Annotated in this window: 58 protein-coding genes and 1 other RNA gene (2 of these 59 running past the window's edge); 25 read left to right on the forward strand and 34 right to left on the reverse strand. The window is 48.6% G+C overall.

The features are described 5' to 3' along the window. The 3 genes from DBY95_RS07530 to DBY95_RS07540 all read left to right on the forward strand — a co-directional run. On the forward strand, positions 1 to 271 hold the 3' end of the coding sequence (locus tag DBY95_RS07530) for a ribonuclease catalytic domain-containing protein (RefSeq protein ID WP_107723909.1). Its footprint begins 1586 nt before the window's first position; only the last 271 of its 1857 coding nucleotides appear in the window; its start codon lies beyond the left edge, outside the window; its stop codon occupies positions 269 to 271. Positions 272 to 406: 135 nt separating this feature from the next. Next, entirely contained in the window at positions 407 to 634 is a 228-nt protein-coding gene (locus tag DBY95_RS07535; RefSeq protein ID WP_003681131.1) for an exodeoxyribonuclease VII small subunit, read from the forward strand. After that, a complete protein-coding gene (locus DBY95_RS07540) occupies positions 618 to 1514 on the forward strand; it encodes a polyprenyl synthetase family protein (protein WP_107723910.1) in 897 nt (298 codons plus the stop codon). The genes DBY95_RS07535 and DBY95_RS07540 overlap by 17 nt, the downstream gene beginning before the upstream one ends. Before the next feature lie 158 nt (positions 1515 to 1672). Here DBY95_RS07540 and ftsY read toward each other — a convergent pair whose 3' ends face one another. Next, positions 1673 to 3205, reverse strand: coding sequence for a signal recognition particle-docking protein FtsY (gene ftsY / locus DBY95_RS07545; protein ID WP_107723911.1), 1533 nt, complete (start codon positions 3203 to 3205; stop codon positions 1673 to 1675). 145 nt (positions 3206 to 3350) lie between these two features. On the opposite strand from ftsY, the gene msrAB reads away from it, so the two are divergent. Continuing rightward, positions 3351 to 4919 carry a bifunctional peptide-methionine (S)-S-oxide reductase MsrA/peptide-methionine (R)-S-oxide reductase MsrB gene (gene msrAB, locus DBY95_RS07550; RefSeq protein WP_107723912.1) on the forward strand — a complete coding sequence of 523 codons (1569 nt, stop codon included), beginning with the start codon at positions 3351 to 3353 and terminating at the stop codon, positions 4917 to 4919. Between the two features lie 129 nt (positions 4920 to 5048). On the opposite strand, the gene purB is transcribed toward msrAB, so the two are convergent. Then, a complete protein-coding gene (gene purB, locus DBY95_RS07555; protein ID WP_107723913.1) occupies positions 5049 to 6419 on the reverse strand; it encodes an adenylosuccinate lyase in 1371 nt (456 codons plus the stop codon). 210 nt (positions 6420 to 6629) lie between these two features. Here purB and DBY95_RS07560 point away from each other — a divergent pair, with 210 nt between their 5' ends. Next, a complete protein-coding gene (locus DBY95_RS07560; RefSeq protein WP_107723914.1) occupies positions 6630 to 7070 on the forward strand; it encodes a surface-adhesin E family protein in 441 nt (146 codons plus the stop codon). A gap of 385 nt (positions 7071 to 7455) precedes the next feature. Here the strand turns inward: DBY95_RS07560 and DBY95_RS07570 are convergent, their stop codons facing one another. Together DBY95_RS07570 and purD are read right to left on the reverse strand one after the other, a co-directional pair. Further along, positions 7456 to 8025 carry an L-threonylcarbamoyladenylate synthase gene (locus DBY95_RS07570; protein ID WP_107723962.1) on the reverse strand — a complete coding sequence of 190 codons (570 nt, stop codon included), beginning with the start codon at positions 8023 to 8025 and terminating at the stop codon, positions 7456 to 7458. Positions 8026 to 8097: 72 nt separating this feature from the next. Beyond that, entirely contained in the window at positions 8098 to 9369 is a 1272-nt protein-coding gene (purD, locus tag DBY95_RS07575) for a phosphoribosylamine--glycine ligase (protein ID WP_101755667.1), read from the reverse strand. 140 nt (positions 9370 to 9509) lie between these two features. Between purD and DBY95_RS07580 the strand changes: the two genes are divergently transcribed. Then, positions 9510 to 9815 (forward strand): DUF4298 domain-containing protein, encoded by a 306-nt coding sequence (locus DBY95_RS07580; RefSeq protein ID WP_070813687.1) that lies wholly within the window; start codon positions 9510 to 9512, stop codon positions 9813 to 9815. A 60-nt stretch (positions 9816 to 9875) separates the two neighbouring features. On the opposite strand, the gene DBY95_RS07585 is transcribed toward DBY95_RS07580, so the two are convergent. The 5 genes from DBY95_RS07585 to DBY95_RS07605 form a co-directional block, all read right to left on the reverse strand. Then, positions 9876 to 10487 (reverse strand): IMPACT family protein, encoded by a 612-nt coding sequence (locus tag DBY95_RS07585; protein WP_101755666.1) that lies wholly within the window; start codon positions 10485 to 10487, stop codon positions 9876 to 9878. Between the two features lie 61 nt (positions 10488 to 10548). Further along, positions 10549 to 11481 carry an electron transfer flavoprotein subunit alpha/FixB family protein gene (locus DBY95_RS07590; protein WP_107723915.1) on the reverse strand — a complete coding sequence of 311 codons (933 nt, stop codon included), beginning with the start codon at positions 11479 to 11481 and terminating at the stop codon, positions 10549 to 10551. Positions 11482 to 11491: 10 nt separating this feature from the next. Continuing rightward, a complete protein-coding gene (locus tag DBY95_RS07595) occupies positions 11492 to 12241 on the reverse strand; it encodes an electron transfer flavoprotein subunit beta/FixA family protein (protein ID WP_107723916.1) in 750 nt (249 codons plus the stop codon). Positions 12242 to 12425: 184 nt separating this feature from the next. Then, positions 12426 to 13394, reverse strand: a complete 969-nt coding sequence (waaC, locus tag DBY95_RS07600; RefSeq protein WP_107723917.1) for a lipopolysaccharide heptosyltransferase I — start codon at positions 13392 to 13394, stop codon at positions 12426 to 12428. A gap of 47 nt (positions 13395 to 13441) precedes the next feature. Beyond that, complete coding sequence (locus DBY95_RS07605; protein ID WP_107723918.1) at positions 13442 to 14077, reverse strand: nicotinamidase; 636 nt, start codon at positions 14075 to 14077, stop codon at positions 13442 to 13444. 170 nt (positions 14078 to 14247) lie between these two features. Here DBY95_RS07605 and tsaA point away from each other — a divergent pair, with 170 nt between their 5' ends. Further along, positions 14248 to 14922 carry a tRNA (N6-threonylcarbamoyladenosine(37)-N6)-methyltransferase TrmO gene (gene tsaA, locus DBY95_RS07610; RefSeq protein ID WP_107723919.1) on the forward strand — a complete coding sequence of 225 codons (675 nt, stop codon included), beginning with the start codon at positions 14248 to 14250 and terminating at the stop codon, positions 14920 to 14922. Positions 14923 to 15017: 95 nt separating this feature from the next. Here tsaA and gap read toward each other — a convergent pair whose 3' ends face one another. Further along, positions 15018 to 16022, reverse strand: a complete 1005-nt coding sequence (gene gap, locus DBY95_RS07615; RefSeq protein ID WP_107723920.1) for a type I glyceraldehyde-3-phosphate dehydrogenase — start codon at positions 16020 to 16022, stop codon at positions 15018 to 15020. A gap of 651 nt (positions 16023 to 16673) precedes the next feature. On the opposite strand from gap, the gene lpxC reads away from it, so the two are divergent. After that, entirely contained in the window at positions 16674 to 17588 is a 915-nt protein-coding gene (gene lpxC / locus DBY95_RS07620) for a UDP-3-O-acyl-N-acetylglucosamine deacetylase (protein ID WP_107723921.1), read from the forward strand. 236 nt (positions 17589 to 17824) lie between these two features. On the opposite strand, the gene ggt is transcribed toward lpxC, so the two are convergent. Then, positions 17825 to 19594, reverse strand: a complete 1770-nt coding sequence (gene ggt, locus DBY95_RS07625; RefSeq protein ID WP_107723922.1) for a gamma-glutamyltransferase — start codon at positions 19592 to 19594, stop codon at positions 17825 to 17827. Positions 19595 to 20076: 482 nt separating this feature from the next. Between ggt and gnd the strand changes: the two genes are divergently transcribed. After that, the gene (gene gnd / locus DBY95_RS07630) at positions 20077 to 21525 is read left to right on the forward strand and encodes a decarboxylating NADP(+)-dependent phosphogluconate dehydrogenase (protein WP_107723923.1); all 1449 of its coding nucleotides are present in this window, start codon (positions 20077 to 20079) and stop codon (positions 21523 to 21525) included. Between the two features lie 195 nt (positions 21526 to 21720). Here the strand turns inward: gnd and DBY95_RS07635 are convergent, their stop codons facing one another. Beyond that, complete coding sequence (locus DBY95_RS07635; RefSeq protein WP_107723924.1) at positions 21721 to 22671, reverse strand: D-2-hydroxyacid dehydrogenase; 951 nt, start codon at positions 22669 to 22671, stop codon at positions 21721 to 21723. A gap of 128 nt (positions 22672 to 22799) precedes the next feature. On the opposite strand from DBY95_RS07635, the gene DBY95_RS07640 reads away from it, so the two are divergent. Beyond that, positions 22800 to 23018 carry a DUF2061 domain-containing protein gene (locus DBY95_RS07640; RefSeq protein WP_003686746.1) on the forward strand — a complete coding sequence of 73 codons (219 nt, stop codon included), beginning with the start codon at positions 22800 to 22802 and terminating at the stop codon, positions 23016 to 23018. 230 nt (positions 23019 to 23248) lie between these two features. Further along, entirely contained in the window at positions 23249 to 23380 is a 132-nt protein-coding gene (locus DBY95_RS10760) for a hypothetical protein (RefSeq protein ID WP_283122213.1), read from the forward strand. Between the two features lie 264 nt (positions 23381 to 23644). Here DBY95_RS10760 and DBY95_RS07650 read toward each other — a convergent pair whose 3' ends face one another. Further along, complete coding sequence (locus DBY95_RS07650) at positions 23645 to 25993, reverse strand: AAA family ATPase (RefSeq protein ID WP_107723925.1); 2349 nt, start codon at positions 25991 to 25993, stop codon at positions 23645 to 23647. Between the two features lie 372 nt (positions 25994 to 26365). On the opposite strand from DBY95_RS07650, the gene dinG reads away from it, so the two are divergent. Further along, positions 26366 to 28516, forward strand: a complete 2151-nt coding sequence (dinG, locus tag DBY95_RS07655; RefSeq protein WP_107723926.1) for an ATP-dependent DNA helicase DinG — start codon at positions 26366 to 26368, stop codon at positions 28514 to 28516. A gap of 68 nt (positions 28517 to 28584) precedes the next feature. On the opposite strand, the gene DBY95_RS07660 is transcribed toward dinG, so the two are convergent. Next, the gene (locus DBY95_RS07660) at positions 28585 to 29040 is read right to left on the reverse strand and encodes a GNAT family N-acetyltransferase (protein WP_107723927.1); all 456 of its coding nucleotides are present in this window, start codon (positions 29038 to 29040) and stop codon (positions 28585 to 28587) included. A gap of 167 nt (positions 29041 to 29207) precedes the next feature. Here DBY95_RS07660 and DBY95_RS07665 point away from each other — a divergent pair, with 167 nt between their 5' ends. Next, positions 29208 to 29474, forward strand: a complete 267-nt coding sequence (locus DBY95_RS07665) for a DUF3079 domain-containing protein (RefSeq protein WP_003686685.1) — start codon at positions 29208 to 29210, stop codon at positions 29472 to 29474. 82 nt (positions 29475 to 29556) lie between these two features. On the opposite strand, the gene DBY95_RS07670 is transcribed toward DBY95_RS07665, so the two are convergent. After that, positions 29557 to 30039 (reverse strand): dihydrofolate reductase, encoded by a 483-nt coding sequence (locus DBY95_RS07670; protein ID WP_107723928.1) that lies wholly within the window; start codon positions 30037 to 30039, stop codon positions 29557 to 29559. A 197-nt stretch (positions 30040 to 30236) separates the two neighbouring features. On the opposite strand from DBY95_RS07670, the gene DBY95_RS07675 reads away from it, so the two are divergent. Then, positions 30237 to 31034 (forward strand): factor H-binding protein, encoded by a 798-nt coding sequence (locus DBY95_RS07675; protein WP_107723929.1) that lies wholly within the window; start codon positions 30237 to 30239, stop codon positions 31032 to 31034. Positions 31035 to 31168: 134 nt separating this feature from the next. Here the strand turns inward: DBY95_RS07675 and DBY95_RS07685 are convergent, their stop codons facing one another. From DBY95_RS07685 to DBY95_RS07695, 3 genes are read right to left on the reverse strand one after another with little or no spacing between them, the layout of a single operon-like run. Further along, on the reverse strand, positions 31169 to 32458 hold the full coding sequence (locus DBY95_RS07685; RefSeq protein WP_049331821.1) for an ISL3-like element ISPpu12 family transposase: 1290 nt from the start codon (positions 32456 to 32458) through the stop codon (positions 31169 to 31171). Positions 32459 to 32479: 21 nt separating this feature from the next. Further along, positions 32480 to 32992, reverse strand: a complete 513-nt coding sequence (gene lspA, locus DBY95_RS07690) for a signal peptidase II (RefSeq protein ID WP_003821921.1) — start codon at positions 32990 to 32992, stop codon at positions 32480 to 32482. Positions 32993 to 32995: 3 nt separating this feature from the next. Beyond that, entirely contained in the window at positions 32996 to 33892 is an 897-nt protein-coding gene (locus DBY95_RS07695; protein WP_070588402.1) for a cation transporter, read from the reverse strand. Positions 33893 to 33987: 95 nt separating this feature from the next. Here DBY95_RS07695 and cadR point away from each other — a divergent pair, with 95 nt between their 5' ends. After that, positions 33988 to 34395, forward strand: a complete 408-nt coding sequence (gene cadR, locus DBY95_RS07700; protein ID WP_004364961.1) for a Cd(II)/Pb(II)-responsive transcriptional regulator — start codon at positions 33988 to 33990, stop codon at positions 34393 to 34395. 108 nt (positions 34396 to 34503) lie between these two features. On the opposite strand, the gene asd is transcribed toward cadR, so the two are convergent. Beyond that, positions 34504 to 35619 (reverse strand): aspartate-semialdehyde dehydrogenase, encoded by a 1116-nt coding sequence (gene asd / locus DBY95_RS07705; RefSeq protein WP_107723930.1) that lies wholly within the window; start codon positions 35617 to 35619, stop codon positions 34504 to 34506. Positions 35620 to 35859: 240 nt separating this feature from the next. Here asd and DBY95_RS07710 point away from each other — a divergent pair, with 240 nt between their 5' ends. Further along, positions 35860 to 36447, forward strand: a complete 588-nt coding sequence (locus DBY95_RS07710; protein WP_107723931.1) for an RDD family protein — start codon at positions 35860 to 35862, stop codon at positions 36445 to 36447. A gap of 89 nt (positions 36448 to 36536) precedes the next feature. After that, positions 36537 to 37859 carry a murein transglycosylase A gene (mltA, locus tag DBY95_RS07715; RefSeq protein ID WP_107723932.1) on the forward strand — a complete coding sequence of 441 codons (1323 nt, stop codon included), beginning with the start codon at positions 36537 to 36539 and terminating at the stop codon, positions 37857 to 37859. A 107-nt stretch (positions 37860 to 37966) separates the two neighbouring features. Here the strand turns inward: mltA and rnpB are convergent. The 7 genes from rnpB to DBY95_RS07750 all read right to left on the reverse strand — a co-directional run bounded on the left by rnpB (position 37967) and on the right by DBY95_RS07750 (position 42087). Beyond that, positions 37967 to 38328: RNase P RNA component class A (gene rnpB / locus DBY95_RS07720), an RNA gene on the reverse strand. A 53-nt stretch (positions 38329 to 38381) separates the two neighbouring features. Next, positions 38382 to 39089 carry a hypothetical protein gene (locus DBY95_RS07725; RefSeq protein WP_107723933.1) on the reverse strand — a complete coding sequence of 236 codons (708 nt, stop codon included), beginning with the start codon at positions 39087 to 39089 and terminating at the stop codon, positions 38382 to 38384. Between the two features lie 54 nt (positions 39090 to 39143). Next, positions 39144 to 39377 carry a hypothetical protein gene (locus DBY95_RS07730; protein WP_049335660.1) on the reverse strand — a complete coding sequence of 78 codons (234 nt, stop codon included), beginning with the start codon at positions 39375 to 39377 and terminating at the stop codon, positions 39144 to 39146. Between the two features lie 13 nt (positions 39378 to 39390). Beyond that, positions 39391 to 39975, reverse strand: coding sequence for a Holliday junction branch migration protein RuvA (ruvA, locus tag DBY95_RS07735; protein ID WP_107723934.1), 585 nt, complete (start codon positions 39973 to 39975; stop codon positions 39391 to 39393). 98 nt (positions 39976 to 40073) lie between these two features. After that, a complete protein-coding gene (locus tag DBY95_RS07740) occupies positions 40074 to 40793 on the reverse strand; it encodes a septal ring lytic transglycosylase RlpA family protein (RefSeq protein WP_070624865.1) in 720 nt (239 codons plus the stop codon). 48 nt (positions 40794 to 40841) lie between these two features. Then, a complete protein-coding gene (gene trmL / locus DBY95_RS07745) occupies positions 40842 to 41306 on the reverse strand; it encodes a tRNA (uridine(34)/cytosine(34)/5-carboxymethylaminomethyluridine(34)-2'-O)-methyltransferase TrmL (RefSeq protein ID WP_049335654.1) in 465 nt (154 codons plus the stop codon). 64 nt (positions 41307 to 41370) lie between these two features. Beyond that, positions 41371 to 42087 (reverse strand): ComF family protein, encoded by a 717-nt coding sequence (locus DBY95_RS07750; protein WP_107723935.1) that lies wholly within the window; start codon positions 42085 to 42087, stop codon positions 41371 to 41373. On the opposite strand from DBY95_RS07750, the gene bioH reads away from it, so the two are divergent. Both bioH and DBY95_RS07760 read left to right on the forward strand, forming a co-directional pair. Then, on the forward strand, positions 42086 to 42832 hold the full coding sequence (gene bioH / locus DBY95_RS07755; protein WP_107723936.1) for a pimeloyl-ACP methyl ester esterase BioH: 747 nt from the start codon (positions 42086 to 42088) through the stop codon (positions 42830 to 42832). The genes DBY95_RS07750 and bioH overlap by 2 nt on opposite strands. 60 nt (positions 42833 to 42892) lie before the next feature. Further along, complete coding sequence (locus DBY95_RS07760) at positions 42893 to 43687, forward strand: methyltransferase (protein ID WP_107723937.1); 795 nt, start codon at positions 42893 to 42895, stop codon at positions 43685 to 43687. Between the two features lie 145 nt (positions 43688 to 43832). Here the strand turns inward: DBY95_RS07760 and DBY95_RS07765 are convergent, their stop codons facing one another. The 3 genes from DBY95_RS07765 to DBY95_RS07775 all read right to left on the reverse strand — a co-directional run bounded on the left by DBY95_RS07765 (position 43833) and on the right by DBY95_RS07775 (position 45851). Beyond that, positions 43833 to 44081, reverse strand: a complete 249-nt coding sequence (locus DBY95_RS07765; protein ID WP_003686612.1) for a BolA family protein — start codon at positions 44079 to 44081, stop codon at positions 43833 to 43835. Between the two features lie 126 nt (positions 44082 to 44207). Continuing rightward, complete coding sequence (locus tag DBY95_RS07770) at positions 44208 to 44537, reverse strand: FKBP-type peptidyl-prolyl cis-trans isomerase (protein WP_094192864.1); 330 nt, start codon at positions 44535 to 44537, stop codon at positions 44208 to 44210. 138 nt (positions 44538 to 44675) lie between these two features. Continuing rightward, the gene (locus DBY95_RS07775; protein ID WP_107723938.1) at positions 44676 to 45851 is read right to left on the reverse strand and encodes a cytochrome-c peroxidase; all 1176 of its coding nucleotides are present in this window, start codon (positions 45849 to 45851) and stop codon (positions 44676 to 44678) included. 395 nt (positions 45852 to 46246) lie between these two features. On the opposite strand from DBY95_RS07775, the gene efeU reads away from it, so the two are divergent. The 3 genes from efeU (at position 46247) to efeB (ending at position 49650) form a co-directional block, all read left to right on the forward strand. Further along, positions 46247 to 47071 carry an iron uptake transporter permease EfeU gene (efeU, locus tag DBY95_RS07780; RefSeq protein ID WP_036492490.1) on the forward strand — a complete coding sequence of 275 codons (825 nt, stop codon included), beginning with the start codon at positions 46247 to 46249 and terminating at the stop codon, positions 47069 to 47071. Between the two features lie 12 nt (positions 47072 to 47083). Beyond that, positions 47084 to 48250, forward strand: a complete 1167-nt coding sequence (efeO, locus tag DBY95_RS07785) for an iron uptake system protein EfeO (RefSeq protein WP_049333129.1) — start codon at positions 47084 to 47086, stop codon at positions 48248 to 48250. A gap of 134 nt (positions 48251 to 48384) precedes the next feature. Beyond that, positions 48385 to 49650, forward strand: coding sequence for an iron uptake transporter deferrochelatase/peroxidase subunit (gene efeB, locus DBY95_RS07790; RefSeq protein WP_049333131.1), 1266 nt, complete (start codon positions 48385 to 48387; stop codon positions 49648 to 49650). Between the two features lie 75 nt (positions 49651 to 49725). On the opposite strand, the gene DBY95_RS10615 is transcribed toward efeB, so the two are convergent. From DBY95_RS10615 to DBY95_RS07815, 5 genes are all read right to left on the reverse strand, one after another. Continuing rightward, on the reverse strand, positions 49726 to 50808 hold the full coding sequence (locus DBY95_RS10615; protein ID WP_199903868.1) for a hypothetical protein: 1083 nt from the start codon (positions 50806 to 50808) through the stop codon (positions 49726 to 49728). Between the two features lie 33 nt (positions 50809 to 50841). Further along, on the reverse strand, positions 50842 to 51519 hold the full coding sequence (locus tag DBY95_RS07800) for a hypothetical protein (protein ID WP_107723939.1): 678 nt from the start codon (positions 51517 to 51519) through the stop codon (positions 50842 to 50844). A 135-nt stretch (positions 51520 to 51654) separates the two neighbouring features. Further along, complete coding sequence (locus tag DBY95_RS07805; RefSeq protein WP_070695222.1) at positions 51655 to 52122, reverse strand: CinA family protein; 468 nt, start codon at positions 52120 to 52122, stop codon at positions 51655 to 51657. Positions 52123 to 52198: 76 nt separating this feature from the next. After that, entirely contained in the window at positions 52199 to 53044 is an 846-nt protein-coding gene (locus DBY95_RS07810) for a mechanosensitive ion channel family protein (protein WP_070587831.1), read from the reverse strand. A gap of 111 nt (positions 53045 to 53155) precedes the next feature. After that, the gene (locus DBY95_RS07815) at positions 53156 to 54157 is read right to left on the reverse strand and encodes a thiamine ABC transporter substrate-binding protein (protein WP_107723940.1); all 1002 of its coding nucleotides are present in this window, start codon (positions 54155 to 54157) and stop codon (positions 53156 to 53158) included. A 64-nt stretch (positions 54158 to 54221) separates the two neighbouring features. Between DBY95_RS07815 and DBY95_RS07820 the strand changes: the two genes are divergently transcribed. The 3 genes from DBY95_RS07820 to glmU form a co-directional block, all read left to right on the forward strand. Continuing rightward, positions 54222 to 54869: a pyrimidine 5'-nucleotidase gene (locus tag DBY95_RS07820; protein ID WP_107723941.1), complete on the forward strand. Its 648-nt coding sequence runs from the start codon at positions 54222 to 54224 to the stop codon at positions 54867 to 54869. A 61-nt stretch (positions 54870 to 54930) separates the two neighbouring features. Further along, a complete protein-coding gene (locus DBY95_RS07825) occupies positions 54931 to 55206 on the forward strand; it encodes a membrane lipoprotein lipid attachment site-containing protein (protein ID WP_049323028.1) in 276 nt (91 codons plus the stop codon). A gap of 64 nt (positions 55207 to 55270) precedes the next feature. After that, positions 55271 to 55728, forward strand: partial view of a bifunctional UDP-N-acetylglucosamine diphosphorylase/glucosamine-1-phosphate N-acetyltransferase GlmU gene (gene glmU, locus DBY95_RS07830; protein WP_107723942.1) — the 5' portion only. It continues 916 nt past the right edge of the window; the window shows 458 of its 1374 coding nt (coding positions 1–458); its start codon is at positions 55271 to 55273; its stop codon lies off the right edge, out of view.

A 55728-nucleotide genomic window follows, 5' to 3' on the forward strand; every position in this document is an offset into this window, starting at 1 on the left:
TGCCGCCTATACCGCCTACGCCGACTTCCAACGCCAAATGGAAGCCTACTGGAGCCTCGTTTATCTGCAGCAGCAAGGCACGAGTGAGCTGACGGCCACCATCCTCAAAGAAGACCTCGTCCGCATTGAAGGCCTGCCGCTGGTCACGCGCGCGACCGGCATTCCGTTTGATGCGCTGCCCAAATCGCAGGCATTGTTCAAAATCACTGAATTGGATGCCGAGAAGCAGTTTATCGCGCTTAACTATCAAAAAGCCGTTTTACCGGGCTGATAACGTTATTCCGTTTGAAAAAAGGCCGTCTGAACGAAGAAACAGAAATCTTTGATTTCGTTTTCATCCCTGTTCAGACGGCCTTCATCATCTAAAAATGCTACAATTCCCTTTTTCTGCCCATCATTTCAAACCATGAAAAAAAACGCCCCCCAATCCTTTGAAGAAGCCTTATCCCGCCTCGAAACCCTGACCCAGGCCATGCAAAGCAGCGAAATGCCGCTGGAAGACGCTTTGGCCGCCTATCAGGAAGGCAACGAATTGGTCAGATACTGCCAAACCAAATTGGCGGAAGTCGAGCAGAAACTGCAAGTCTTGGATGCCGGCGAACTGAAGGAGTTGAACCTTGAACCCGGCGAATGAACTCAAAACATGGCAGCAAAAAGCCCAAGCACAAACCGAATTGCTGCTGGCGCATTTCTTGCCGTCTGAAAGCCAAGTGCCGCATACGCTGCACGAAGCCATGCGTTACGTTACCCTCGGCGGCGGCAAACGGCTGCGCCCGCTCTTGGTGCTTGCCGCGTCCGAATTGGGCGAAGCAAACCAAAATGCCGTCAAGCAGGCGATGGCGGCCATCGAAATGGTACACGTCTATTCGCTGGTTCACGACGATATGCCGGCGATGGACAACGACAGTCTGCGCCGCGGCAAACCGACCTGCCATGTGCAATACGATGAAGCAACCGCCCTTTTGGTCGGCGATGCGTTGCAAACCCAAGCCTTTGATGTACTGAGCCGTCCGACAGGCCTGCCTGCCGAACGTCAGCTTGCCATGTTGTCCACACTGGCCCAAGCATCCGGCAGTCTCGGCATGGCGGGCGGACAAGCCATCGACCTTGCCAATGTCGGCAAAGCCATGAATCAGGCCGAACTGGAACAGATGCACAGCCTCAAAACCGGCGCGCTCATCCGTGCTGCCGTGGCCTTAGGCGCACTTTCCTGCCCGGACTTAACACCGGCGCAAATCCAAACCTTAGACCGCTACGCCGCCAAATTGGGTCTGGCTTTCCAAGTGATCGACGATGTATTGGACTGCGAAGCCGATACCGCCACCTTGGGCAAAACCGCCGGCAAAGACTTGGACAACGACAAACCGACCTACGTCAAACTGATGGGCCTTCAGGCCGCGCGTACTTACGCAGAAACGCTGATTGCAGAAGCCGTTGCCCTGATCGAGCCATTCGGCGACAAAGCCCTGCGCCTGCACCAACTGGCCGAGTTTGTTACCGCACGGAAAAACTAAACCTGCAAATAAAATAAAGGCCGTCTGAAACCTGATTTTAGGTTTCAGACGGCCTTTTTAACAGCCTGTTTGGCTTAGGTATCCCATACCGAATACAGAGCCTTCAAAGTGCATGAAACACCCTGCAAACAGCGTTCACAAAGCCTCAACCTGTCTGTTTAATCCAATAGGGCATCTACGAACGCTCTGGCATTAAACGGACGCAAATCGTCGATACCTTCGCCTACGCCGATGTAGCGGACAGGAACAGGGCGGTCGGAGGCAAGGGCGGCAAGGATGCCGCCTTTGGCCGTACCGTCGAGCTTGGTCACAATAAGGCCGGTCAGACCCAGAGCTTCGTCAAAGGCTTTTACTTGGTTGACGGCGTTTTGACCGATGTTCGCATCCAAAACAACGATGATTTCATGTGGCGCATCAGGCATGGCTTTTTGCAGCACGCGTTTCACTTTTTTGATTTCTTCCATCAAATGAAGCTGCGTTGGCAGGCGTCCGGCGGTGTCGGCAAGCACGATGTCAATCCCGCGCGCTTTCGCAGCTTGGACGGCATCGAAGCAAACTGCTGCGGAATCGCCTGTGGTTTGCGAAATCACGGTCACATTATTGCGCTCGCCCCAAGCTTGAAGCTGCTCACGCGCGGCGGCACGGAAAGTATCGCCTGCCGCCAGCAGCACAGATTTACCCTGAGATTGGAAGTATTTGGCCAATTTGCCGATAGACGTGGTTTTGCCTGCGCCGTTGATACCGGCAAGCATAATCACGAAAGGCTCCTTGGTTTCCGGCAAGACCAAAGGTTTTTCCAAAGGCTTAATCAAGTCATACAGCGCATCTTTCAGCGCACCGCGCAATTCGTTGCCGTCTTTGAGGCCTTTGAGGCTGACGCGGTCGCGCACGTCTTTCATCAAGTACTCGGTGGCTTCCATGCCCATATCGCTGGTAATCAGCACAGTTTCCAGCTCTTCGTACAAATCCTCGTCGATTTGTCCGCCGCCGAACACGCCGGCCAACGATTTTGCCATTTTGTCGCGTGATTTGGTCAAGCCTTGTTTCAAACGTGCAGCCCAACTGAGCTTGGGTTCTTCTGCCGGAGCAGGGGCTTCAGCCGGTGTTTCCGCAACGGCTTCTTGAACTTGCTCGACAGTCTCACTAACTGCCTCAACAGCTTCTTCTTTGACTGCTTCGGCCTGTTCTGCTACTTCCTCAGCAGCCTCGGCCACTTCAGACGGCATCTCGGCAACGGTTTCTTGAACCTGTTCAACAGCCTCGCTGACAGTTTCAACGGCTGCTTCTTTTACCGCCTCAGCCTGTTCTGCTACTTCTTCAACAACCTCGGCTACTTCAGCCGGCATCTCGGCAACGGTTTCTTGAACCTGTTCAACAGCCTCGCTGACGGTTTCAACAGCCGCTTCTTTTGCCGCTTCAACGTGTTCTTCTACTTTTTCGACTGTTTCAGACGGTGTTTCGGTCAAAGCTTCCCGAACCTGCCCGACGGTTTCGCTGACAGTTTCAACAGCCGATTCGACAACTGATTCAACATGCCCTTTGACTCTTTCTGCTAAAGATTCGGCATCTTCTTTAATATTTTCAACTACTTGAGCAACTTCAGATTCTACTTTTGCTGCGGTTTCCTGAACTTGAGCCTCCTCAGGAGCCGGAGTTTCCTGTTTTTTCTTGCGACGGAAGAAGCTGAACATTAAATTTTCCTTTTAATTTTAGAAACTTGAAATAGGGAGTATTGTAGCGTATTTTACATGGCAAGGTTGTCTGAAAATCAAGGTTGTCAGGTTTTGGCATTTCCAACGTCTAACAAGACAAACCATCCATACAGGAAACATAGAGATGAATCCCCGCACATTATTTTCACTTTGCACCAAGTTCGGCTGCCTGCTTGTACTTGGCGCCTGCTCATCCAAAATGATGGATACCGAAGCCGCAACCGTACCACAGGCATTGTCCTCGTTGAAAACCCCTGACAACCGCCCTGCCACTATTTACCTGCAAAAAGACAAACCCACCCTGATTAAATTTTGGGCAAGTTGGTGTCCTTTGTGTTTGTCCGAATTGGGACAAACCGAAAAATGGGCGCAAGATACAAAATTCGGTTCTGCCAACCTGATTACCGTTGCCTCGCCCGGTTTTCTACACGAGAAAAAAGACGGCGACTTCCAAAAATGGTATGCCGGTTTGAACTATCCTAAGCTGCCCGTCGTGACCGACAACGGCGGCACCATCGCCCAAAGCCTGAATATCAGTGTTTACCCTTCATGGGCATTAATCGGCAAAGACGGCGATGTGCAGCGCATCGTCAAAGGCAGCATCAACGAAGCGCAGGCATTGGCATTAATCCGCGACCCAAATGCCGACATAGGCCGTCTGAAAAATTCGTTCTACAAACCCGACACACAGAAAAAGGATTCAGCAATCATGAATACGCGCACCATCTACCTCGCCGGCGGCTGCTTCTGGGGCTTGGAAGCCTATTTCCAACGCATAGACGGCGTGGTTGACGCCGTATCCGGCTACGCCAACGGCAAAACGAAAAATCCGAGCTACGAAGACGTGTCCTACCACGACACGGGTCATGCCGAGACCGTCAAAGTGACCTACGATGCCGACAAACTCAGCCTCGACAACATCCTGCAATACTATTTCCGCGTCGTTGACCCAACCAGCCTCAACAAACAAGGTAACGACATCGGCACGCAATACCGCAGCGGCGTGTACTACACCGACCCCGCCGAAAAAGCCGTTATCGCCGCCGCCCTCAAACGCGAGCAGCAAAAATACCAACAGCCCCTCGTCGTCGAAAACGAGCCGCTGCAAAACTTCTACGACGCTGAGGAATACCATCAGGACTACCTGATTAAAAACCCCAACGGCTATTGCCACATCGACATCCGCAAAGCCGACGAACCGCTGCCGGGCAAAATCAAAGCCGCCCCGCAAGGCAAAGGCTTTGACGCGGCAACGTATAAAAAACCCAGCGCTGCCGAACTCAAACGCCTTCTGACCGAAGAGCAATACCAAGTTACCCAAAACAGCGCGACCGAATATGCCTTCAGCCACGAATACGACCACTTGTTCAAACCCGGTATTTATGTGGACATCGTTAGCGGCGAACCCCTGTTCAGCTCTGCCGACAAATTCGATTCCGGCTGCGGCTGGCCGAGCTTCACCCATCCAATTAATGCCTCCGCCGTTACCGAACACGACGATTTCAGCTACAACATGCGCCGCACCGAAGTGCGCAGCCATGCCGCCGACTCACACTTGGGACACGTCTTCGCCGATGGCCCGAAAGACAAAGGCGGCCTGCGCTATTGCATCAACGGCGCAAGTTTGAAATTCATTCCTTTGGAAGAAATGGACGCCGCCGGCTACGGTGCATTGAAAGACAAAGTGAAATAACGGATTAAATCGAAAAAGGCCGTCTGAAAAAGATTTCAGACGGCCTTTTTAATTTGTCGGATGTAGAGAGCGGTTTCTTATCTATCAGAAAATCTCAATAACTAAGAAGGTGCGCCCTACAAAAACCTTTTAAATTCGTTTTGCCAACTCTTCGGCTTTACCCACATACAACGCAGGGGTCAGCTCAAGCAATTTGGCTTTGGCTTCTGCCGGAATTTCCAACGATTCAATAAAGAGTTTCAACACTTCAGGCGTAATGCCGTCTTTACCGCGTGTCAGGTCTTTCAGCTTCTCGTAAGGATTGGCAACGCCATAACGACGCATTACGGTTTGAATCGGCTCGGCCAGCAGCTCCCAAGTAGCGTCCAAATCGGCAGCAAGGGCGGCAGGATTCGGCTCAAGCTTGTTCAGACCGCGCAGATGGGCGGCAAAGCCCAATACGGCATAGCCCACGCCTACGCCCATATTGCGCAATACGGTGCTGTCGGTCAGGTCGCGCTGCCAACGGGAAATCGGCAGTTTTTCGGACAAAAAGCCCAATACGGCATTGGCCATACCAAGGTTGCCTTCGGAGTTTTCAAAGTCGATCGGATTGACTTTGTGCGGCATGGTGGAAGAACCGACTTCACCCGCTTTGACTTTTTGTTTGAAGTAACCCAAAGAAATATAGCCCCAAACGTCGCGGTTGAAGTCGATCAGAATCGTGTTGACACGGCTGATGGCTTGGAAGAATTCCGCCATATAGTCGTGCGGCTCGATTTGAATGGTGTAGGGGTTGAAGGTCAAGCCGAGGCTGATTTCAACGAAGTTGCGACAATGGGTTTCCCAATCCACATCGGGATAGGCGACCATATGGGCGTTGTAGTTGCCGACTGCGCCATTGATTTTGCCGAGGAACTCTTGCGCTTGCAGGTTTTTAAACTGACGTTGCAGGCGGTACACGACATTGGCAATTTCTTTACCCAATGTGCTTGGTGTAGCAGGCTGGCCATGCGTGCGGCTCATCATAGGGACGGCAGCCAACTCATGCGCCATGCCGGTCAGTTTTTCAATGATTTCGGCCAGTTTCGGCAGCAAAACAGCTTCACGCGCTTCTTGCAGCATTAAAGCGTGGGACAGGTTGTTGATGTCTTCGCTGGTGCAGGCAAAGTGGATGAACTCGCTGGCGGCTGCCACTTCAGGCACGCCGGAGAAGCGTTCTTTAAGCCAATATTCGATGGCTTTGACGTCGTGATTGGTGGTCGCCTCAATGGCTTTGACGGCGGCGGCATCTTCAAGCGAGAAGTTTTCGATCACTTTGTCGATTTCGGCAAGCGTAAAATCGCTGAAAGCAGGAACTTCTACAATCTTAGGCTCGGCGGCAAGGGCTTTGAGCCAGTTTAATTCAACTTTGACACGCGCACGCATCAGGCCGTATTCGGAGAAAATCGGGCGCAATGCTTCAACGGATTTGGCGTAGCGGCCATCTAATGGGGAAAGTGCAGCGATAGGGTTAATCATGTCGGATCTTCCTATGGGATGAAAACCAAATTGTTTGCAATTATACATGATTTTACACTCCAAGGCCGTCTGAAAGACGGGTTTCAGACGGCCTTTTCAGCGTATTTTTCATAAATTTCTTTTCAGAGGTTCAACTTTGCAAAATCGATTTACGATATATGCCATCTTCACGGATAATATCGACTGACTTTTTGTAAATAATGAGGTTTTATGAATATCAAACGTTTTTCGCTGGCTGCAACCGTATTTGCAGCTTTGATGTTGAGTGCCTGTGAAACAACAACCACATCGAGCAGCGGCAGCAGCTGGACCAATATCGGCACCATCTCTGAAGGCAATATCAAAGTAGCCATTGATAGAAGCAGCATTAAAAGAAATGGCGCACTGGTTACTTTCCGCGATAAAAAAACCGTTTCCAAACTGAAAGAAGAGCGTTTCGTCAACACGCCGGCCTATAAAACGGCCATCGGCAGTTGGGAAATTCATTGCTCAAACAAAACTTATCGCCTGGCAGCGCTGCAACTGATGGACGAACACGGCCGAGTGATTTCCAACCAAAGCTATACGCCAACCAGCATCCGCCCAATGAGCGTCATGAGCGGCACGATTACTGAAAAACAATACGAAACAGTGTGCGGACATAAGCTTTAATCCACACTTATTCACAAAGTTATCCACACTTTAAATATTTAAAAGGCCGTCTGAATGCTTTAAATATCAAGTTTCAGACGGCCTTTTTATGTTTTGATGGAAATTTATCTTCAAATTTATCCACAAAATTTGTTTATTCAAAAATAATTTATTACAGCGATTCATTCACGCTCAAAATTTGCTTCATTCTTTGCAAGGGCATTTCACAAAATACTGCTTTCTACTCTATTTACTGACTTACTATCTACTTAATCGAGCTGTATTTACAGACTACCATGCATCAAACTGGATCTGCGCTAAATGCTTTTCACACAGGTATTCCAATCTTTTGGAAAAAACTTTCTTCTCCAAATAAACACCTTTCCTTTGATGATACAGCCCATCTTTAACGCAGCCTTGCCCCTGTTTCTCCGTCAATAATCTGGCTGGGCGTTTTCTGCTTACCTATCAATCCGCCTACAACCCAAACTTTCCTGCCAAACTGTCTTCTGACTTCCCTTTCCGTTTTACACGCCCGTTTTCCTGCGCGATTGCATGAAGTAGAGACTAAAGGCATTTCCAAAACCTGACACAAACGCCTTGCACCTGCGTGCGCAGGAACCCTGACAGCCAATTTACTGCGTCTTTTCCCCCGCAATGAGGACAATACTTTTTTGCCGGCCGGCAATAAGAAAGTTTTCGGAGCCGGCCATGCTTCATGCAGCATGGTTTGGATATTTTCAGACGGTCTTTGCAACAAAGGTTGCAACTGTTCCAAGCTATGACCAATGACAATCATGCCTTTGTGTTGCGGTCGTTTTTTCAGATGAATCAGTTGATTGAGTGCTTTTGGCAAAGTAGGGATACAGCCCAAGCCATAGCAAGACTCGGTAGGATAGGCGACCAAACCGCCTTTTTTAAGATGCGCCTGCAGCCTGCGTTGGGCTGCAGCCGATAAAATTCTGGGGAACATCATCATCATACCAAGGCCGTCTGAAACTGCGATTGTCGGACAATCTGTGTTCAGACGGCCTATTTCTATTCATTATTAACGGTTGATGGCTTTATCGGCAATGTCTTTACGGTATTGCATACCGTCAAAACGGATTGTTTCCAATGCCTCATAAGCCTTGCTTTTAGCTTGTGCAACATCATCGCCCAAACCGACTACACACAACACACGGCCGCCGTTGGTTACCACTTCGCCTTTTTCATTCGTTGCAGTACCGGCATGGAAAACTTTACCGATTTGATTGGCCTTATCCAAGCCAAAGATCACATCGCCTTTTTTCGGAGAATCAGGATAGTTTTGTGCGGCCAACACTACGCCTACCGCAGTCTGCGGATTCCATTCGGCAGCGACACTATCCAGTTTGCTGTCGATTGCCGTTTCAATCAAATCCACCAAATCGCTATCCAAACGGCTCATAATTGGCTGGGTTTCAGGGTCGCCGAAACGGCAGTTGAATTCGATGGTATAAGGCGCACCAGTTTTATCAATCATCAAGCCTGCGTATAAAAAGCCGGTAAATTCATGACCTTCTGCCTTCATACCGGCCACAGTCGGCAAAATAATTTCATTCATCGCGCGCTCGTACACATCAGGCGTTACCACCGGAGCAGGGCTGTATGCGCCCATACCGCCGGTATTAGGGCCTTTGTCATCATCTAACAGGCGTTTATGGTCTTGACTGGTTGCCATCGGCAAAACATGATTGCCGTCCACCATAACGATAAAGCTTGCTTCCTCGCCTTGCAGGAAATCTTCAATCACGACGCGCGCGCCTGCATTGCCCATTTTGTTGCCCAACAACATATCATCAATAGCAGCATGGGCTTCATCCAAAGTCATGGCGACAATCACGCCTTTGCCGGCAGCCAAACCATCCGCTTTAATAACAATCGGCGCACCTTTTTGATTGACGTAATCATGTGCAGCATCGGCATTTTCAAAGGTTTGGTACTGCGCAGTTGGAATGTTATATTTTGCCATAAACGCTTTAGCAAAATCCTTTGAGCTCTCCAGCTGGGCCGCGTATTGAGTCGGGCCAAAAATCTTCAATCCGGCAGCACGGAAGTCATTCACCACACCCGCAGCCAAAGGCGCTTCAGGGCCAACTACGGTAAAGGCAATATTTTCATTACGGCAAAAATCAATTAAATCTTGATGTGCCGTTAATGCGATATTCCGCAGTTTAGGCTCAATTGCCGTTCCGGCATTACCAGGTGCAACAAAGACAGTTTCTACTTTAGACGACTGCGCCAATTTCCAAGCCAGTGCGTGTTCACGTCCACCATTACCAATAACGAGCAATTTCATACCATCTCCTTGAAGAATAGATGTTGTAAATAAAATTCAATCGATGGAATATTGTTCCATCTTGCATAGCTGTTTCAAATTAAGAATAATATCGCACCAAGACAACCATACTCTAATTTCAAACAACGAAAGGACAAATCATGCAAAAACGTATTGACGAAATTCAAAGCAAATACCGCGAATGGTGCGAATTACTGCCACAACTGGAAGCAGATATCGCCCGCTGGAAACATGCTGCAAGCCTCATGCAAGACATGGATGACTTCTATACCAACGAATACCAAGCATGCTATCAAGCCATTGAAGAAGGGGCAGATGTTGATTTACGAACACAGGGCGAATACAGCATTATGAGCGAAGATGCCCTATGGAACGCACTGGGAGAATTTCATCAACTGGCTTGGGAACACCTGCGCTCAAGCGTAAATGCTTTAGACAGATACTAAGGCTAAAACATCAAAGGCCGCCTGAAACTTTTGATTTCTCAAATATGTTCAGACGACCTTTTATTCAAACGACTTCTCAGTATCTACTTCAATTTGGCGCGTATTTTTCCAAGCAGCAATACAAGCTTCATAATCGGCCAACGCTATTTTCACTGTCAACTTACAATCCAGCTGCAAATCCTGTCCCACAATATCGGCCTGATATTGTTTGGCAATCCGTATGGCCTCATTCAAAACAGGATATTCACATTTCAACCAAACTGTCTTTTCGACATTCTTTTCAACAACCTCAGCTATCACCAGCGCCTGAGCCGTTGATTCCTTATAGGCATGAATCAAACCGGGAACACCCAATAGCGTACCGCCAAAATAGCGCACAACCACAACCAACACATCCGTTACGCCGACAGAATCAATCTGCCCCAGAATAGGACGGCCTGCGCTTCCAGACGGTTCTCCATCATCGTTTGCACGAAACTGCATTCCATCCACACCCAATCGATAGGCGTAACACCAATGTCGCGCCTTGTGATGCTCTTCCTTTAATAGGTCGAGATATTTCTTCACATCGGCTAAAGTGCGAATCGGATAGGCATATGCAATGAAGCGACTGCCTTTATCTTTAAATTCAGCCTGTGTCGGAGTGGTAATGGTTTTATAGGTCGTAATCATGCCAAAATATTTTCAGACGGCCTTATATAGCAAAGGCCGTCTGAACGTTTCACGTGAAACATTAGTTTTTCAGTGCTTCAGTCAGTTGAGGCACAACTTCAAACAAATCACCAACCAAGCCATAATCTGCTACATTGAAAATCGGAGCGTCAGCATCTTTGTTGATAGCAACGATCACTTTACTGTCCTGCATACCGGCAACGTGTTGGATAGCTCCGGAAATACCGATAGCGAAGTACAGTTGCGGCGCAACCACTTTACCGGTTTGTCCGACTTGGGCATCGTTTGGCGCATACTCGGCATCCACTGCTGCACGGGATGCCCCAATCGCCGCACCCAAAACATCAGCCAAAGGAGTCAATACTTCATTGAATTTTTCAGCGCTGCCCAATGCACGACCACCGGAAACAATCACTTTTGCCTGAGTCAATTCTGGGCGGTCAGACTGGGAAAGTTGACGGTTTACGAAACGGCTCAGGTTTTGAGCAGGCGTTGCCTCAACATTAATCACTTCTGCATTACCGCCTTGTCCGGCAGCATCAAATGCTGTCGCACGGAAAGTCAGTACCAATTTTTCAGAATTGGATTGAATAGTTTCAAATGCATTACCGGCATAAATCGGACGAACAAATGTCGAGTTATCCACAACTTCGGTTAAATCGGAAACTTGTGGTACATCCAACAGGGCAGCAACCCGGGGCAACAGATTTTTACCAAACGCAGTTGCAGTCGCAGCCACATAGCGGTAATCCGCAGCCAGTTTAACAACCAAAGGCGCTAATTCTTCTGCCAAGCCTTCAGCGTAATAGGGCGCATCGGCTACCAAAACTTTCGCTACGCCTGCAACCTGTTTTGCCTCTTCAACCACCGCAGCAGCATTACTGCCAGCAACCAATAAATCTACATTACCTAATTTAGCGGCAGCTGTTACCGCATGCAAAGTGGCAGGATTCAAATGTTGGTTATTATGTTCCGCAATAATCAATACGCTCATTTCATACTCCTTAGATCACTTTGGCTTCGTTTTTCAGCTTTTCAACCAACTCGGCAACATCAGCCACTTTCACACCGGCTTGACGTGCTTTAGGTTCGGCAAATTTCACGGTATTCAAACACGGAGAAATATCCACAGCCAAATCGGCAGGACTTAATTTTTCCAAAGGCTTTTTCTTTGCCGCCATGATATTAGGAAGTTTGACAAAGCGTGGTTCGTTCAAACGCAAATCTGCACTGATGACCGCAGGCAGCTTCAATGCAACAGTCTCTTCGCCGCCGTCAATTTCACGGGTTACCAATGCTTCTTCGCCTTCAATTTGCACTTTTGATGCAAAAGTACCTTGAGCCGCATTCAACAACGCAGCCAGCATTTGGGCAACTTGGTTGGCGTCATCGTCAATTGCCTGTTTACCCAGCAATAAAATTTGCGGATTTTCTTTATCCGCAACAGCTTTCAGCAATTTCGCAACGGCCAAAGGCTCCAACTTCGCATCAGTTTCAACATGAACCGCACGGTCGGCACCCATCGCCAAAGCAGTACGCAACGTCTCTTCGCATTTTTTCTCGCCAAGAGAAACAGCAACAATCTCGCTTACTTTTCCGGCTTCTTTCAAACGGACAGCTTCTTCTACCGCGATTTCATCAAACGGGTTCATCGACATTTTGACATTACCGATATCCACATCGGAACCATCGGCTTTCACACGAACTTTGACGTTATAGTCCACTACGCGCTTTACTGCGACCAGTGCTTTCATTCAATTCTCCTAAAAAGAATGTCCATCAAATCTAGCATACTGCTTTTGATACATTCTTTATATAAAATCCAATTCGGTTTTCACCAACATGATAAAACCAAATTTGTATAAATCTTGGTAAATAGAGCGGAATTATATCATTTCTAAAGCATTTACTCAGAAAATAAATCCAACTCCCCAGCAATTATTTACCGTATGCTGCAACACAATCCATCAAGGTTTGATAAACCTCGTCAATATTGGGAATTTGAGCAATACCGCCTAAATTTTTTGCATAAGCCGAAACTTGAACGCCGGTCTTGGCCGGATCTGTATCTGTATAAATTCCTACAACAGGCTTTTCCAGCGCATTAGCAAGATGCAGCAGTCCGGTATCTACGCCAATAATACCCTCTGCGTTTTTCAATAAAAATGCAGCCTGTAATAAATTCATTTTGTCGCAAACCGAAGCAAACGATAAATCGCTTGCAATCTGTTCGGCACGCATTTTTTCGATTTCATTTCCCCACGGCAGATACACATTGCATTGTTGTTCTTCATTCAACTTTTTCAATAATGCACGCCAGTGTTCTACCGGCCATAATTTACTGTCGCGACTGGTTGCATGCAAAGCAACGTAATAAGGGGATTGCAAATTTTTCAGACGGCCTGATTCAGGAACCGACAAACCAAATACCTGCGTCTCAGGCATTGTATAACCAAATACTTGGGCAAATAATTCACGGTTTCGCCAAACCGCATTTTTGCCTTTCGGTACGACAAACGTTTTACTGTATGCAAGGGCAGCCAAACTTTCACGCGCGCTGTGTTTATCCAAACCGTAAATAGGGGATTTCGCCATTTTGGCAAAGCATGCGCTTTTAATCAGTCCTTGACTATCTAAAACAAAATCAAAAGATTCAGCCTGCAAATCCGTTTTCAGACGGCCTATTTCACGCCACGTTTCAGCCTGAAAAAGGTGTTTGCGCCACTGCCGCCATTTCATTACATGAACTTTTTTGACAAAAGGATGCAAGCAGGCAATATCTGCAAACCCTGCCTCACACAGCCAATGGAGCTCCACATCAGGACATTGTCGCGCTAAATCTTCAACTGCGGGCAACGTATGAATTAAATCGCCCATACTGGACAAGCGGACAAGTAAAATCTTCATATTTTGGAAAATGTTTCACGTGAAACAACAGAATTTAAAAATATAATTTATTGATTATTAATGTATTTTCTTATTTCTTCGGCGTTTTCTAAAATAATAGCCCCGGCAGAATGCATTTCCTGCCATGCAGATTCAACCGTTTCCGGAGCAATGCCACGGCAAGCAGCCTGATTGACAATGACTTTCCAAGCCCCGCCTTTAAGCAACTGTAAAACCGTTGTCTTCACACAATAATCCGTTGCCAAACCGCCGACAATAACTGTATCTGCATTTTGACAGCGCAACCATTCGATCAAACCTGTACTGAGCTTTTCCTCAATATCGTGAAAACATGCGCCGTAAGGATGTAACTCAGGATCGACGCCTTTCCAAACACAATAATCGTATTCCTTGGCTGAAGGCAGGCCATCCAACAACTCATAGCCATATGTTCCAACCATCGCATGTGACACCCAAGTCAAATCCGCATCGGGTAAACCCGTCGGTTTTAACATATCAACAGGATTATCCACAAGCCATTTTGCCGCGACATGATGCGCATCTTTCGTCATAACGCGTAAATCCGCCAATGCGGCTTGGACATTGAGTTCATCCGCAATCAGATGACCTTCGGCAACAGGTAATTCTTTCGGGCACAAAGGCGTAAACGTTTTTTGTGCATCTACATCGATAGAAACAATCATGTATTAATTTAACCTATTGATTTTATTTTAAATAATTTAAATTATTCATTTATTGCCAATGTACGGACATTTGGAATAAATGCTTTGTATTATAACAAATTACTACTGCAAAATGTGGGAAAACATCTGTGATATGATGACAGTTTGCACAGAATATTTATCCACAAATTATGTCCTATTCGATTACGCCTATTGCAACCGTTCATTCCCCCTACAAACAAAAATTCGGCATTGCCCGCCAACCAGGTTTGGTTCCTGCGGCAGAAATTTGCATTAAACTCACTCCTGAATTTACCGCTGACAGCGTTCGGGGCTTGGAAGATTTCGACTATGTGTGGATAAGTTTTATTTTCCACGGCGTATTGGATGAAGGTTGGGCGCAAATGGTGCGTCCGCCACGGCTTGGAGGCAAACAAAAAATGGGCGTATTTGCCACACGCAGCCCGCACCGCCCCAATCATCTCGGTTTATCCCTGCTAAAACTCGAACGCATCGAATCAGGCAAACCTGTCCGCATCTATTGCAGCGGTGCAGACCTGTTGGACGGTACTCCGGTAGTGGATATCAAACCCTACATCCCGTTTGTGGAATCCAAACCTGACGCATCATCAGGCTTTGTCAGCGGCAAACCTGAAGAATTGAGTGTAGTCTGGGCAGAAAGTACGCTTGCGGAACATTTATCCACAGAAGAAAAACATCTCATTGAACAAAGCATCGCCCAAGATCCCCGTCCTGCCTATCAAGATATTCCCGAACGGGTTTATGTAATGAATATTGCAGATTATGAAGTGCAGTTTAGGATAGAAAACAAATGTGCCACAGTGATTAAACTATCCACAATCTGATTGCAAATTGAATCTATCTACAAACAAAAGGCCGTCTGAAATGTTCAGACGGCCTTTTAATTATCCATAGACTGATTGATTCAGCCCGTTATCCTTTAGATTTTGCTGGCAAAAAATTCCAAGGTACGAACCAATTGGCAAGTGTAAGACATTTCATTGTCGTACCAAGCAACGGTTTTCACCAATTGTTTGTCGCCAACAGTCATCACACGGGTTTGAGTCGCATCGAAGAGTGAGCCGTATTCAATACCGATAACGTCGGAAGAAACGATTTGATCTTCAGTGTAGCCATAAGACTCGCTAGCGGCGGCTTTCATGGCTGCATTGATTTCTTCTTTGGTAACAGGGCGTTCGAGAATAGAAACCAGTTCGGTCAAAGAGCCGGTAGCAACAGGAACGCGTTGGGCAGAACCATCAAGTTTGCCGTTCAACTCAGGAATAACCAAGCCGATGGCTTTAGCGGCACCGGTGCTGTTCGGTACGATATTCAATGCAGCGGCACGGGCGCGGCGGAAGTCGCCTTTACGGTGTGGCGCGTCAAGGGTGTTTTGGTCGCCAGTATAAGCGTGGATGGTAGTCATCAGGCCTTCAACAATACCGAATTCTTTTTGCAATACCGCAGCCATAGGGGCCAGACAGTTAGTCGTACAAGAAGCGGCTGAAATAACAGTTTCGCTGCCGTCCAAAATATCTTGGTTTACGCCATATACAACGGTTTTCACATCATTGCCGCCAGGTGCAGAAATTACAACTTTGCGCGCACCGGCACGGATATGGGCTTCAGCTTTGGTTTTATTGGTAAAGAAACCGGTACATTCGAGAACAACGTCCACACCCAGCTCGCCCCAAGGCAATTCTTCAGGATTAGGATTGGCAAATACTTTGATTTCTTTGCCGTTCACAACAATCGCATCATCTTTCAATTCGGCAGAGCCTTCAAAGCGGCCTTGAGTACTGTCGTATTTAAAGAGGTGCAGCAGCATATCGGCAGGAGTCAAGTCGTTAACAGCAACGACTTCGATACCTTGGGCTTTTTCAATTTGACGCAATGCCAGACGACCGATACGGCCAAAACCATTAATCGCTACTTTAATACTCATTTTGCTACTCCTATTAGATGGAATGGGAAAAATTTTTCAGTAAAGCCATTGTATCCTGAAATAAAATTACTTTCTAGGATTATAGATAATTACTTTTAAGTTGTTTGATTTAAATAAAGAAAACATGAAATTCTTGTTTGTAGGAAAATATCAGGTAAATCGAATCAGTCCTTAATTTTGATATTTTATTTCATAAAAACCTTTTTACAATCTTAAAAGTTTCATAAGTTTATGGAAATCATAAACTTAGTTCTATTTCCTCCGTATTTTGCCATTTTTGTGTTGATAATTCAGTGTTTTCTTCAAATTATAATATTTTAATTTTTAAAATGATGATTTTGATGAAGAACCAAACCATCTGTGGATAACGGAATAACTTTCTTTAAAACCAATTTGATAGTCGCTTTTTATCTTTGAGGCCAACCCCAACTGAATGCCGGAATAAAAAAGGATAGAATCTTAGTTCTTCTATTTTTCTGTGGATAAAACCCAAATTACCCACTTCAATTTCACATGCTATTGTGGATAATTAAAATTTTGAAATTCACACCCGCAAAACATCCATATTGGCAAATACTATTAAAAATGATGGCTTGTTTTTTCCTTTTTAACGTATCATTTGCCCATCAGACTTTTTAAAAGGAAGCAATTATGCTGCAACGGACTTTAGCCAAATCAGTAAGCGTTACTGGCGTTGGCCTGCATTCGGGCGAAAGGGTCGCTCTGACTTTGCATCCTGCCGAAGAAAACAGCGGTATTTCGTTCCGCCGTACCGATTTAAGTGGGGAAATGGGCGAAATAATCAAATTGAATCCTTATTTGATCAACGATACCCGCCTCTCTTCAACCATCGTTACCGATAAAGGCGTGCGCATCGGCACGATTGAACACATTATGTCGGCTCTGTCTGCCTATGGCATCGACAATGCCTTGATTGAATTGAACGCACCCGAAATTCCGATTATGGACGGCTCCAGCCTGCCGTTTATTTACCTTTTACAAAATGCAGGCGTTGTCGATCAAAAAGCCCAAAAACGTTTTCTAAAAATCCTCAAACCTGTTGAAATCAAAGAAACCGGAAAATGGGTGCGCTTTACGCCTTACGATGGCTTTAAAGTTACTTTAACCATCGAATTTGACCACCCCGTATTCAATCGCAGCGCACCTACTTTCGAGATTGATTTTGCAGGAAAATCCTATATTGATGAGATTGCCCGTGCCCGTACCTTCGGCTTTATGCACGAAGTGGAAATGATGCGCGCCCACAATCTCGGACTGGGCGGCAATTTGAACAACGCCATCGTGATTGACGACATGGATGTTTTGAATCCGGAAGGTTTGCGCTATCCCGATGAATTTGTCCGCCACAAAATCCTTGATGCTATTGGCGATTTATACATTGTCGGCCATCCGATTATCGGCGCATTTGAAGGTTACAAATCAGGCCATGCCATCAATAATGCATTGTTGCGTGCCGTTTTGGCAGATGAAAGCGCTTACGAATGGGTTGAGTTTGCCGATGACGAAGACTTGCCCACTGCTTTTCACGAGTTGCCGGCAGCCTGATAGAAAATAGATAAAGCAGTCCAATGAAAAGGTCGTCTGAACCTTTCAGACGGCCTTTTTCATGTCATTTTCCACAAGTAATTATCCACATATTCATCCATTTTATCCTATTGAAAAATAAAAATATTAAAATTTAACGTTATTCTTATACACAACTTATCCATATATTTTCTAAAACTAAAAGGCCGTCTGAACAACTAGGTTTCAGACGGCCTTTTTCAGTCAAACTGACAATATCAATCGCCCATGACCTTGCCTTCACGGCGCGGGTCGGCGCCACCGAGCAAACCGTCTTTGCCGATCACAATGCCTTGCACGCCGGAATTCAAATCGCGGATTTGGACTTTGTAGCCCAGTTTTTCCAACGCAGCCGCTTTATCCGCAGCCGCTGTTTTATCCTCGATTTCATACTGGCTGCCGCGATTGAGCATATTCGGCAGTGAAATTGCCGTCTGAATGTCCATACCCCAATCGATATGCGCCACCAGTGTTTTAGCAATGAAACCGATAATGCGGCTGCCGCCCGGCGAACCAACCGCCATATAAGGTTTTCCGTCTTTCATCACAATGGTCGGCGCCATCGAAGAACGCGGACGTTTGCCGCCTGCCACGCTGTTTGCCACCGTTTTACCGTCCGCGCCGACAGGGTTGAAGGCAAAATCGGTTAATTCGTTGTTGAGCAGATAGCCGTTTGCCATCAGCCCCGAACCGAACGCGTTTTCAATCGAAGTCGTCATCGATACAACGTTACCGTCTTTATCCACAACCACCAAATGGCTGGTGGACGGCAGCTCGACCGCCATGCCTTGCGCGTATACCTTGCCGAACTTGCCTGCCTGAACAGTTTCCAATGCCTTGTCGGATTGGCGGATTTCTTTAGCACGCGGTTTCAAATAAGCCTGAGAAATCATGGCACGGGTCGGAACATTCACAAACGCAGGATCGCCGACATAATAATCACGGTCGGCAAAAGCAATCCGCGACGCATCGCCTATCCAGCGCCAACTGTGGATATTTTCCACACCCAACGCCTTCATATCCTGATTCTGCAATACACCCAAAATCTGCCCCAAAGCAATCGCGCCCGAACTTGGTGCGCCCATACCGCAAACTTCATATTCACGATACGGCGCGCAAACCGGTTCACGCTCGATAACGCGGTAGTTTTTCAAATCCGCCATGCTGATTTTGCCAGGATTATCCACAGCACCGGTAACGGCACGAACAATATTCTGCGCCTGCATTCCCTGATAAAACGGCGCACTGCCTTTTTCCGCCAACAGGCGCACAGAACGCGCAAATTCAGGATTTTTCAAAACCGTTCCCGTAGCCAAAGGTTTGCCGTCGGGTAAGAAATAGGCAGCAGTTTGCGGATAACGTTGCAAGGGTTCCAAATTTTGTTCGATGGATTTCGCCATACGCGGAGAAACAGCAAAACCCTGTTCCGCCAAAGTAATCGGTTTTTCAAACAAACTTGCCCACGGCAATTTTCCGTAACGCTTGTGGACATCTTCGAGCAGCTTCGGAATCCCCGGCACACCGACCGAACGGCCGCCGACCACAGCTTTCATAAAGCCCATCGGTTTGCCGTTTTCGTCCAAGAAAAGCCCCGGCGTTGCCGCTTTCGGCGCCGTTTCTCGGGCATCAAACGTTGTCAGCTTTTTCGCCTTATTGTCCCAATACACCAAAAACGCGCCGCCGCCCAATCCGGAAGACTGCGGCTCAACCAGTCCCAAAGTTGTCTGCATGGCAACCATCGCATCTATCGCACTGCCGCCGCGCTTCAAAATTTCATAACCGGCTTCAGTTGCCAGCGGATTGGCAGACGCCGCCATATAATGTTTGGCGCGGATTAATTTCTGCTCCGTCAGCCCCGTCCCTTGCTCCGGCGCATGGTTATCCATAGATACGGAGGGCAGGGAAACTTGAGGCTTTTGAACTGGCTGTTGCGCACAAGCGGCCAAAATCAAAACGGATAACAGGTTAATACTAAAAGAAAACTTCATATGCATACCCTTATTGACATATTTTCAGACGGCCTTTTCCCAGCTTAAACAAAAGGAAATATGAAAATAGCTTGAAATAAAAAACTATTTGACTATTTCTCCAGTCAATCAGTTCCAATTGGAGAAGTATAAAACAAGCTAAGATTGTGCACAGGCAAAAAGTTACCCACAGAATGGAGCAGCAGAAAAAATTTATCCACACCTACAAACAAGGCCGACCATACTTTATCCTCATCAAAAAATATCAGCTAAGTATTTGAAAAATTTTTATAATCAAAGTTATCAACAAGCTGTGGCAGCACTCAATATCATCTTCTATTTATTATTTAAAATCTAATTTATAGTTTGTTTTCCCAAAGGTAAAGGCCGTCTGAAACGTAAAGGCATCTTTTCAAAAAATTAGATAGTTAAGGATTGTTAAATCTCTGTAAATCAGATAGAGTTACGGTTGATAAATTAAATTAATAATGGAGCTTCCATCAATGAAAGGCGATATCGGCGTAATCGGCTTGGCCGTTATGGGTCAAAATTTGATTTTGAATATGAACGATCGCGGTTTCAAAGTCGTGGCGTACAACCGGACCACCGCTAAAGTAGACGATTTTCTCAACGGCGCAGCTAAAGGCACCAACATTATCGGTGCCTATTCATTGCAAGATTTAGTGGATAAACTGGAAAAACCGCGCAAAATCATGATGATGGTTCGCGCAGGTTCTGTCGTTGACGACTTTATCGAACAACTCGTTCCGCTTTTGGACCAAGGCGACATTATTATTGACGGCGGCAACGCCAACTATCCCGATTCCACCCGCCGCACCCACGAGCTGGCGGCAAAAGGCATCCGCTTTATCGGCGCGGGCGTGTCCGGCGGCGAAGAAGGCGCGCGTCACGGTCCGTCTATCATGCCTGGCGGCGATGAAGCCGCATGGCCTGCTGTTAAGCCGATTTTCCAAGCCATCTCCGCCAAAACGCCTCAAGGCGAGCCTTGCTGCGACTGGGTCGGTCGCGATGGTGCGGGCCACTTCGTCAAAATGGTGCACAACGGCATCGAATACGGCGATATGCAGTTGATTTGCGAAGCGTACCAATTCATGAAAGACGGCTTGGGTCTGAGCTACGACGAAATGCACCGCATTTTCAACGAATGGAACAAAACCGAACTGGATTCTTATCTGGTCGAAATTACCGCCGCGATTTTGGGTTACAGAGATGAAAACGGCGAACCTTTGGTTGAAAAAATCCTTGATACCGCAGGTCAAAAAGGTACAGGCAAATGGACCGGCATCAATGCCCTCGATTTGGGTATCCCGTTGACCCTGATTTCCGAAGCCGTGTTTGCACGTTGCGTGTCCGCGTTTAAAGACCAACGCATCCAAGCAAACAGCCTGTTTGGCAAAACCATTACCCCGATTGAAGGCGATAAAGCCGCATGGGTAGATGCTTTGCGCCAAGCCCTGTTGGCATCCAAAATCATTTCTTATGCACAAGGCTTTATGCTGATCCGCGAAGCCAGCGAAAACAACGATTGGGCATTGAATTACGGCAACACCGCCCTCTTGTGGCGTGAAGGCTGCATCATCCGCAGCGCGTTCTTGGGCAACATCCGCGACGCATACGAAGCCAATCCTGATTTGGTCTTCTTGGGTTCCGATCCTTATTTCAAAGGCGTATTGGAAACCTGTCTGCCTGCATGGCGCAAAGTGGTGGCTAAAGCGATCGAATGCGGTATTCCGATGCCTTGCATGGCTTCTGCCATTACCTTCCTTGACGGCTACACTTCCGAGCGCCTGCCTGCCAACCTGCTGCAAGCGCAACGTGACTACTTCGGCGCGCACACTTACGAGCGTACAGACAAACCGCGCGGCGAGTTCTTCCACACCAACTGGACAGGTAAGGGCGGCGATACCGCTTCAACCACATACGATATTTAATTTGCCCGGGCAAACAAAAGGCCGTCTGAGTATTTCAGACGGCCTTTTTATAGGGTTATCCACAATGAAGAATGAAATGATTTAATCTACTTGATAGATAACTTTATGAAATAAATAAAGATAAATAAAGGCCGTCTGAATATTTCAGACGGCCTTTAAAATTGTTCACAACCTTATCAACAGGTTTTCCATAGATTAAACCAGATTTTGCGGATTGCCGGCCACGAAGCGGTTGATGTTATCCAAAAGGATGTCAAACAGGCGGTTTGCGGCTTCTTGGCTTGCCCATGCAATGTGTGGCGTGACGATGAGGTTGGGCAGTCGGGCTTTCAGCAGAGGGTTGCCGTCGCGCGGCGGCTCTTGTGTCAACACGTCAAAACCTGCACCGCCGATTTGGCCGTATTTCAACGCCGCAACCAAAGCGGCTTCATCGACCAAGCCGCCGCGACCGCAGTTGATGAGGATGGCGCGGGGTTTCATTTGTTGCAATTCGGCTTCGCCTATCATGTTTGCCGTTTGCGGCGTAAGCGGGCAATTAAGCGACACGACATCGGCAGAGCGGATGGCTTCGTCAAAGGAAACATAGCCGTCGCGGACGCTTTGGGCATTTTTATGTTCGGCGAACACGACATTCATTTTGAAAGCCTGAGCATAAGTTGCCAGCGTTTTACCGATATTGCCGCGACCGAAAATCGCCAGCGTTTTACCGTTTAAATCGCGCATCGGGGCGCCGAGATGGCAGAAAAACGGCGAGTTTTCCCATAAGCCTGCAGCAACGTCGCGCTGGTAGGCAGGCAGGTTGCGCATCAGGGTAATCATCATCATAAACGCGTGTTCCGCCACGGATTCATTGCCGTAAGCGCGAATATTGCACACTGCCGTGCCGTTTTGTTTGGCAGCCTCAACGTCCACATTGTTGACGCCTGTCGCGGTAACGGCAACCAGCTTGAGTTGTGGATTTTCGGCAAATGCTTGGGCGGAAATCACGACTTTGTTGGTAATCACAATGTCCGCACCGCGGATACGCTCCAGCGTTTCGTGCGCTTCGGTTGTGCCGTAGCTGCTCAATGTATGTGGAAAATCAAAATCAAACGGGCGGTTGACGAGAGTATCGCGGTCGAGGACGACAATATGGAGCGGGTTCATAAAATTCCTATCAAAAATAAAATATCGATTTATAAAATCTAAATTAGGATAAAGGATTTAAAATTTACGCGTTAGTTGATAATAATTATTATGTAGCGATTAAAACATCAATGTATCAGGAAAACAGCATGATTAAAACCATTACATTTGCTATTTTGCATTTCAGCGTCGCATTTAGTGTCGCCTATATTTTGACCGGCAGTATCGGCGTTTCCAGCGCGGTGGCTTTGGTCGAACCCATCGTCAATACCGTCGTCTTTTATTTTCACGAAAAAGCGTGGAACCGCTACGAGAAAAACAAATCCGACAAGCAAAAATTGTGGGTACCTCTGCATCAGTGCGGCTAAAGTTTCAGACGGCCTTGAGTGTGTAAGCGGTTTATTGTTTCTTATTGGTTAATACAACATCAATAAATGTGTATTTATCAACCAATATAAAATCAATACAATGCATTTCATCGGTTAAACATAAACCTAAACATAGATAATATTCTGATTAAAAAAGGAAAGTATCATGAAAAACACTCCTGACCCTGATTATTGCAACTGCCGCCACCGCATCATTTGCTGACAGTCGTATGTCTGAATGGAACCATGCCAATGACTCCGGCCAGATTCCAGGTTTGACTAAGGTTGAATACTACGATGCATGTGATCCGCGTAAAGACGATGACTGCGTGAAATTTACCGTTCCGGCTACCGGCGTGTGAGAAATTACAGATATCGGTTATAACGATACACATGCCCGTTTGCTGTAAGACAGCAATTAATTAACGATATCCCCTATTTATTCTCTCCCAAAGCAAAAGGCCGTCTGAAATTTATAATAAAGTTTCAGATGGCTTTAAGATTTACTGATCCGGAAAAATAATTCTTTCATTACAACTACTAAAATCTGTTTATAAAAAGATTTTAGGGAAGATGAAAATAATTTTGTGTAGAAAGAAAGTAAATCACGGTTTCAATACAATTGATTATTTTTGATCAATATATTTTTGCATTAATTTTCCCAATTCAGAAGCTGGGTTATTAATATGAATATATAGTGTATCAATTGGTCGAGTAAGTACCATTAATACCCAAGTTGCTGCATATTTTTGTTTGCGCTCTTCTTCTGTAAAATATAAATCATCACTTAGATAACTTGCTGCTGTTTCTTCTTGTTTTTTACGGTCAAAGAATAAATCAAGATCAAGACAGACAACAGACCATGCTTCTAAACCTCTACAAGATTCATAAAAAATACCTCGATAAGTATCTGCAGATGGAAATTCCTCAACATGAAAACTATCTTCCTGGATATTATTTTCGTGAATTTGTTGATTTTTTTTCTCCTGATTATGTAAAAATAAATTCTCTTCAGGAATACCGACTAGTTGGGACAAATTTGAGATCTTATCTTTTGTTGATTCAGATTCTAGTACATTATTATTACTATCAATTTGAATATCTTCAACTTTTTTTCCTTCTTCGAATAAACATTTAGAATCTGACTCCATTAAGAATAGAATACTTTCGTAATTTGAAAGTTCGTTATCTATACCTATTTTTTTTAGTGTATCTACTGTACTTTTAAGTTTAGTATGTATAGGGTCATTCATCTCAATGAGGACTGTACCTTTATCCTCGTTAGACCGAATAGCACTTAAATCAAGGTTGATTTGGAATTCATTAGCAATAAAATTACAGAAATCAACAATATTCTGTTTCATTCTAAAGGTACGATTACGTTTTTGAATCTCAATTACGTTATGAACAACTCTTTTTTCAGTATCTAGGTATTTCCAGTTACATTCTTCACTATGGCGGATAAGCTGTTCTTTACCTCCTGTACATACTACAATATTTTTCTTTCCCCAAAGTAAAAGAAAAAGATCACGCTCAAGAGGATGACAATCTTGTCCTTCATCAATAAATAAAATTTTTCCCTGCCCACGAACACTTCCTAAAGAACGATTTACAAGTTTAGTAAAATCTTCCGGTGTCTGTTTATATTTGTTTTTCGCTTCTTTTAGGGCAAGAAGTTCCTCCCATCTTTTTTCAGTGAGAGAATTTATTTTTAGTTTATAAAATAATTCTCTTGGATTTTGAATTGCAAGAATGAGATAACGTAAAACTTGATAATAATCTACTAAAAATACCTCACGATTTATTTTATTTTCAATTTTTATTTTATTTGCATAAACATGTTTTTCTAAATCTTCTAATGAAGGGTTTTTAGATTTTCCTATCCATCTTAAGAAAAACTCCCTTGTACCTTTATCCCATGAACTATCAGGAGTATTGACTATAGGTTTTTTAGAAATGTACTCTACTACTTTGTTTTTTCTTTCATCTTGAATTTCTAAAAGTTCTTTAATTCTTTCTGTATTCATTATTCTTAATATTAATAAACTCATTGTTCTTTGATAAATAAATTTATGTATTGTTTTTACTGCAGTTTTTGTCCCACTTTGATAGTGATTAGTTATTGTTCTAACATCGTTTGCTAATAATTTATTATAAGTTAAATAGTAACCACTTCTTGCCCCATAAGCTGTTTTTTCTTTTGCATTTTCATAGGATTTTTTGATTAATGACAGCATTTCAAATGTTTTACCAGAACCAGCCTTGCCACTAATGATGATAAGATTCTTATTAAGTTCTTTTTCTGCCCGAATTCTTTCTGGTAATATAGTTATTTTTTGTTTTTTATTGTCTAACCCAAAAACAAAATCAAAGATGTTATTATTTTCTTGAGGAATATTTCCTTGTTCAGAAAGATATTTTTCATATATTTTTAAATCTTCTGCATATTGTTTATTTAGACGATCAATTTTTTTCTTAGTTAATAATCCAATCTTATTATCATTTTCTAATTGTTTTTTTAATAAGTTAATATGATCATCAATAATCATATAGGCCTTATGATTATCTTTTTCAATAGACCAGTGTGCATTAGAGGTAAATCGGTTTGTTTTTTCAGGAGGATTATTTCTTAGATAATAGATGAGTTCATTAAATCCAAATCTTGGAGCATAAATAAAATTAGGTCGAGTGAAATCATAGTATTTATTATTATGGCTTAGTGTCCAAATAATTGGATGTGGTGTAATTTTAAATTTAATAGGATTGTCTTTAAAAGACAGATCAAGTTGGCAATCTTTCCAAATAGATTCTAAATAATGCTTTGTTTTATTTGATAATTCATTAATATATATACCAATATTTTCTTCATATTTATCAGTATAAATATAATTAATTTTTCCTTTAGGTTCAGGTGCTATAATATCTTCAAGATAATCAATAAATTTAATTGGTATAATAAGATTATTGAAATACAATATTTTATTATCTTCCTTGGATTTTATAGTGTAATAACTATTAGTTTTATTTTCAATAGCAATAAGTAGGAGTAAATCAATATCAGTTTCTACTAATCCTTTGATTTTAGGATTATTTATAAAAAATACTTTAACGTTTTGGTTGAATTTTATTTCTTTTTTTTAGTTCTTCTTCAAAGCGGGTAATATCAACTAAATAATGTAAAGCATTATGAGAATAAATTTCTATGGTCATAGTAGGCACTCCTAAGTAGATTACTTATAAACATTATATCTTATAATCTATGCTAATTACATTTAATTTAACAAGGGCTTCATGAAGGTAAAAATGCTAAAATACGCTATTCTTGCAAACCTATTCAGACGGCCTCAATGCTCACCGATTTAGAAAAAAACGCCATCCGCGACCATTACCAAAACATCGGCAAAAACCTGCCCGGTTTCCGTCCGCGCGCTTCGCAGCGGGAAATGATTGCGGCTATTGCCAACGCTTTTTCGCGGACGTTGACGCGTGAAGAAGGCGAAGAAGCGCCCAAACGCGAGGGCGAAAGCATTGCCGTGATAGAAGGGCCGACCGGAGTGGGTAAATCGTTGGCCTACCTTTTGGCCGGTGGAATCATGGCGCAAACGCGCGGCAAACGGCTGATTGTCAGCAGTGCGACGGTGGCCTTGCAGGAGCAGTTGGTCGACCGCGATTTGCCGTTTCTGGTCGAAAAAAGCGGTTTGGAGCTGACCTTTGCGCTTGCCAAAGGGCGCGGCCGTTATCTTTGCCCTTACAAACTCTATCAACTGACACAAAACAACGCCCAGCAAAACCTGCTTGGTTTTGAAGCACCGGAAGTGTTGTGGGACAGCAAACCCAAGCCGGAAGAATTGAACCTGCTGCGCGACATTGCCGATGAATTTTCCGCCCGCCGCTTTAATGGCGACCGCGACACTTGGCCGGAAAAAATCGATGACGCGATTTGGCTCAAAGTGACCAACGACCGCCACGGCTGCCTGAAATCCGCCTGTCCTAACCGTTCGGAATGCCCGTTTTACCTGGCACGCGATGTTTTGGAAACCGTCGATGTCGTCGTTGCCAACCACGATCTTCTGCTTGCCGACATCAGCATGGGCAGCGGCGTGATTCTGCCTGCGCCCGAAAACAGTTTCTATTGCATAGACGAAGCGCACCACCTGCCCAAAAAGGCCCTCAGCCGTTTTGCCGCCGAACATTCATGGAATATTGCCGTTTGGACGCTGGAAAAACTGCCGCAGCTGACCGGCAAAATTGCCGCGCTGACCGATAAAGCCGAACTTGCCAACCTTGCCGACGAAGCTGCCACATCCTTGCTCGACAGCCTGCACGAATGGCAGTTTCACTTGGCGGAAGAGCCGTCTTTAAGTCTGGGGTCGTCTGAAAACGACAGGCGGAAACACAACGAACCGACTTGGCTGTGGGAAGACGGCAAAATCCCCGAAGGCCTGGAAACCACAGTTTCCAATACGGCCATTGCTGCACGCAGCCTGCTCAAACACGTTGTCGGGCTGAATGATGCGCTTTCCGCCGCGCGCCGCGAAAAAGAGCAGGACAGCACGCTCCTCGACCGCCTGACCAGCGAGTTCGGCCTTTTTATCGCCCGTATCGAACAAATCAGCGCGGTTTGGGATTTACTCTCCACCGTTCCCATTGAAGGCGAAGAGCCGTTGGCGAAATGGATAACCCGCCGTGCCGACGACAAAAACGACTACATTTTCAACGCCAGCCCCATCAGCAGCGCATCCCACCTTGCCAACAGCCTGTGGCGGCGTGCGGCAGGCGCGGTACTGACTTCGGCCACCCTGCAATCGCTCGGCAGCTTCAACCTGATTTTGCGTCAAACCGGCCTATTATGGCTGCCCGAAACCACCACGCTTGCATTGGAAAGTCCGTTTAATTTCGATACGCAAGGCGAGCTGTATATTCCGCCGGTTCAAGCCAGCCCCAAAGACCCTGATGCGCACACGGCCGCCATTGTCGAATGGTTGCCGAAGCTGGTTTCGCCGGTTGAAGCCATCGGTACGCTGGTGTTATTTTCCTCGCGCAAGCAAATGCAGGATGTCGCCTTACGACTGCCTGACGAATACTTGCCGCTTCTGCTTGTACAAGGCGAGTTGCCCAAGGCTGTTCTTTTACAAAGGCACCATCAAGCTATTGCCGAAGGCAAAGCCAGCATTATTTTCGGCCTCGACAGTTTTGCCGAAGGCCTTGACCTGCCCGGCACGGCCTGCGTGCAAGTCATTATTGCCAAGCTGCCGTTTGCCATGCCGGACAATCCCATCGAGAAAACCCAAAACCGTTGGATTGAACAACGCGGTGGCAATCCCTTTATCGAAATCACCGTTCCCGAAGCCAGCATCAAACTGATCCAAGCCGTCGGCCGCCTTATCCGTACCGAACAGGATTACGGCCGCGTGACCATCCTCGATAACCGCGTCAAAACGCAACGCTACGGCCAACAATTATTGGCCTGCCTGCCGCCGTTTAAGCGGATAGGGTAGTTGTGGATAATTCAAAGGCAAAGGCCGTCTGAAACCAAATGTTCAGACGGCCTTTTATTCTTTTCAAACTATAAATCCAATTTCATGACGGATACGGTTTCCCCGTTGTGCCAAGTCTGTGTAATTTCTTTCCAGCCGAACTTTTCATATACAGCCTGCACATCCGGCGTATAGAGAAACAGATGCGGCAAACCCAGTTCGTGTGCTTTATCCAGACAAAACGAAACCAGCTGCCTGCCTACGCCCAAACCGCGAAATTGCGGCAAAACGAACACATCGCCCAGCCAATATTCGTATTCGGGAAAACACGCCATATCAAACCGCTTTAAGGCCGCCGAACCCATCAGCCGCCCTTCGTTATCCACAGCCGCAAACGCCAGCGGCAAGTCATCCCTATTAAGGCACTGCGCGTAATACGCATGGATTTTGTCCAAAGACGACCACGGCGCAAAATCGTGCCATTCCTCAAACAGCGCGAGGGCTAAAGGCTCGACAAATTCAGGCTTCAGACGGCATATGTTCATATCGGGTCCTCTTGTTGTACCGCATAGGGATAGTTTTTACAGTATAGGCCGTCTGAAAGGTTAACACATCTTAAAAAATCAGCGTAAAACACGATAAACCCGCCGCCAGCCCCATTCAAATCACTTATAATTCTGCCCATACCGCACACAAACAAAAGAAGAACATCATGGCCAAGAAATTTCCCATTTTCCCGAAAAATCCCGAGCGTATCTGCTGGGGTTGCGACAAATACTGCAAAGAAGACGATTTGCAATGCGGCAACGGTTGCGAACGAATCCAACACCCCATCGAGTTGGATGGTCGCGACTGGTATAAAAAAGGCGACTGGAGCAATTTGTTGAGCGAAGAGCAGCAAATCGAACTTGGACTGAAAGAAGCGCCCAAGCCGGCCAAACCGCATATCAAACTGCCTTTGAAAAACAAAACAGCTTAAACGGTATGCCGTAAACAAACGAAATAAAAAGGCCGTCTGAAACCTGAAAAACAGGGATTCAGACGGCCTTTGCGTTATCGGATTATGCCTTCACATAACGCACAAACGCGTATTCGATGCCTTTGGCGGAAACATGGTTTTCCCGAGAGGCTTCTTGCCATGTTTCTGTGGAAAACTCAGGAAAAAACGCATCGCCGTCCACATCCAAACCGACTTCGGTCAAACGCAAATCCGTGGCAATCGGCAGGGCTTGTGCATAAATTTGCGCGCCGCCCATGATGATGACTTCTTCAACCCCCTGACACAAAGCCAGCGCATCTTCCAAAGAGGCCGCCGTTTGCGCGCCTTCGGCCTGATAATCTTGGCGGGTGATGACGATATTTTGACGGCCGGGCAATGGCTTGCGCGGCAGCGACTCCCATGTTTTGCGGCCCATAATGACGGGTTTGCCGGTAGTGTAGGATTTGAAGAAGGCAAAATCCTCAGGCAAATGCCAAGGCATGGTGTTGTTGATGCCGATACAGCGGCGGGTGGCGTAGGCGGCGATAAGGGTGATTTTCGGCATGATGAAATCCGTTTGCAAAATAAAATGATTATAGCGGAAGGGAGGCTGGATGAACTGAATGCCCGATATTCTAAAAATGTTTCAATATTTATAAAATTAATATTCAAAATGCTTGATTTTGACAAAAATCATTTATTTTTCATTTTTTTAGGTATATGATAAATATCATATCAAATAAAAAAGGAAAGGAAAAAATGATGAGAACCCTCCGTATTTCTGCTTTGACTGCTTCCCTGTCTTTGATGCTGGCTGCCTGCGGCGGCGCAACAAGCGGCTTGTCGAATGCCGTGACCGAGCCGCTCAATCCGCATCCGAAAGGCGTGTTGTCCGTTGAATTGAACGAATCCGTCCCTGAAAACGGTACGTTGGAGCTGACGGCCAACGGTAAACCGCAAACCCTGCAAAAAGGCGACAAACTCGATACCGGCTTTTTGAAAACCGATAAAGTATCCTCTTACGACTACGCCCAAAAAATCAAGGTAAACGGCCAAGTCATCACTTTGGAAACTGGCGACTTCCAAGTGTATAAACAAAATTATTCCACTGTTGCCGCGCGTTACGCCAAACAAAAAGCCGATGACGCAGGCAAATTGCAAAATCTCGATACATACACATTCACCGTCGGCGAAGTCCAAGGCGATGAAACTGCTTACCGCAATTTGCCCAAACAAGGCAGCTATCAGTATTCAGGTATCGCGTTTAATGGCGACGACCGCAGCGGCCGTCTGAAATACACCGTCGATTTCGATAAAAAACAAGGTTACGGCAAAATCAGCAGCATGGCTTCCCACAATAATGTCGACCTACTTGCCGCAGGCATTGCCAATAACAATGGCAAAGCCGCCATCAGCGGTAAAACCAGTTTGAATGGCGTCGAAAACGGCCGTTATGATTTGAAACTCTTCGGTCCGCAGGCTGAAGAAATTGCCGGTAAGGCGCAAATCAAAGTTGGCGACTCTACCAAAGAAATCGGTTTGGCCGGTAAGAAAGAATAGGAAATAAGGCCGTCTGAACATTTCAGACGGCCTTATTGTGACAAAAAAAGCAACGGCCCAAACCGTTGCTTTTTTCGGGTATACGGATTTAATGGTTGATGGGGCACCTTCACCCCATCAATCTGATACCACCCTCAGATGGTTGATAGATCGACTCCGTAGTTGAGTTCCTCTGCGAAGTCCGGCAGTCCGTAACCGATGGTTTTCTTGTAGAAAGGAGAGACCTTCGCAGTCGGTGCCTTCTTCTTGTGCTTCGTGGTGTAGAGCATTCGTGCCCGCATCACCTCGAAGGAGTAACCGCGCCCTTCACGGTTCTTGTCCTTGGCCAGTCGGTTGATGGACTCCGTGTAAGCGTTGGTGACGGGCATGTCCATCTCGAAGTAGGTCATGGTCTCTTCACGCCAGTTTCCCACTGCCCTGACCAGATCGCTCCAGACTTCCTTTTGGCCCTTCGGGATGGTGGCTATCCACTCGTCCAGGGCGGCTTCTGCCTGGAGCCGTGTGGTGGCGTCCCAGATGCCGTAGAAGCGCTCCTTGTGCTCGTAGGCGGCCAGCAGTTGCGGGAACGCGCCTGTCCAGGTCTCCATGATGAGGCGCTCCCGGTCTGAGACTTCGTGAGCGCGTTTCAGCAGGATTTTCCGGTCTCCCTTGAGAGTCCGGCTCTGGGACGGTTTCAGCTCCTTTCTGAGGCCCTTGCGCACTCTCTCTAGGGCATCGTTGGCCATGCGCACCACATGGAACTTATCGACCACGATACGGGCCTGGGGCAGTACAGCCTTGACCGCTGCCCGGTAGGGGTTCCACATGTCCATGCTGACGATCTCGACCTTCTGCCGGTCTTTCAGCTTCATCAGGTAGTTGGTCACCACGTCCTGGCGGCGGGTGGCCAGCAGGTCGAGCAGGGTTCGCTCCTCAATGTTGGTCAGAATGCAGCGGTAGCGCTTGTTCAGGTATAGCTCGTCAATGCCCAGGATGCGGGGCGTCTCGAAGCGGTGCCAGCGCCCCAAGAACTCGGCGCGGGCGTTGAAGATGTCGCGCACCGTCTTCTCGTCCAGGCCGGTCTGTGCCGCCACAAAGGTGTAGGGGTGGTTGAAGGATTCCTTCTCCACGTACTCATGCAGCCGCAGTGTCATACGGAATCCGTCCACCATCTCCGGTAGCTGGGGCCTGAATGTTGTCTTGCAGGCCCGGCAGGTGTATCGGCGGCGGACCACCCAGAGAGTGACCCGCTTGCCGTGGATGGGCAGATCACGATAGGGAACGTCACGCTTGCCGAACCGTACGAACTCACCCTGCACGCCGCATTCCTCGCAGGCGATGGGATCGGGCACGTCCACCTGGAAGTGCATTTCGTCGTCGGTTGATTTGCAGCCCAGTACTTGGTATTGCGGCAGGTGAAGGATGTTGTCGGGAAGTTCGGTCATGGTGTTGTATAGGCGTAGGTGTCAGTCAGATCCATCCGACTCGGCATTGGTGTTTGCTTTTTTACCCAACAAGCTGCTGGAAACGAAAAGTAAGGCACCGAGGACAATTGCAATATCAGCCAGGTTGAAGGCCGGCCAATGCCAGTCTCGCCAATAGAAATCAAAGGAATCCACAACATAGCCGCGAAAGACCCGGTCAATCAGGTTGCCCATGGCGCCACCGAGGATAAGACTGTAAGCGATGGCTTCTCCTTTATGACGATTTTCAAGGATCAGCTTGATCAGAAAAATCGAGACCACTACCGCGATTCCGATAAAAAAGTAGCGCTGCCAGCCTCCACCATTCGCAAAAAGACTGAATGCGGCACCGGTGTTCCATAGGTGCACCCAGTTAAAGAACGGGGTCACCGAAACATACTCGCCATAGGCCATTGATTGCTGCACCAGCCACTTTACAGCCTGATCAGACGCTGCCAGCAGGCCCGATATGGACAATAGGGCATACGGCGAGAGCTTTTTGCCAATAATGAGCATTATTTAACCCTTCAACGCCAAAATGCGTCTGGCACCGTTAAGTACAATCACCCCCGTGATGGTGCCGATAATCAGATCTGGATAATTGGAACCGGTCCACGCGACCAGGGCGCCGGCGGTGATGCCCCCCAGGTTGATCACCACGTCGTTGGCCGAGAATATCAAGCTTGCCTTCATGTGCGCCCCGCCTTCCCGATGTTTGGATATGAGCAGCAGACAACTGGTATTGGCAATCAATGCGACGAATGCGATAGCCATCATCACCAGAGATTCAGGCTCACTACCGAATACAAAGCGTCTCACCACCTCTACGAGCACGCCCACAGCCAAGATCAGTTGCAGTACACCAGCAAGATGCGCGGCACGTACCTGCATTTTCACGCTATGTCCAACCGCATAAAGGGCAAGCCCGTACACCGCCGCATCGGAAAAATTGTCCAGGGATTCTCCAATCAGGCCGGTGGACTGGGCGATCAGACCGGCAGTCATTTCCACTACGAACAGAAGTGCATTGATGCCGAGCAACCAGCGCAGGGTCCAGGATTCTTGCTTAGCAGAAGCTGCCGAAAACTCGGCGGCCTTGATGGTCTCTGGATTTGCAGCGACGGTTTCCTGAAGCGAGGCGCCTAGCCCCAAGGTCTTCAGTTTCGAGGTGACGGGCTCGATCTCGCCGTCATGCACGACCTTCAGCCGGCGGTTCGACAAGTCGAAGGACAGCGCCCGAATCTCCTCAAAGCCGTTCAGGGCTAGGCGAATCATTCGTTCTTCTGATGGACAGTCCATCTTCGGCACTGCATAAACACTGACCCATCTCCCTGTCGCCTCGGAGGAGGCCTGTATATCGGTATCCGCTGCGGACGTTGCATCACCGCCACAGGCGCCACCACAGGATTTGCTCATAATATGACTCCACTTGAACAATGTTGTGGTACCATTTTAAACTATAAAGCTACTATAAGGTCAATAGAGTAAAGAATCCGTTGGGGAGGAGGCTGATGCGCATTGGTCAGTTGGCGCAGTTGGTAGGGGTCGAAACACAGACGATCCGCTTCTATGAACAGCAGGGCTTATTGCCGCCGCCTGATCGGCAGGACAACGGTTACCGTGTCTATACCGAGAAGCATGGTGAGGGGCTGGCCTTCATCCGTCGCTGCAGAATCCTGGGCCTGTCACTGGCTGAGATTCACGAACTACAGAGCTATCAGGACGACCCTCATCAGCCTTGTACCGCCGTCAACGCCTTGCTCGATGATCACATCTCTCATGTGCGGTCGCAGATAACCGCTCTGCAAGCGCTTGAGAAACAACTCGTTTCACTGAGAGCGAGTTGCAACGATGACCGGGAAGTTGAGGCGTGTGGGGTTCTTGCTGGAATTAGCGAAGGAAACATGCACCAGCAGTAGGTGAAGCATCAACCAGATAATCCGATGAGATGCTAGTCTGTCTCACTCTCATGCAAAGGTAAGATCAACCATTTAATCCGCTTACCCCTTTTTTCATGCCAACCTAAATTACAGGCTGCCCAAGATAATGCGCAATACGCGGCGCAACGGCTCGGCAGCACCCCACAAGAGTTGGTCGCCGACAGTGAATGCGCTGATGTATTCGCCACCCATCTCCAGTTTGCGGATACGGCCGACAGGAACAGACAGCGTGCCGGTAACTTTGGCGGGCGTCAGCTCGTGGATGCTGGCTTCTTTTTCGTTGGGGATGACTTTCACCCAGTCGTTCGCGCCTGCCAAAATCGCTTCGATTTCGGAAACGGGCAGGTCTTTTTTCAGCTTCAGGGTAATGGCTTGGCTGTGGCAGCGCATAGAGCCGATGCGTACACACAAGCCGTCGATTACGGTCGGATTGTCGCTGCGGCCGAGGATTTTGTTGGTTTCCACGCCGCCCTTCCATTCTTCTTTAGACTGGCCGTTGCCCAAATCCACGTCAATCCACGGAATCAGGCTGCCGGCGAGCGGTACGCCGAAGTTGGCTTTCGGATAGTCTTCGCTGCGCAGGAAATCGGACACTTTGCGGTCGATATCGAGAATCGCGCTGGAAGGATCGGCAAGTTCGTCCGCCACTTTAGCGTGAATCGCACCCATGCCGCTGATGAGTTCGCGCATGTTTTTCGCACCTGCGCCTGAAGCGGCTTGGTAGGTCATGCTGGTTGCCCATTCGACCAAATCGTTTTGGAACAAACCGCCCAAAGCCATCAGCATCAGGGAAACGGTACAGTTGCCGCCGATGTAGTTTTTCACGCCGTTTTTGAGGCCGTTGTCGATGACGTTGCGGTTGACAGGGTCGAGGACGATAATCGCATCGTCTTTCATGCGTAGGGAAGAAGCCGCGTCAACCCAGTAGCCGTTCCAGCCGCTGTCGCGCAGGGGTTGGAAGACGGATTTGGTGTAATCGCCACCCTGACAGGTAACGATAATGTCCATTTTTGCCAATTCGGCAACATCGTTGGCATCCAACAATGTTTTGGCTGCCTGACCGAAATCAGGGGCAGCGCCGCCGACGTTGGAAGTGGTAAAGAAAAACGCTTCGGGAATGTGGGCGAAGTCGTTTTCTTCTTTCATACGCTGCATCAAAACAGAGCCGACCATACCGCGCCAGCCGACAAAACCTACTTTCATGTGTTACTCCTTACAAAGAAAATCCGGATAAGTTTATAGTGCATTAACAAAAATCGGAACGGCATCGCCTGCGCTTTGTTCAGACTTTTGTTAACCCACTATAAAAAAGGGGAAAACAAACGTTTTAACGCTGTCTGCGGAAAATGTAAAGGTTTTTATCGAAATTTTTTAGAATGATGGAAAAATAGGTTAAGATGGCAATGAAATTGCATCTCATTAAATAGCACAGAGGAAGATTAAATGAGCGAAATCAATTTGTCGGATTTGCCTAAAACAGAAATAGTGGATGTCCATATTGCTTCAGTATGGTCACGGGTCGCGGCATATTTGTTGAATTATTTATTTAATGTAATTATTTTTTTACCCTATTATTATATTTTATATACTGAGACAGCAGCAACTGCCAAGCAGAAAAATATTGCTTTTACACAAGAGCTTATAATAAGTGTCAGCGAGCGGGCCGATATGACACAGATGCTAGGATTGACCTCTATCGTATATTTAATTGTCGGTGTTGTTCAGCTTTATTACATGAGCCGCTATGGTCAATCCTTGGGTAAAAAGATCATGCGTATTCGAGTATTGAAAAGCAATGGCAGCAATCCGGGTTTTCTTGGTACGGTATTGGTACGAGAAGTTGCATGGGGCTTAATTGTACTTGCCATTGTGTTTGCTACATACTTTGTATTAAAAGGAAACATTTTAATTTATTCACTACTGATTACACTGATCAACTTCATCATGCTCTTCTCTGTCAAACGCGACCGCCGCACGCTCTACGATATACTGGCCGATACGGTTGTCGTCAAATTGCCGCCGCGCCGATAAATGGCTTTTTTGTGTTAAAATCAGCACTTTCCAACATAGGCCGTCTGAAAAATAGCTTTCAGACGGCCTTTCAGCACGCTATTGATTCCATGAAAAAACATCTGTACCGCATCACGCTCGTCAGTATTGCCGCAGCCATTCTTGCCGCCTGTCCGAGCAAAAGCATTAAAAACCTCCCCGAAACCGACACCAGCGTTATCAAAGGCCCCGACCGCCCCACTGGCACGCCCGATCCCGTCGGTACGACAGTGAGCGAGGGAGGAGCAAACTACACCGTAGTTTCCTACAACGAATTGCCGCACTGGGACCTCCAACACTTTACCAAAAGCCTGCAGTCTTTCCGCTTAGGCTGTGAAAAACTTAAAAACCGCCAAGGCTGGCAGGACGTTTGTATCCAAGCCATGCAAACACCGGTGCACCATTTCCAAGCCAAGCACTTTTTCGAGCGCTATTTCACCGCATGGCGCGTCGATAACGGCGGCAATCCTGCCGGCACCATTACCGGCTATTATGAACCGGTCCTGCACGGCGACGACAAATCCACAAGCCAATCCCGTTTCCCTATTTACGGCATTCCGAACGATTTCGTTTCCGTTCCGCTGGCTGCAAACTTGAGGGGCAGCAAAGCCACCGTCCGCATCCGCCAAACCGGCCCAAACAGCGGCGTCATTGACAACAGCGGCACATACACGGCCGACTTGTCCAGATTCCCGATTACAGCACGCAGCACTGCGCTGAAAGGCCGTTTTGAAGGCAGCCGTTTTGTTCCTTACTACACCCGCAGCCAAATCAACGGCGGCGCGCTTAACGGCAAAGCACCGATTTTGGGTTATGCAGATGACCCGGTCGAACTTTTCTTTATGCACATTCAAGGTTCAGGCCGTCTGAAAACACCGTCCGGCAAATACATCCGTGTCGGATTTGCCGATAAAAACGAACATCCGTATGTTTCCATCGGCCGTTATATGGCGGACAAAGGCTATCTGCCGCTGGGTCAGACCAGCATGCAGGGCATCAAGGCCTATATGAAGCAAAACCCCGGCCGCCTTGCCGAAGTTTTGGGGCAAAACCCAAGCTACGTCTTCTTCCGCGAGCTGACTGGCAGCAGTGATTCCGGCCCGGTGGGTGCATTGGGTACGCCGTTGATGGGCGAATACGCCGGTGCCATCGACCGTCACTACATCACGCTTGGCGCACCATTATTTGTCGCCACTGCCCACCCGATCACCAAAAAAGCCCTCAACCGCTTGATTATGGCGCAAGACACCGGCAGCGCGATTAAAGGCGCGGTCCGTGTGGATTATTTCTGGGGTTATGGTGACGAAGCAGGCGAAGTGGCCGGCAAAATGAAAACCACCGGCTATGTATGGCAGCTCCTGCCCAACGGCATGAAACCGGAATACCGTCCATAAACAGCGGTTTAAAAAAAGGCCGTCTGAAACCAAGATTGAGGTTTCAGACGGCCTTTTTATTTCTATAAAAATGCGGCAGGTTTTAAAAACCTGCCGCGGTATGGGGACATACAGCTCGGACGGTAAGCCGGGTTCTGTCGCGGACAGTCATTCCTCTAGGCACATCATTGCTGGTGTGCTCAAGCAACCTACCCGAACGCTCGGCGAGCAGCGTCATCGCGTTCTGTTTGGTCTTGCTCCGAATGGGGTTTAGCCTGCTACGCTTTGTTACCAAATGCACGGTGCGCTCTTACCGCACCTTTTCACCCTTACCTGTTTTGCCCGAAGGCAATCATCGGCGGTATTGCTTTCTGTTCCACTTTCCGTCGCGTTACCGCGCCCGGCCGTTAGCCGGCATTCTGCTCTGTGGAGCCCGGACTTTCCTCCCCGTATGCCTTACGCGATACGCGGCGACTGTCTGTCCGACCTGTATGAGGTGCGGATTATAACACAGCCGCCATAGGGTTCAGACGGCCTAAATATTTATTTTTTCTTTTTAAATGCTATTTCGGTCAAACCCAATTCCTGTGCTTTTTTGCGAACTGCGGATTCGGGCATTTCGCGTGCCAGGCGGCTGGTGCAGTATTCGGTCATGGTGGTGGCGCAGGCTTTGAAGTTGCCGGTAAAGTCGCTGGCGGCACTTAAAAACGGAATGAGGCGGCCGGCCATGATTTCTTCGGCCGGTGCGTCTGTTTGGGCGGATACGCGTCCGGACTCGACCGCCGAGAAAATTTGTTCGGTAAAGCGTCGGGCGAAGTTTTCTTCTGTTTGGCAGTCTTGGAATGCGGTGTTTTCGTGTTGGCAAACAAGGGTAACTTCGCCTTGAGCTTCTTGCAGCGGTTCGGCCAAATCGAGTTTGAGGGTTTGCTTGTCGGTTTGCAGCCAGGCGGTGCGGCCTTGAGTTTTGATGATTTTGCCGTAAACGCCGATGGCATCGTTTTTGGGGATGTTTTTCTGTTCGGCAAGTTGCTGGGCCGAGAATAAGGGGGCTTGTTCGGCAAATGCGCCGCCGGTTTCGTGTTTGAAGTAGGCGGCGAGGTCTTGTTTGATGAGGGCTTGGGTCAGCAGTTTTTCGCCTTCGGTCAGGCGGTGTGCGAAGCCGTGTGTTTTGGGGGTGGATGCGGCATCCGTGGTCTTGGTATCCGGTGTGCAGGCGCTCAGGAGTAAAAGCAGGGGAAGGATGTATTTCATGGTTGGTCTCTCAACAGGCCGTCTGAATATATGGTTTCAAACGGTCAGCGTTGTTTATCGATAACGATAAACCCGGCGGGGATAAACGGGATAGGCCGGGTAATTGCGGACGGGTTCGCTGTCTTGATAGATGACGGTCGTCCCGGGCGGGGCGTTGATGGTCACGGTTTTGTTGACAGTGGTTTGCGAGTGGACGGGCAGGTCTAAGACGGCGGTGCGTCCATACGGGGTCTCGGTATAGACGCATGCGCTTAGAAAGAGGGTGATGCTCAGGGCCAATGCCTTCATGTTTCAGACGGCCTTATTTGAGCAGGTTTTTCAAGGCCAGGCGCACGCCTTCGCCGACTTCCGTGCCTTTGGGAATGCCTTTGGTGGCGGCTTTGGCTTCGCGTTCGTTGTAGCCGAGGGCAAGCAGGGTGTTGATGATGTCTTGGCTTTCGTCGGCAACGGTATCAGGGGCAAACAGGCCGTCTGAAACGGTATGGGATACGAGTTTACCGCGCAGTTCCAACACCATGCGTTCGGCGGTTTTTTTGCCGATGCCGGGGGCGGAGGAGAGACGTTTGACGTCTTCTTCGGCGACGGCTTGCGCCAGCTCGTCGGCATTCATGGCCGACAAAATGCCCAATGCGGTTTTGGCACCAATGCCGCTGACTTTGACCAGTTGGCGGAAAGTGGCGCGTTCCTCGGCTGAGGCGAATCCAAACAGCAAATGCGCGTCTTCGCGGACGACAAGCTGGGTGTAGAGATGGACGGTTTCGCCAACGGGGGGCAGGTTGTAGAAAGTCTGCATGGAAACGTCGGCTTCATAACCGACGCCGTTGACGTCGATAACGACCTGCGGCGGATTTTTCTCAATCAATTTGCCTGTGAGCCTGCTGATCATGGTGTTCCCCTGTGATTAAAAAAGGCCGTCTGAAACCTTGCAATCGGGTTTCAGACGGCCTTGTATTGTATCAAACTTCAGCGGTTACGCGGACGAAATCAGATGGCGGATGCCAGGTTCAGATGACGGGCGCGTTCGCCTGCTTCGGCGGCACGTTCTTGGCTGCTGAACGGCCCCATTTTGACAACGTATTCGTAGTTGCGTTTTTCAAGCATGATTTTGCTGTCTGACGGCAGGCTTTGTGCGGCTTGGTTCAAATAAGCCTGTGCTTCGCGTTGAGTACCGAAGGATTTCAAATCAACAAAAAATTCTTTGTTGTTTGGGGAAATAATGGTTTGAGCGGCGGTTTGGCCGGGGATGATCTGCTCAACTTTGACGTTGGCCGTGCCTTGGTTGATGAAGCCTAATTGTTGGGCGGCGGCTTTGGAAACATCGATGACGCGGTTGCCGTGGAAAGGGCCGCGGTCGTTGACGCGAACGATGACGCTTTTGCCGTTTTGCATATTGGTCACGCGTGCGTAGCTGGGAATAGGGAGGGTTTTGTGGGCGGCGGAGAGGGCGTTCATATTGTAACGCTCGCCGCTGGAAGTTTTACGGCCGTGGAATTGGTTGCCGTACCATGAGGCTTTGCCGGTTTGGCTGAAAGAGGAAACTTGGGTCAGCGGCGTGTAGCGTTTGCCGGCAACTTTGTAACTGCGGTTGGCAGAAGGATGCAGTTTTTCGACTCGGACCACGCTGTCGGCAACAGCGGCATTGATGGAAAGGACGCCGATGGTGGCGGCGGCTAGGGAAAGGAGGGTTTTTTTGGTAAAAGTCAAAACGGGTTCCGTTCTTGAGTTGATAACGCAGCGGTTTCAGACGGCCTGTTATACGCCGCCGGCAAAACCGTTTTGTCGCCATGCTTCAAACAGAATGACGGCGACGGTATTGGAAAGATTCATGCTCCTGCTGCCGGGCATCATCGGCAGGCGGATTTTTTGTCCGGCAGGCAGACTGTCGAGAACTTCGGCAGGAAGGCCGCGTGTTTCGGGACCAAACAGCAACACGTCGCCTTCGCGGAAGGAAACTTCGTCGGGGCGGGTAGAGCCTTTGGTGGTCAGCGCGAAAATGCGGCGGCCTTCAAGGGCCTTGAGGCAGTCTTCGAAATTCTCATGTACCGTCAGTTTGGCAAACTCGTGATAATCCAAGCCCGCGCGTTTCATTTTGGACGAATCCAGCGGAAACCCAAGCGGCTTGACCAAGTGCAAATCGGCACCGGTATTGGCGCACAGGCGGATGATATTGCCCGTATTGGGCGGGATTTCGGGTTGGTACAAAACTATGGTAAACATATAAATCAATCACTTATAGAGTGGCATAATGCCGAAATGTTCCATGGGTGTCAAAAACTTTAAGCTATTTTTTCATTGGCGGACGCGCCAAGCTCCAGCAAAAAATCTTACCTGCGCCTGATTTTTTCAGCGTTTTCGCCAATTCGTCCAAAGTCGAACCGGTGGTGAAGACATCGTCAATTAACAGAATATTACACGCCTTCGGCAATTCGGCTTTGATTTTAAATGCATTCTTGATATTTCGCCGACGTTCGTCGCTTTTTAGCGTACTTTGCGGCTCGCCATGCCGTCTGAAAACCGCGTGGCGCGGCAGCAGCGTCCAGCCGTAGCGTTTTGCCAAAATATCCGTCAATGCCTCGCTTTGGTTGAATCCGCGCTTGAGCCGCCGCTCTTTGCTCAAAGGCATGGGCAGGACGAAATCGAAGTGTTCCGCCGCCAGCCAGTCCGGTGCGTTTTGGCACATCAAATCCGCCAACGGACGGCTCATGCCCAAGTCGGCCAAGTGTTTCAGCTCGCGTATCATGCTGCTGACGGGCGGTTCGTAATACAGCGAGGCCCACATTCTATCAAATGCGGGCGGCTTTTTCTGACAACTGCCGCACACTGCCCCGCCCGCGACATGGCGGAAACACAAAGGGCAGCTTTGTGCCGCGTCGATAAAATATTCCGTCAAATCGTTTGTGCAGCCTCGGCAAAGGCCGTCTGAAACGGAATCGTGGCATAATACGCAACGTCGCGCATTGAGCCGTTTCAAATTGCGCCACCAAGAAAGAACATTCATGCCACACTCCGCCAAAAAAGTTTATCTGATACACGGTTGGGCGGCGAACCGCCATGTATTCGACGATTTGATACCGCGCCTGCCTGCCGGTTGGGACGTCCGCGCGCTTGATTTGCCCGGACACGGCGATGCGCCTTTTACCGAGCCGTTTGATATTGCCGCCGTTGCCGAAGCCTTCGCCGGACAAATCGACACGCCGGCACACATTCTCGGCTGGTCGCTGGGCGGACTGGTTGCCCTGTATCTGACCGCGCTTTATCCCGATAAAATCCGATCGCTCTGCCTGACGGCAAGTTTTGCCCGATTGACTGCCGACACGGATTATCCGGAAGGCTTGGCACAACCTGCCTTGGGCAAGATGGTCGGTGCATTCCAGCAGGATTATGCCAAACATATTAAGCAGTTTCTACAACTGCAACTGTTGCACACGCCCCATTCCGGCGAAATCTTAAACCGGGTGCTGCCCGATTTAGCGCGCTGCGGCACGCCTTCCGCCTTACAGGCCGCGCTTGAAGCGGTCAACCATGCCGATGCGCGTCCGCTGTTGCCGCTGATTCAAACGCCGTCATTGCTGGTGTTTGGACAGAAAGACGCCATTACGCCGCCGCGCATGGGCGAATATTTACACCGCCATTTGAGCAACAGCGAGCTGGTCCTTATCGACAAAGCCGCACACGCGCCCTTTTTAAGCCATGCCGACGAATTTGCCGAAACCTACCGCAATTTCGTCGAAAAGGCCGTCTGAAACAGACATCAACCATAAAAACAGAATATTGTCGGGCAAAGCCCGCTGACACGACCCACCATGACCGAACAAGACAAACGCTGGCAAATTCACCGCCATCTCGCCCAAGACACCGACGAGCGCCTGCAGCTGGTCCGCAATGCACCCAAACGCATCATGCTGATTGGTGCCGATGCCGACATCAGCCGCAGCCTGCTGGCCGCGCGTTATCCCGACGCCGTGTTTGAAGAATACGATCCGAATGCCGACTTTTTGAAAACCGCCGCCGCCGCGCGCAAAGGCGGTTTCTGGCAGAAGCTGACCGGCAAAACCATTCCGCAACATTGCCAAGCCCTGACCGCGCCATTACCTGAAGCAGCCGCCGATATGCTGTGGGCCAACCTCAGCCTCAGCCGCGCCGACGATATTTTGCCGGTATTGAAAAACTGGGCCGCTGCTTTGAAAACCGACGGATTATTGTTTTTCACGCACTTTGGCCGCGACAGCCTGAGCGAGCTGACAGGCCGTCTGAACCATGAAGGCATCGAATGCGAAGCGCCCACACTGATTGATATGCACGACTTGGGCGATATGCTCGCCGACAACGGCTTTTACGATCCGGTGACCGACACGGCCAAGCTGGAGTTGAGCTATAAAAAAGCCGGGACGTTTTGGCAGGACATGGAAACCTTGGGATTGTGGAATGCGTTGAAGTTCAGCAATCCGCAAGCGGCAAAGGAATGTGTGGATAAGATTTTTGCCAACGAAGGCCGTCTGAACATCACGCTTGAAACCGTGTACGGCCATGCCGTGAAAAAATTGGTGTTGCCGCAAGGGGAGAACGTGGTGCAGTTTTTCCCGAAACGGCAGGACTAGTTTGGCGGTTGTACCGGTAAGGTTTACACAGCGATTGCGTGTTGTCGAATGCGGTTTGTCGTTTGTATCGATTGCCTGCGCTGTTTAATATGTATGAAAAAGGTCGTCTGAAAAGTTTTCAGACGGCCTTTTGTTTGATTTCAAATTAAGCCTGTTTGGCCGCCCATTCGGCCGGCGTGGCGGCAACGGAAATCGACAGCGCGTGCAATTCGTTGCTTTCGAGTTGCGGCTTGAGGCCGTCTTTAATCAGGCGGTGGCGGGCGAGGCGGGCTTTGCCTTCAAATGAGGAGGAAACGATTACGGCGAAGAAGTGATGGCCGTCGCCTTCGACTTCGACGTGTTCGCAAGGGGTAACGCCTTCAATCAGGGTTTTGACTTGTTCGGGTAAAAGCATGGGGGTTCCTTGGGAAATGGTTTGCTTGTAAAAGAGGACATTATACCGAATCTTGATAAAAACAGGCCGTCTGAAAAACCAAACTTCGGGTTTCAGACGGCCTCGGTCTTTTGAAGCGTCAAATGCTTATTCGTACACTTTCAGCAGCTCGACTTCAAAAATCAAAGTTGCGTGCGGAGGAATCACGCCGCCGGCACCGTGTGCGCCATAGCCCATTTCGGAAGGAATGGTCAGCTTGCGTTTGCCGCCTTCTTTCATGCCGCCGAAGCCTTCGTCCCAACCTTTAATCACTTGGCCGACGCCCAGAGTGATGGTCAGCGGTTGACGGCGGTCGAGGCTGGAGTCGAATTTGGTACCGTCTTCCAACCAGCCGGTGTAATGTACGGTGATTTCTTTGCCTTTGACGGCTTCTTTGCCGTGGCCTTCTTGCAAGTCTTCAATAATCAGGCTCATGATGTTCCTTTCGGATGTATGGTGAAAATCGGCTCAAGATTACCATATTGTGTGGAATCGTGAAACAAAGGCGCCCATATGGCCGGCAACAAAAAGGCCGTCTGAAACGGATTTTCAGACGGCCTTGTTTTATGCTAACCCTTATTTGTTGTCAGGTTGGGATTTGACATCGTGGGAGACGGGCAGCTCAGGCATGGTTCGGGCAGACTCCGGAACATTGCCGGAAAGGGCTTTCAAGAAGGCAACGATGTTTTCAGTGTCTTCCGGAGCCAGGGTTTTACCCAATTGAGCTTTCGCCATGATGTTGACGGCTTTATCCAATTCCCAAACGCTGCCGTTGTGGAAGTATGGATAGGTACGTTCAACGTTTCTCAAGCCGGGAACACGGAAGAAGAATTCGTCTTCGGCTTTTTTGGTTACGTCCGCACGGCCTTTGTCGTGTTTAGGATCGTCGATGTGTTTCCAGTAAGGACCATCCACCAAACCGAATTTTTGGAACATGGCACCGCCCAAGTTGACGCCGTTGTGACAAGCGATACAGCCGTTGTCCATAAATGCGCGTACGCCTTTGCGTTCTTGTTCGCTCAGGGCAGATACGTTGCCTTTCAGGTAGTCGTCCCAACGGGTCGGAGTCAGCAGGGTACGTTCAAACGCGCCCAATGCGGTGGTGATGTTTTTGAAGGAAACCGCGCCGTCTTCAGGGAATGCGGCTTTGAATTTTTCTTGGTATTCAGGGATACCGGCGATTTTGGCGGCGGCATCGGCTTCGGTAGCGTTGGCCATTTCAACAGGGTTGAGCAATGGGCCGCCGGCTTGTTCTTCCACATCGGCGGCACGGCCGTCCCAGAATTGGCTGCCCAACAAGGCGGCATTCAGAGCAGTTGGGGAGTTACGGCCACCGAATTGGCTTTTGTGACCCGCGCTGGTCGGCATGTTGTCTACGCCGGCAGTTGCCAAGTTGTGGCAAGAGTTACAGCTGACGGTGTTGCCTTTGGACAGGCGGTTTTCGTACCAAAGTTGTTGGCCGAGTTTGACCTGTTCTTCGGTAAACGGACGAACTTTTTGCATTTCGGCTAAGTCAGGCAAAGGTTTGAACGTAGCTTGCGCGCGTTCCAACAGGGCTTTGTCTTCGGCAGAAACATCGGCAGAATTTTGAGGGGCCGAAACAGCGGCGGTGCTTGCGGCAGCATCGGCACCGCTCGCGGCAGAAGCTGCTTGAGGGGTTTCGGTTGTTTGAGCCGTTTTCTCGCCGCAGGCGGTCAGCGCGGCAGAAACGGCCAAAGCCAAAGCGATTTGGTGGAGTTTTAAACGTGGCATAGGAGGGTTCCTTTGTTATGCGTTTGTTATGTCATGGATTGCTGATTGCACCAGCAATATGCCAACTATAAAAGATAAGGCGGTTTTAATTTTTTTTGTAAATCAACCTTTTAAATTTGATAAATTCTGAAAATATCACTGATAGGGAAATTTATACTATGGAACTTTTTTATTATTTATTTACAATTGCTTAGATAAATTAAGGCCGTCTGAAAAAATAAAATTCAGACGGCCTTATTCAGACGGCCTTTTAGTTTTTATTGATTACGTCCGTTATTTTATTTTAAAAAATCTTAATAAATATGGGGTTATTAAAAAATAAAAATAATTTGCGTTATTAAGCATAAAGCGTTATAAATGCGTTAACAAATGAACATTTCACTTTAGAGTTTTTTATGCTGATTGCTTTATTGATTATGCTGCGCGAGGGCATCGAAGCCGCCCTGATCGTCGGCATTGTTGCCAGTTTTTTGAAACAGTCGGGACACAGCGAGCTGATGCCGAAGGTTTGGCTGGGCGTGTTTTTGGCTTCGGTCATGTGTTTGGGTATTGGTTACGGCATTCATTCCGCTACCGGCGAGATTCCGCAAAAAGAACAGGAATTGGTGGTCGGCGCCATCGGCCTGGTGGCTGTGGCGATGCTGACGTACATGATTTTGTGGATGAAGAAGGCCGCGCGTTCGATGAAACAGCATCTTCAGGATTCTGTTCAGTCGGCCTTAAACCGCGGCAGCGGCCAGGGTTGGGCCTTGGTCGGCATGGCGTTTTTGGCTGTGGCGCGCGAAGGTTTGGAGAGTGTGTTTTTCCTGCTGGCCGTGTTCCAGCAAAGCCCGACGTGGTCTATGCCGATAGGCGCGGTGTTGGGTCTGTTGGTGGCGGTTGTCATCGGTACGCTGATTTATCAGGGCGGTATGCGCCTGAACTTGGCGAAGTTTTTCCGTTGGACGGGCGCGTTTTTGATTGTGGTAGCGGCCGGTCTGTTGGCCGGTTCATTTCGCGCGCTGCATGAGGCCGGCGTATGGAATGTGATGCAGGATATTGCTTTCGACACATCGAAATATTTGCATGAAGACAGCCCTTTAGGCGTGCTGCTCGGCGGTTTCTTCGGTTATACCGACCACCCGACCGAAGGCGAAGTCCTGATTTGGCTGCTGTATCTGGTTCCCGTCATGATTTGGTTTTTGCGCGGCAGTGCGCCGGCAAAAACGTTAACTAAATAAAAAGGAATGAAAATGAAAAAATTCAATCTAACTGCTTTGTCCGTAATGTTGGCTCTGGGTTTGACCGCGTGTCAGCCGCCTGAAGCCGAAAAAGCCGCGCCTGCCGCTTCAGGCGCATCCGCTGCCGCCAATGCCGACGGTTCGGTCAATATCGGCGTGAACGATACTGCCTGCGAACCGATGGAATTGACCGTCCCCAGCGGCCAAGTCGTGTTCAACATTAAAAACGACAGCGGCCGCAAGCTGGAATGGGAAATTCTGAAAGGCGTGATGGTGGTGGACGAGCGTGAAAACATCGCCCCGGGTTTATCCGACAAAATGACCGTTACCCTGCTGCCGGGCGAATACGAAATGACTTGCGGCCTGTTGACTAATCCGCGCGGTAAGCTGATTGTTACCGACAGCGGCTTCAAAGACACTGCCAACGAAGCGGATTTGGAAAAACTGTCCCAACCGCTCGCCGACTATAAAGCTTACGTTCAAGGCGAGGTTAAAGAGCTGGTGGCGAAAACCAAAACCTTTACCGAAGCCGTTAAAGCCGGCGACATTGAAAAGGCCAAATCCCTGTTTGCCGCCACCCGCGTCCATTACGAACGTATCGAACCGATTGCCGAGCTTTTCAGCGAACTCGACCCCGTCATCGATGCGCGTGAAGACGACTTCAAAGACGGTGCGAAAGATGCCGGATTTACCGGCTTCCACCGTATCGAACACGCCCTTTGGGTAGAAAAAGACGTATCCGGCGTGAAGGAAATTGCAGCGAAACTGATGACCGATGTTGAAGCCCTGCAAAAAGAAATCGACGCATTGGCATTCCCTCCAGGCAAAGTGGTCGGCGGCGCGTCCGAACTGATTGAAGAAGTGGCCGGCAGCAAAATCAGCGGCGAAGAAGACCGTTACAGCCATACCGACTTGAGCGACTTCCAAGCCAATGTGGAAGGCTCCAAAAAAATCGTTGATTTGTTCCGTCCGCTGATCGAAGCCAAAGACAAAGCGTTGTTGGAAAAAACCGATGCCAACTTCAAACAGGTTGAAGACATTTTGGCGAAATACAAAAAACAAGACGGCTTCGAGCTGTACGACAAACTGAGCGAAGAAGACCGCAAAGCCCTGCAGGCGCCGATTAATGCCTTGGCAGAAGATTTGGCCAAACTGCGCGGCATTTTGGGTTTGAAATAAGATAACGCGTTTTCAGACGGCCTTTGGATATTGAAAGGCCGTCTGAATCTTATTGTCGCCCACACAAATATGCTTGAAAACCGACCTTACTTCACACGATTGCAATCTTTCCGTTCTCTGCCAAGGAGCAGACCATGAGCCAAAACAAACAACCGGCACAACCCGAAAAACGAACCCTTTTCAAAACTGCCCTTGCCGCCGGTGCCATCGGCGTTGCCGGTTATTTTGCCGGTAAAAAACAAGGCGAAACCGCCGCCGAAACCCAAAACAACCAACATTCCGAGCTGGCCTATCCGTGTTATGGCGAGCATCAGGCAGGCATCGTTACGCCACACCAGCTCTTCGGCATCATGTGTGCCTTTGACGTTACCGCCAAAGACGCCAAACAACTTGAAAACCTGTTCCGCGCCCTGACCGCCCGCATCGAATTTCTCACCCAAGGCGGCGAATACCAAGACGGCGATGACAAGCTCCCGCCTGCGGGCAGCGGCATCCTCGGCAAACAATTCCGCCCCGATGGGTTGACGGTTACCGTCGGCGTCGGCAGCAGCCTCTTTGACGACCGCTTCGGCCTCAAAGACAAAAAGCCGAAACACCTGCAGGAAATGCGCGACTTCCCCAACGACAAACTCCAAAAATCTTGGTGCGACGGCGACCTCAGCCTGCAAATTTGCGCATTCTCCCCCGAAACCTGCCAAGCCGCCCTGCGCGACATCATCAAAAACACCGCCCAGTTTGCCGTGATCCGTTGGAGCATAGACGGTTGGCTCCCTAAAGCCGAACCCGGCGCCATTGCCGCGCGCAACCTTTTAGGCTTCCGCGACGGTTCCGGTAATCCAAAAGTCGAAGATCCCAAAGTCGCCGATCAAGTCCTGTGGACGGGCGTTGCCGCCAACAGCTTGGACGAACCGGCATGGGCGAAAAACGGCAGCTATCAGGCCGTCCGCCTCATCCGCCACTTTGTCGAGTTTTGGGACCGCACCCCGATGCAGGAACAAACCGATATTTTCGGCCGGCGCAAATACAGCGGCGCGCCCATGGACGGTAAAAAAGAGGGCGACACCGCCGATTTTGCCAAAGACCCCGACGGCAAAATCACGCCCAAAGACAGCCATATGCGCCTTGCCAACCCGCGCGATCCGGAGTTCATGAAAAAACACCTGCTCTACCGCCGCGCCTTCAACTATTCGCGCGGCCTTGCCGCCAACGGCCAGCTCGATGTCGGCCTGATTTTCATCTGCTATCAGGCCAACCTTGCCGACGGCTTCATCTTCGTGCAAAACCTGCTCAACGGCGAGCCTCTGGAGGAATACATCAGCCCGTTTGGCGGCGGCTATTTCTTCGTCCTGCCGGGTGTCGAAAAAGGCAGCTTCCTCGGCAAAGAGCTTTTGGGCGTATAAATCTGCCGATGGTTTAAATAGATAATAAAAAGGCCGTCTGAAACCTGATTTCCAGATTTCAGACGGCCTTTTTAGTTAAGAAAGCATCATTCCACGTGATTGGGATTGCACGATTTGTTTTTGTTGCTCCTCATATTCAATTCGTTGTGCCGTTTGCTGAATTTGGCTCAGGCTTTCCTCTACCGGCGTCTTAGCCGCTTCCCACATATCTACAGAAGCCATTATTAATCCGGGGGCTCTGTGTCCGACCGAGACTTTCCCATTATCGTTAATATTGAATAAAGACACGTCCTGCATATTGTTTGGATAGTATGCGGAGGTTAATGACATAGCAATTTTATCTACATCATTTTTATCATAGGCAATATTTTTCTTATCACAGAAGTCAGTAAAAGCCTGTTTACACTGATGGAAGATGGCCTGGGCAGTTTTAGGCATATCGTTGATTTTTAGAATATCCCCATCGATGCTAACCTGTGCGTATTGATGCCCTTGTTCGCGTTGATTTTCAGTTAAAATGTATCGTTGGGTAAAAGTTCTCTCAGGCATTAGCTTGTGTACATTTTCCATTAACTCATCGATATTTTTTCCTGCAGGATAACGGGAAATGGTATTCGGGATCTTTTCAAATTCGGGAATATTGCCCAATACTTTGGTTGCCGCTTTTTTGGAAGTATTAATCGTACCGATTTTCTGGCCGTTCCTGTATAAATCTTTGCTGTGAGTGGAATAAACGTTGCTGGCATTTAATGCGGCATAGACGAAATCGATGCAGCTTCGGCTGTTCCAGTTGTAGATATCTGAATTAAAACCATATTTTTTTGGGGTTTCTCCAAAATCTTTAAGTTTGTCATATTGTGCCTGTGTGATGGCTATCGTTTTCCGATACACCTGCTGACTGTAAACTTTATGTTCGTCCTCTTGAACTTTGCCCGGTTTGTCGGGAGAGTACCAATCGAATTTTGCAGAACCGTGCGGCGGTGCAAAACCGTAGGCCTTGATCGTTCGACCACCATCTTCACTAATACCGTAGAAAACATGACCTGGATCGGAGGTTAGTTGCTTGCCATTCTCCATCCAAGGTTTTCCGTCTTTCTCCAGAGGCGTACCTGCGCCTGCCACATAAATTGTCAGGGTGTATTTCTTTTGATTGTTCATAATTTTTCCTTTGGTCAGAATTTCAGGGTTAAATTATTTGTAATACGGTTGGGTATTAACGGACACAGATAGACGGAGTTTAGGATAATTGGGGAAATCTTGAAGCGGTCTAATTTTCAGCCTGTAATAGCCCCCTTTTTCCTGTATCAGAAACCAAGCCATCGCGTTTTCTCGGATACTAAATTCTTCTCCATTAAATGTGTGAGACGAGTGAGCAATAGATTCATCGGCAACAAATTGAGTTTGGTTATTCTTGAATCTAATAGCATTCTCATAATTATTATTAATTTTTGGCAATTCGGCATAATGAATAAAATTATTACTCAAACTTATTTGAGTTTCTTTCTTCCCTTTGTCAAAATGCACTAGAGAAGTTTCAAATTTCAACAACTTGTTTTCAATCAAATAATCATTCATATCCACTCTCTTTTCAACGTCGTAATACTTTTTATCTTCAAGCGGATACATTGCCATAATATAGACCGCATAGTTCGTTTCGAGGGCTTTTGGCTTTTTTTTCAATTTGAAATAAAACACCTGTTCCTTCTTCGGGTCGATAATCAAAGGCTGTTCGAACGGCACCTCGTATACAGGATGTCCGTTAATTTCTTTCGGTACGTCTTTATATGGATCGCCATATTGGGAACAGGCACTTAAAAAAGTTGCAAAAAAGCCTAAAAGAGCTAGTGTATATTTTTTTGTTTTGTTCATTATTTTTCCTTTATATTTTCGGTTGATAGTAAAAAATATGATTAAGTATATACCATTAAAGCTTTAAATATCTTAATTTGTGAAAGGCCGTCTGAAACCTGATTTCCAGATTTCAGACGGCCTGAGTTTTTTCTATCAAACTAAATGTTTCGCCAAGAAAGCCAATGCGTATTCGACGGCTTGCGCCCTTACTGCTTCGCGGTCGCCTGTGAATAGCGCGGTTTGCTCAAACGAGTCTTCGGGCGTGGCCAGGCCGAACCAGACTGTGCCGACCGGTTTGGCCGCGCTGCCGCCGCCAGGGCCGGCGATGCCTGAAATACTCAAGGCGTAATCTGCCTGCGCGACGGCTTTTGCGCCGCGAGCCATTTCATAGACGGTCTCGCGGCTGACCGCGCCGTGTTTCAGCAAGGTGTCGGGCATGACGCCGAGGCGGTCTTGTTTGGCTTGGTTGCTGTATGTGACGAAGCTTTGGTGAAACCACTGCGAGCTGCCGGGAATGGAAGTCAGCGCACCTGCAAGTAGGCCGCCGGTGCAGGACTCGGCGCAGGTAACGGTTTGGCGGCGGCTGGTCAGGTGTTCGGCGATGGTTTGCAGATGGGACATGGCGGCTCCTTATGGAAAAGGGTGGAATGGGGCGGGCGTTTGACCCGCCGGGTTTCAGACGGCCTGAAAGCTGAAATCAGGCTTTCGGCTGAATGAGGTGGACATCACATTGTGGGAACGGGATGTTGATGTTGGCGGCACGCAGGTTTTCAACCACTTGCTCGTTCAGGGCGAATCGGAACGGGCCGAGATTTTCTTCTTGCGTCCACGCCCAAAGGGTAATTTCGATGGCGCTGTCGCCAAGGTTGGTAATGTATACGACGGCAGGTCGTTCTTCGGTTTGAACACACAATGGATGCTCGGTTGCCGCTCTCAATACGGCGGCTTTGGCGGCTTTCAAGTCGCAGGCGTAGTCGACGCCGACAACGACTTGGGCGCGGCACAGGGGCAGGGAGGAGCGGTTGGTGATGCTGTTGGTCATGACCACGCTGTTGGGCAGGACGACTTCTTCGTTGTCCGGCGTACTCAAAGAGGTCTGCACCATTTTGATTTCGCGGACGATACCTTCAAAACCGTTGACACGGATAAAGTCGCCGACTTTAAATGGGCGGAACAGGATAATCAGCGCGCCGGCGGCGAAGTTGGACAGTTGGTCTTTCAAAGACAAAGCCACGGCCAAGCCTGCGCCGCCGATCAAGGCGGTAACGGAAGTGGTCGGGATGCCGAGTTTGCCCAGTGCGGCGATGATGACGAGGATCAGCAGGCCGATGTTGGCGACGTTGCCGAGGAAGCTGACCAGTGTTTTATCGACTTTGGCGCGTGTCAGCGCGGCTTTCATCAGTGTTACCAAGCGTGTGGCGATCCAGCGGCCGATAAAGAAGATGGCTAAGGCGGCCAGCAGGTTGGTACCGAAAGACATGCCGGTTTGGGCGAGTTGTTCCCAACCGGAGAAGGAGGAGAGGACTTGAAGATCGAAATTCATAATTGTGTGTGCGTGTGAAGTTGTTTAAAAGGTCATTGTAAAACAAGGCCGTCTGAAAAACTAATGATTTGTTTTTTCAGACGGCCTTGATGTGTTTTTAAGTTTTTCGGTTTAACGTAAAACGGTTTTGCTCCAACGGCTCACCCATTGTTTTTGTTTGGTGTTGATGTCGGCGCGGTTGGGGGAATCGCTGTGTTTCGGTGTTTGGGCAAACTCGAATACTTTGGGCAGCGGTGTGTTTTTGACTGCCGGATAGACCCACATTTCGGCAGGCAGGGCTTTTTGCACTTCGCCGCTTTGCAGCCAGCTCACCAGTTTGGCCGCCAGCTCGGGTTGTTTTGCGCCTTTCAAAACGGCCGCGCCTTCAACTTGGCGGAATGTGCCGCCTTTGAGGAAGAGGTTGCCGGTGGGCGGGGTGCTGTATTTGCCTTTGGAGTAGTGGACTTCGGCCGCCGGGCTGGTGGCATAGCTGACCACGAGGGGGTAGGCGCCGCCGTTTTGGGTGAAGTCGGTGTAGTAGGCTTCGCTCCAGCCTTTGGCGACTTTCACGCCGTTTTGGCGCATTTGCGCCCACCATTTGAACGCGCCTTCTTCACCCATGCCGCCGATGTTGGCCAAGAGGAAGGAGAGGCCGGGCGAGGATGTGGCGGGAGACGGGGTTACCAGAAGGTTTTTATATTCCGGCTTGGTCAGGTCTTGCAGGGTTTGCGGCAGGGGCAGTTTTTTCTGTTCAAACCATTTTTTGTCGTAGTTGATGGCGACATAGGCGTAATCGACGGCCAGCGCATCGGGCAGGGAAGCGGTTACGGGCGCGGATTTGGGTTGGCTGGCAGCGAGGATGCCGGCGGCTTTGGCTTTGCCGATGTTGGCGTTGTCCAAACCGTAAACCGCATCGGCAATCGGGTTGGCTTTGCTCAAAATCAGCTTATTGAGCATTTCGTTGCCGCTGCCTGCCTTGATGACGGACACTTTGGCATCGTTGGCTTTTTCAAATTGAGCGATGACGGATGGGGGCAGGCTGAAGGATTTGTGTACGGCCAAACGCACTTCGGTTTGGGCGTACAGGTTTGCCGAAGCCAGCAACAGGGCGAGGGCGGACAATTTCAGTTTCATTCTCTTTCCTTTGTACGGGTAAAATACGAAATATCATAACAAAATCTGCATATCAAGGCACGATATGAATCATTCCCCCGTTTGGCTGTTTGACCTCGACAATACTTTGCACAATGCCGAAGCCGGCATTTTCTACATCATCAACCGCGCCATGACCGAATACATGGCAGGCCGTCTGGAGCTTTCCGAAGAAGCCGCCTCCCAACTGCGCCAAGATTATTGGCACCGATACGGTGCGACGCTTGCCGGTTTGCAAATCCACCATCCCGAAGTCGATATCGATGAATTTTTGCGTGAAAGTCACCCGCTTAAGCAAATTTTGGCAAAGGTGGAGGGTATGGATGGAACTGATGACGTTTTAGGCCGTCTGAAAGGGCGAAAAGCCGTATTTTCCAACGGGCCTTCGTTTTATGTCCGTGCATTGGTTGAAGCGTTGGGCTTGGAAGCGCATTTTGACGGCTTGTTCGGCACGGACGACTTCGGCCTGCTCTACAAACCCAATCCACAAGCCTATCTCAACGTCTGCCGCCTGTTGGGCGTCAATCCCGAACAGTGCATCATGGTGGACGACAGCGCCGACAATCTGCACCAAGCCAAAGCCTTGGGCATGAAGACCGTTTGGTACGGTGAAAAAGCCCATCCGTTGCCATTTGCTGACGGCATAGCGAAAGATATGCAGGGCTTGCTTGAATTTTGCACAAAACTGCCGTGAAATTTTTAAAAATCAAGTACAATACACGGTATTGACGACATTTAAAAACAAGGACAACATCATGCGTAAACTCGCTTTAATCCTGACTGCCGCCGCCGTTTTGGCCGGTTGCTCTTGGGAAACCTACACCACCGAATCCGGCCGTACCGCCGTACGCCAAAAATATGCTACCGGCACACCCATCGTTTATCAGGACGGTACTTATTCTAAAAACATGAATTACAACCAGTTTCGCCCAGAGCGCCGCGCCGTCCAATCCAATCAAGCGGAACACGCTGAACGCGGCCAAAACTGGCAAAAACCGCAATTTGCCAACCAACAGCCAGCAACCGAATAACAATATCCCCAAGGCCGTCTGAACTTTTCAGACGGCCTCAAACAACGACAACGGAAACCGTATCATGGCTCAGACAACTTTAAATATCGTCATCCTTGCTGCCGGCAAAGGCACGCGCATGTACTCCAAAATGCCCAAAGTGCTGCACCGCATCGGCGGCCTTCCCATGGTTGAGCGCGTTATCGACACCGCCACTTCCCTGAATCCCCAAAACATCTGCGTCGTCATCGGCCACGGCAAAGAGCAAGTCTTGGACACCGTCAAACGCGACGTCGTTTGGGTTGAACAAACCGAACAGCTCGGTACCGGCCACGCCGTCAAAACCGCCCTGCCGCACCTTTCCGCCGAAGGCCGCACGCTGGTGTTGTACGGCGACGTCCCCCTGATTGACGCTGCCACCCTCGAAACCCTGCTCGAAGCCGCAGGCAACGAAGTCGGCCTGTTGACCGACGTGCCCAACGACCCGACAGGCTTGGGCCGCATCATCCGCGACAGCAACGGCAACGTAACCGCCATTGTCGA

Source organism: Neisseria subflava, assembly GCF_003044935.1.
Taxonomy (GTDB): domain Bacteria; phylum Pseudomonadota; class Gammaproteobacteria; order Burkholderiales; family Neisseriaceae; genus Neisseria; species Neisseria subflava_E.

Excerpts from the sequence above, each read along its gene's own strand:
- dinG (WP_107723926.1), top strand. The coding sequence starts at position 26,366 with ATGCTCACCGATTTAGAAAAAAACGCCATCCGCGACCATTACCAAAAC.
- ruvA (WP_107723934.1), bottom strand. The coding sequence starts at position 39,975 with ATGATCAGCAGGCTCACAGGCAAATTGATTGAGAAAAATCCGCCGCAG.
- DBY95_RS07635 (WP_107723924.1), bottom strand. The coding sequence starts at position 22,671 with ATGAACCCGCTCCATATTGTCGTCCTCGACCGCGATACTCTCGTCAAC.
- DBY95_RS07675 (WP_107723929.1), top strand. The coding sequence starts at position 30,237 with ATGAGAACCCTCCGTATTTCTGCTTTGACTGCTTCCCTGTCTTTGATG.
- ftsY (WP_107723911.1), bottom strand. The coding sequence starts at position 3,205 with ATGTTCAGCTTCTTCCGTCGCAAGAAAAAACAGGAAACTCCGGCTCCT.
- msrAB (WP_107723912.1), top strand. The coding sequence starts at position 3,351 with ATGAATCCCCGCACATTATTTTCACTTTGCACCAAGTTCGGCTGCCTG.
- DBY95_RS07590 (WP_107723915.1), bottom strand. The coding sequence starts at position 11,481 with ATGAGCGTATTGATTATTGCGGAACATAATAACCAACATTTGAATCCT.
- DBY95_RS10615 (WP_199903868.1), bottom strand. The coding sequence starts at position 50,808 with ATGAACAATCAAAAGAAATACACCCTGACAATTTATGTGGCAGGCGCA.
- DBY95_RS07580 (WP_070813687.1), top strand. The coding sequence starts at position 9,510 with ATGCAAAAACGTATTGACGAAATTCAAAGCAAATACCGCGAATGGTGC.
- DBY95_RS07695 (WP_070588402.1), bottom strand. The coding sequence starts at position 33,892 with ATGAGCAAATCCTGTGGTGGCGCCTGTGGCGGTGATGCAACGTCCGCA.
- DBY95_RS07825 (WP_049323028.1), top strand. The coding sequence starts at position 54,931 with ATGCGTAAACTCGCTTTAATCCTGACTGCCGCCGCCGTTTTGGCCGGT.
- waaC (WP_107723917.1), bottom strand. The coding sequence starts at position 13,394 with ATGAAGATTTTACTTGTCCGCTTGTCCAGTATGGGCGATTTAATTCAT.
- DBY95_RS07660 (WP_107723927.1), bottom strand. The coding sequence starts at position 29,040 with ATGAACATATGCCGTCTGAAGCCTGAATTTGTCGAGCCTTTAGCCCTC.
- DBY95_RS07815 (WP_107723940.1), bottom strand. The coding sequence starts at position 54,157 with ATGAAACTGAAATTGTCCGCCCTCGCCCTGTTGCTGGCTTCGGCAAAC.
- DBY95_RS07560 (WP_107723914.1), top strand. The coding sequence starts at position 6,630 with ATGAATATCAAACGTTTTTCGCTGGCTGCAACCGTATTTGCAGCTTTG.
- DBY95_RS07725 (WP_107723933.1), bottom strand. The coding sequence starts at position 39,089 with ATGAAATACATCCTTCCCCTGCTTTTACTCCTGAGCGCCTGCACACCG.
- DBY95_RS07570 (WP_107723962.1), bottom strand. The coding sequence starts at position 8,025 with ATGATGTTCCCCAGAATTTTATCGGCTGCAGCCCAACGCAGGCTGCAG.
- cadR (WP_004364961.1), top strand. The coding sequence starts at position 33,988 with ATGCGCATTGGTCAGTTGGCGCAGTTGGTAGGGGTCGAAACACAGACG.
- DBY95_RS07585 (WP_101755666.1), bottom strand. The coding sequence starts at position 10,487 with ATGATTACGACCTATAAAACCATTACCACTCCGACACAGGCTGAATTT.
- efeO (WP_049333129.1), top strand. The coding sequence starts at position 47,084 with ATGAAAAAATTCAATCTAACTGCTTTGTCCGTAATGTTGGCTCTGGGT.
- DBY95_RS07760 (WP_107723937.1), top strand. The coding sequence starts at position 42,893 with ATGACCGAACAAGACAAACGCTGGCAAATTCACCGCCATCTCGCCCAA.
- purD (WP_101755667.1), bottom strand. The coding sequence starts at position 9,369 with ATGAAATTGCTCGTTATTGGTAATGGTGGACGTGAACACGCACTGGCT.
- lpxC (WP_107723921.1), top strand. The coding sequence starts at position 16,674 with ATGCTGCAACGGACTTTAGCCAAATCAGTAAGCGTTACTGGCGTTGGC.
- DBY95_RS07685 (WP_049331821.1), bottom strand. The coding sequence starts at position 32,458 with ATGACCGAACTTCCCGACAACATCCTTCACCTGCCGCAATACCAAGTA.
- purB (WP_107723913.1), bottom strand. The coding sequence starts at position 6,419 with ATGATTAACCCTATCGCTGCACTTTCCCCATTAGATGGCCGCTACGCC.
- gnd (WP_107723923.1), top strand. The coding sequence starts at position 20,077 with ATGAAAGGCGATATCGGCGTAATCGGCTTGGCCGTTATGGGTCAAAAT.
- DBY95_RS07730 (WP_049335660.1), bottom strand. The coding sequence starts at position 39,377 with ATGAAGGCATTGGCCCTGAGCATCACCCTCTTTCTAAGCGCATGCGTC.
- DBY95_RS07665 (WP_003686685.1), top strand. The coding sequence starts at position 29,208 with ATGGCCAAGAAATTTCCCATTTTCCCGAAAAATCCCGAGCGTATCTGC.
- gap (WP_107723920.1), bottom strand. The coding sequence starts at position 16,022 with ATGAGTATTAAAGTAGCGATTAATGGTTTTGGCCGTATCGGTCGTCTG.
- DBY95_RS07605 (WP_107723918.1), bottom strand. The coding sequence starts at position 14,077 with ATGATTGTTTCTATCGATGTAGATGCACAAAAAACGTTTACGCCTTTG.
- DBY95_RS07810 (WP_070587831.1), bottom strand. The coding sequence starts at position 53,044 with ATGAATTTCGATCTTCAAGTCCTCTCCTCCTTCTCCGGTTGGGAACAA.
- DBY95_RS07595 (WP_107723916.1), bottom strand. The coding sequence starts at position 12,241 with ATGAAAGCACTGGTCGCAGTAAAGCGCGTAGTGGACTATAACGTCAAA.
- mltA (WP_107723932.1), top strand. The coding sequence starts at position 36,537 with ATGAAAAAACATCTGTACCGCATCACGCTCGTCAGTATTGCCGCAGCC.
- ggt (WP_107723922.1), bottom strand. The coding sequence starts at position 19,594 with ATGAAGTTTTCTTTTAGTATTAACCTGTTATCCGTTTTGATTTTGGCC.
- trmL (WP_049335654.1), bottom strand. The coding sequence starts at position 41,306 with ATGTTTACCATAGTTTTGTACCAACCCGAAATCCCGCCCAATACGGGC.
- DBY95_RS07765 (WP_003686612.1), bottom strand. The coding sequence starts at position 44,081 with ATGCTTTTACCCGAACAAGTCAAAACCCTGATTGAAGGCGTTACCCCT.
- bioH (WP_107723936.1), top strand. The coding sequence starts at position 42,086 with ATGCCACACTCCGCCAAAAAAGTTTATCTGATACACGGTTGGGCGGCG.
- asd (WP_107723930.1), bottom strand. The coding sequence starts at position 35,619 with ATGAAAGTAGGTTTTGTCGGCTGGCGCGGTATGGTCGGCTCTGTTTTG.
- DBY95_RS07805 (WP_070695222.1), bottom strand. The coding sequence starts at position 52,122 with ATGTCCCATCTGCAAACCATCGCCGAACACCTGACCAGCCGCCGCCAA.
- tsaA (WP_107723919.1), top strand. The coding sequence starts at position 14,248 with ATGTCCTATTCGATTACGCCTATTGCAACCGTTCATTCCCCCTACAAA.
- DBY95_RS07775 (WP_107723938.1), bottom strand. The coding sequence starts at position 45,851 with ATGCCACGTTTAAAACTCCACCAAATCGCTTTGGCTTTGGCCGTTTCT.
- DBY95_RS07710 (WP_107723931.1), top strand. The coding sequence starts at position 35,860 with ATGAGCGAAATCAATTTGTCGGATTTGCCTAAAACAGAAATAGTGGAT.
- DBY95_RS10760 (WP_283122213.1), top strand. The coding sequence starts at position 23,249 with ATGTCTGAATGGAACCATGCCAATGACTCCGGCCAGATTCCAGGTTTG.
- DBY95_RS07535 (WP_003681131.1), top strand. The coding sequence starts at position 407 with ATGAAAAAAAACGCCCCCCAATCCTTTGAAGAAGCCTTATCCCGCCTC.
- DBY95_RS07820 (WP_107723941.1), top strand. The coding sequence starts at position 54,222 with ATGAATCATTCCCCCGTTTGGCTGTTTGACCTCGACAATACTTTGCAC.
- DBY95_RS07800 (WP_107723939.1), bottom strand. The coding sequence starts at position 51,519 with ATGAACAAAACAAAAAAATATACACTAGCTCTTTTAGGCTTTTTTGCA.
- efeB (WP_049333131.1), top strand. The coding sequence starts at position 48,385 with ATGAGCCAAAACAAACAACCGGCACAACCCGAAAAACGAACCCTTTTC.
- DBY95_RS07750 (WP_107723935.1), bottom strand. The coding sequence starts at position 42,087 with ATGAATGTTCTTTCTTGGTGGCGCAATTTGAAACGGCTCAATGCGCGA.
- DBY95_RS07670 (WP_107723928.1), bottom strand. The coding sequence starts at position 30,039 with ATGCCGAAAATCACCCTTATCGCCGCCTACGCCACCCGCCGCTGTATC.
- DBY95_RS07640 (WP_003686746.1), top strand. The coding sequence starts at position 22,800 with ATGATTAAAACCATTACATTTGCTATTTTGCATTTCAGCGTCGCATTT.
- efeU (WP_036492490.1), top strand. The coding sequence starts at position 46,247 with ATGCTGATTGCTTTATTGATTATGCTGCGCGAGGGCATCGAAGCCGCC.
- lspA (WP_003821921.1), bottom strand. The coding sequence starts at position 32,992 with ATGCTCATTATTGGCAAAAAGCTCTCGCCGTATGCCCTATTGTCCATA.